Source organism: Streptomyces sp. NPDC008238 (assembly GCF_042956445.1).
In the GTDB taxonomy this organism is placed as follows: Bacteria; Actinomycetota; Actinomycetes; order Streptomycetales; family Streptomycetaceae; genus Actinacidiphila.
This window is the reverse complement of the sequence record NZ_JBIBGK010000042.1, coordinates 1-55,916: the sequence shown is the minus strand read 5'-3', so window position 1 is coordinate 55,916 and position 55,916 is coordinate 1. Positions and strand designations below refer to the sequence as shown.

Annotated in this window: 41 protein-coding genes and 2 pseudogenes; 13 read left to right on the top strand and 30 right to left on the bottom strand. The window is 71.8% G+C overall.

The genetic code is table 11. From position 1 onward, the window contains the following. The first annotated feature begins 757 nt into the window (after positions 1–757). The gene (locus ACFZAU_RS39585; RefSeq protein ID WP_500556231.1) at positions 758–1,918 is read left to right on the top strand and encodes an EcsC family protein; all 1,161 of its coding nucleotides are present in this window, start codon (positions 758–760) and stop codon (positions 1,916–1,918) included. 94 nt (positions 1,919–2,012) lie between these two features. Here ACFZAU_RS39585 and ACFZAU_RS39580 read toward each other — a convergent pair whose 3' ends face one another. From ACFZAU_RS39580 to ACFZAU_RS39570, 3 genes and pseudogenes are all read right to left on the bottom strand, one after another. After that, positions 2,013–2,882, bottom strand: coding sequence for an AAA family ATPase (locus tag ACFZAU_RS39580; protein WP_500556230.1), 870 nt, complete (start codon positions 2,880–2,882; stop codon positions 2,013–2,015). Positions 2,883–2,893: 11 nt separating this feature from the next. Then, positions 2,894–3,513 (bottom strand): annotated as a pseudogene (gene pnuC / locus ACFZAU_RS39575) (nicotinamide riboside transporter PnuC); the annotation flags it as partial. 74 nt (positions 3,514–3,587) lie between these two features. Beyond that, positions 3,588–4,574 (bottom strand): helix-turn-helix domain-containing protein, encoded by a 987-nt coding sequence (locus tag ACFZAU_RS39570; protein WP_500556229.1) that lies wholly within the window; start codon positions 4,572–4,574, stop codon positions 3,588–3,590. A gap of 187 nt (positions 4,575–4,761) precedes the next feature. On the opposite strand from ACFZAU_RS39570, the gene ACFZAU_RS39565 reads away from it, so the two are divergent. Further along, positions 4,762–8,859 (top strand): S8 family serine peptidase, encoded by a 4,098-nt coding sequence (locus tag ACFZAU_RS39565; RefSeq protein WP_500556228.1) that lies wholly within the window; start codon positions 4,762–4,764, stop codon positions 8,857–8,859. Between the two features lie 277 nt (positions 8,860–9,136). Continuing rightward, entirely contained in the window at positions 9,137–9,481 is a 345-nt protein-coding gene (locus tag ACFZAU_RS39560) for a hypothetical protein (protein ID WP_500556227.1), read from the top strand. A gap of 197 nt (positions 9,482–9,678) precedes the next feature. Here the strand turns inward: ACFZAU_RS39560 and ACFZAU_RS39555 are convergent, their stop codons facing one another. Next, positions 9,679–12,465, bottom strand: coding sequence for a DUF5682 family protein (locus tag ACFZAU_RS39555; RefSeq protein ID WP_500556226.1), 2,787 nt, complete (start codon positions 12,463–12,465; stop codon positions 9,679–9,681). Between the two features lie 158 nt (positions 12,466–12,623). Here ACFZAU_RS39555 and ACFZAU_RS39550 point away from each other — a divergent pair, with 158 nt between their 5' ends. Further along, positions 12,624–13,832: an RNA-guided endonuclease InsQ/TnpB family protein gene (locus tag ACFZAU_RS39550; RefSeq protein ID WP_500556225.1), complete on the top strand. Its 1,209-nt coding sequence runs from the start codon at positions 12,624–12,626 to the stop codon at positions 13,830–13,832. An 11-nt stretch (positions 13,833–13,843) separates the two neighbouring features. Here the strand turns inward: ACFZAU_RS39550 and ACFZAU_RS39545 are convergent, their stop codons facing one another. The 6 genes from ACFZAU_RS39545 to pnuC (ACFZAU_RS39520) all read right to left on the bottom strand — a co-directional run bounded on the left by ACFZAU_RS39545 (position 13,844) and on the right by pnuC (ACFZAU_RS39520) (position 20,331). Continuing rightward, positions 13,844–14,962 (bottom strand): ATP-binding protein, encoded by a 1,119-nt coding sequence (locus tag ACFZAU_RS39545; RefSeq protein WP_500462221.1) that lies wholly within the window; start codon positions 14,960–14,962, stop codon positions 13,844–13,846. Positions 14,963–15,039: 77 nt separating this feature from the next. Further along, entirely contained in the window at positions 15,040–16,488 is a 1,449-nt protein-coding gene (locus ACFZAU_RS39540) for a VWA domain-containing protein (protein ID WP_500556224.1), read from the bottom strand. Next, the gene (locus ACFZAU_RS39535) at positions 16,485–17,873 is read right to left on the bottom strand and encodes a hypothetical protein (protein WP_500556223.1); all 1,389 of its coding nucleotides are present in this window, start codon (positions 17,871–17,873) and stop codon (positions 16,485–16,487) included. The genes ACFZAU_RS39540 and ACFZAU_RS39535 overlap by 4 nt, the downstream gene beginning before the upstream one ends. Then, complete coding sequence (locus tag ACFZAU_RS39530) at positions 17,873–18,343, bottom strand: hypothetical protein (RefSeq protein WP_500556222.1); 471 nt, start codon at positions 18,341–18,343, stop codon at positions 17,873–17,875. Before ACFZAU_RS39530 ends, ACFZAU_RS39535 begins: the two co-directional genes overlap by 1 nt. Before the next feature lie 228 nt (positions 18,344–18,571). Beyond that, positions 18,572–19,675, bottom strand: coding sequence for an AAA family ATPase (locus ACFZAU_RS39525; RefSeq protein ID WP_500556221.1), 1,104 nt, complete (start codon positions 19,673–19,675; stop codon positions 18,572–18,574). Further along, the gene (gene pnuC, locus ACFZAU_RS39520; protein ID WP_500556220.1) at positions 19,672–20,331 is read right to left on the bottom strand and encodes a nicotinamide riboside transporter PnuC; all 660 of its coding nucleotides are present in this window, start codon (positions 20,329–20,331) and stop codon (positions 19,672–19,674) included. Before pnuC (ACFZAU_RS39520) ends, ACFZAU_RS39525 begins: the two co-directional genes overlap by 4 nt. A gap of 262 nt (positions 20,332–20,593) precedes the next feature. On the opposite strand from pnuC (ACFZAU_RS39520), the gene ACFZAU_RS39515 reads away from it, so the two are divergent. The 3 genes from ACFZAU_RS39515 (at position 20,594) to ACFZAU_RS39505 (ending at position 22,732) form a co-directional block, all read left to right on the top strand. After that, a complete protein-coding gene (locus ACFZAU_RS39515; protein WP_500556219.1) occupies positions 20,594–21,004 on the top strand; it encodes an oxidoreductase dimerization domain-containing protein in 411 nt (136 codons plus the stop codon). A 232-nt stretch (positions 21,005–21,236) separates the two neighbouring features. Then, positions 21,237–22,124, top strand: coding sequence for an MBL fold metallo-hydrolase (locus ACFZAU_RS39510; RefSeq protein WP_500556218.1), 888 nt, complete (start codon positions 21,237–21,239; stop codon positions 22,122–22,124). A 173-nt stretch (positions 22,125–22,297) separates the two neighbouring features. Beyond that, positions 22,298–22,732: a ribosomal maturation YjgA family protein gene (locus ACFZAU_RS39505; RefSeq protein ID WP_500556217.1), complete on the top strand. Its 435-nt coding sequence runs from the start codon at positions 22,298–22,300 to the stop codon at positions 22,730–22,732. A gap of 33 nt (positions 22,733–22,765) precedes the next feature. Here ACFZAU_RS39505 and ACFZAU_RS39500 read toward each other — a convergent pair whose 3' ends face one another. Together ACFZAU_RS39500 and ACFZAU_RS39495 are read right to left on the bottom strand one after the other, a co-directional pair. After that, on the bottom strand, positions 22,766–25,201 hold the full coding sequence (locus tag ACFZAU_RS39500; RefSeq protein ID WP_500556216.1) for a helicase-associated domain-containing protein: 2,436 nt from the start codon (positions 25,199–25,201) through the stop codon (positions 22,766–22,768). 137 nt (positions 25,202–25,338) lie between these two features. Continuing rightward, on the bottom strand, positions 25,339–27,561 hold the full coding sequence (locus ACFZAU_RS39495) for a M4 family metallopeptidase (RefSeq protein ID WP_500556233.1): 2,223 nt from the start codon (positions 27,559–27,561) through the stop codon (positions 25,339–25,341). 767 nt (positions 27,562–28,328) lie between these two features. Between ACFZAU_RS39495 and ACFZAU_RS39490 the strand changes: the two genes are divergently transcribed. Then, positions 28,329–28,772: a PAS domain-containing protein gene (locus ACFZAU_RS39490; RefSeq protein WP_500556215.1), complete on the top strand. Its 444-nt coding sequence runs from the start codon at positions 28,329–28,331 to the stop codon at positions 28,770–28,772. Positions 28,773–28,970: 198 nt separating this feature from the next. On the opposite strand, the gene frc is transcribed toward ACFZAU_RS39490, so the two are convergent. Further along, on the bottom strand, positions 28,971–30,227 hold the full coding sequence (frc, locus tag ACFZAU_RS39485; RefSeq protein ID WP_499610686.1) for a formyl-CoA transferase: 1,257 nt from the start codon (positions 30,225–30,227) through the stop codon (positions 28,971–28,973). A gap of 90 nt (positions 30,228–30,317) precedes the next feature. Then, complete coding sequence (gene oxc / locus ACFZAU_RS39480; RefSeq protein ID WP_500556214.1) at positions 30,318–32,069, bottom strand: oxalyl-CoA decarboxylase; 1,752 nt, start codon at positions 32,067–32,069, stop codon at positions 30,318–30,320. A 258-nt stretch (positions 32,070–32,327) separates the two neighbouring features. Between oxc and ACFZAU_RS39475 the strand changes: the two genes are divergently transcribed. Further along, positions 32,328–33,971 carry a FadD7 family fatty acid--CoA ligase gene (locus ACFZAU_RS39475; RefSeq protein ID WP_500556213.1) on the top strand — a complete coding sequence of 548 codons (1,644 nt, stop codon included), beginning with the start codon at positions 32,328–32,330 and terminating at the stop codon, positions 33,969–33,971. 6 nt (positions 33,972–33,977) lie between these two features. Here ACFZAU_RS39475 and ACFZAU_RS39470 read toward each other — a convergent pair whose 3' ends face one another. Further along, positions 33,978–34,910: a LysR family transcriptional regulator gene (locus ACFZAU_RS39470; protein ID WP_499610691.1), complete on the bottom strand. Its 933-nt coding sequence runs from the start codon at positions 34,908–34,910 to the stop codon at positions 33,978–33,980. A gap of 418 nt (positions 34,911–35,328) precedes the next feature. After that, complete coding sequence (locus ACFZAU_RS39465) at positions 35,329–36,345, bottom strand: 2-dehydropantoate 2-reductase (RefSeq protein WP_500556212.1); 1,017 nt, start codon at positions 36,343–36,345, stop codon at positions 35,329–35,331. Between the two features lie 328 nt (positions 36,346–36,673). Here ACFZAU_RS39465 and ACFZAU_RS39460 point away from each other — a divergent pair, with 328 nt between their 5' ends. The 3 genes from ACFZAU_RS39460 (at position 36,674) to ACFZAU_RS39450 (ending at position 40,593) form a co-directional block, all read left to right on the top strand. After that, positions 36,674–38,218 carry a Re/Si-specific NAD(P)(+) transhydrogenase subunit alpha gene (locus tag ACFZAU_RS39460; protein ID WP_500556211.1) on the top strand — a complete coding sequence of 515 codons (1,545 nt, stop codon included), beginning with the start codon at positions 36,674–36,676 and terminating at the stop codon, positions 38,216–38,218. Between the two features lie 6 nt (positions 38,219–38,224). Continuing rightward, positions 38,225–39,697, top strand: coding sequence for a Re/Si-specific NAD(P)(+) transhydrogenase subunit beta (pntB, locus tag ACFZAU_RS39455; protein WP_500556210.1), 1,473 nt, complete (start codon positions 38,225–38,227; stop codon positions 39,695–39,697). Between the two features lie 200 nt (positions 39,698–39,897). Next, positions 39,898–40,593: a GntR family transcriptional regulator gene (locus ACFZAU_RS39450; protein ID WP_499610699.1), complete on the top strand. Its 696-nt coding sequence runs from the start codon at positions 39,898–39,900 to the stop codon at positions 40,591–40,593. A 286-nt stretch (positions 40,594–40,879) separates the two neighbouring features. Here ACFZAU_RS39450 and ACFZAU_RS39445 read toward each other — a convergent pair whose 3' ends face one another. The 10 genes from ACFZAU_RS39445 to ACFZAU_RS39400 form a co-directional block, all read right to left on the bottom strand. Then, entirely contained in the window at positions 40,880–42,298 is a 1,419-nt protein-coding gene (locus tag ACFZAU_RS39445; RefSeq protein ID WP_500556209.1) for an OFA family MFS transporter, read from the bottom strand. A gap of 595 nt (positions 42,299–42,893) precedes the next feature. After that, positions 42,894–43,622 (bottom strand): ABC transporter permease, encoded by a 729-nt coding sequence (locus tag ACFZAU_RS39440; RefSeq protein ID WP_500556232.1) that lies wholly within the window; start codon positions 43,620–43,622, stop codon positions 42,894–42,896. A 71-nt stretch (positions 43,623–43,693) separates the two neighbouring features. Beyond that, the gene (locus ACFZAU_RS39435; RefSeq protein ID WP_500556208.1) at positions 43,694–44,650 is read right to left on the bottom strand and encodes an ATP-binding cassette domain-containing protein; all 957 of its coding nucleotides are present in this window, start codon (positions 44,648–44,650) and stop codon (positions 43,694–43,696) included. Between the two features lie 83 nt (positions 44,651–44,733). After that, positions 44,734–45,375, bottom strand: a complete 642-nt coding sequence (locus ACFZAU_RS39430) for a PadR family transcriptional regulator (protein ID WP_500556207.1) — start codon at positions 45,373–45,375, stop codon at positions 44,734–44,736. A gap of 74 nt (positions 45,376–45,449) precedes the next feature. Then, on the bottom strand, positions 45,450–47,126 hold the full coding sequence (locus ACFZAU_RS39425) for a DEAD/DEAH box helicase (RefSeq protein ID WP_500556206.1): 1,677 nt from the start codon (positions 47,124–47,126) through the stop codon (positions 45,450–45,452). An 85-nt stretch (positions 47,127–47,211) separates the two neighbouring features. Beyond that, positions 47,212–47,415, bottom strand: coding sequence for a cold-shock protein (locus ACFZAU_RS39420; RefSeq protein ID WP_499610711.1), 204 nt, complete (start codon positions 47,413–47,415; stop codon positions 47,212–47,214). Positions 47,416–47,802: 387 nt separating this feature from the next. Further along, positions 47,803–48,015, bottom strand: a complete 213-nt coding sequence (locus tag ACFZAU_RS39415) for a formate dehydrogenase subunit delta (protein ID WP_499610713.1) — start codon at positions 48,013–48,015, stop codon at positions 47,803–47,805. Between the two features lies 1 nt (position 48,016). After that, positions 48,017–50,845, bottom strand: a complete 2,829-nt coding sequence (fdhF, locus tag ACFZAU_RS39410; protein ID WP_500556205.1) for a formate dehydrogenase subunit alpha — start codon at positions 50,843–50,845, stop codon at positions 48,017–48,019. Further along, on the bottom strand, positions 50,842–52,458 hold the full coding sequence (locus ACFZAU_RS39405; protein WP_500556204.1) for a formate dehydrogenase beta subunit: 1,617 nt from the start codon (positions 52,456–52,458) through the stop codon (positions 50,842–50,844). Before ACFZAU_RS39405 ends, fdhF begins: the two co-directional genes overlap by 4 nt. Continuing rightward, positions 52,455–52,910, bottom strand: coding sequence for a formate dehydrogenase subunit gamma (locus tag ACFZAU_RS39400; protein ID WP_500556203.1), 456 nt, complete (start codon positions 52,908–52,910; stop codon positions 52,455–52,457). The genes ACFZAU_RS39405 and ACFZAU_RS39400 overlap by 4 nt, the downstream gene beginning before the upstream one ends. Positions 52,911–53,237: 327 nt before the next feature. Here ACFZAU_RS39400 and ACFZAU_RS39395 point away from each other — a divergent pair, with 327 nt between their 5' ends. Then, positions 53,238–53,927 (top strand): GntR family transcriptional regulator, encoded by a 690-nt coding sequence (locus ACFZAU_RS39395; protein ID WP_499610723.1) that lies wholly within the window; start codon positions 53,238–53,240, stop codon positions 53,925–53,927. On the opposite strand, the gene ACFZAU_RS39390 is transcribed toward ACFZAU_RS39395, so the two are convergent. The 4 genes and pseudogenes from ACFZAU_RS39390 to ACFZAU_RS39375 all read right to left on the bottom strand — a co-directional run. Beyond that, positions 53,885–54,706, bottom strand: coding sequence for an acyl-CoA dehydrogenase family protein (locus ACFZAU_RS39390; RefSeq protein WP_500556202.1), 822 nt, complete (start codon positions 54,704–54,706; stop codon positions 53,885–53,887). The two genes, ACFZAU_RS39395 and ACFZAU_RS39390, sit on opposite strands and share 43 nt — an antisense overlap. A gap of 221 nt (positions 54,707–54,927) precedes the next feature. Further along, complete coding sequence (locus ACFZAU_RS39385) at positions 54,928–55,479, bottom strand: beta-class carbonic anhydrase (RefSeq protein ID WP_499610727.1); 552 nt, start codon at positions 55,477–55,479, stop codon at positions 54,928–54,930. 132 nt (positions 55,480–55,611) lie between these two features. Next, a complete protein-coding gene (locus tag ACFZAU_RS39380) occupies positions 55,612–55,767 on the bottom strand; it encodes a hypothetical protein (RefSeq protein WP_499610730.1) in 156 nt (51 codons plus the stop codon). Between the two features lie 2 nt (positions 55,768–55,769). Next, a pseudogene (locus ACFZAU_RS39375) lies at positions 55,770–55,916 on the bottom strand (formyl-CoA transferase); the annotation flags it as partial.

Below are 55,916 nucleotides of genomic sequence, written 5' to 3'. Positions count from 1 at the left end.
GCAGCAGCCATCTGGCACAACCACCACACCAACGCACCCACCACCAGGTCACTGATCGCCTTCGACCACTGACCACATCGGAACTACTCGTCTAGCGGTTTGTCAGCCCGCTGGCGATGATGCTGCCGGGGATGGATTCACTCTGCGATGTGGGGGAGCAGTGAGTAGACGAGGCAGATGGCGGGCGCGCGAAACACCGCCCCAGCCGACCGGGGTTCCCGAGCGCAAGTCCGCAATGGCGCGGCCCGCAAAGACTGCAACCAGGTGTGCCAAGTGCGACAAGGCGTTCCCGATCGGTGAGCCCCTCAAGTGCGATGCAGGTTGCTTCTACCATCTGGGCTGCTTCTACATGCGACCGAACGATGCCGTTCAGCAACGTATCCGCCGGCAGGTCGAGGAAAAGCGCGCCGATCAGGAAGCCCGCGCAGATGCGGCAGCCGGGGAATCGATGCGCAGCCACAAGCCCAGCGTTTGGCGACTCGGCAAATCCCCATCCGACTACCGATGAGGAACCGGGCCTCGGAGGAACGTCTGCCAACTCCGACACGCTGACCTATGGGATCAGGTCGGCGGGGATGGTTTCGTCGGCTCGGCGCTGAACGTCAGCGGGCGGGGCCGGTCGCTCCCGAGGTGAGCTGCACAAGGTCCAGCTTCCAACTCGCCCTCTAGGTAGGAGCTGTTGACGACACGTCTGCATTCGGCGGCTGGCTCCTCCCACTTCGAGACGCCGAGCAAGCCGACTCGACGATCTCAGGGAGTGACCGATCCGAAGCGGCGCACGCCCCGCCAGGTCTGTCAGCGGCACGGTGTCTGGTTCGCCCCGCAGAAGGACGGCCAAGTCGACTTCGGACGTGCTTCCGCGCAATGGGGCAAAAGCGCCTCACCACTCGAACGGAGAACATCAATGAGCACTTACCCCGACTCGATCGTCGACGGCACAACCCCCATGAGTGCCTACGAGGCACAGGTATGGGACACCCTCAACGAGCACTGGCAACGGCGCAGCAATCGCCGTGGTTTGCCCAACTGGGCGAGCACCGCGCTCGGTCGCACCGGCGAGGTCGCGGGAAGCGCTGTGAGGCGCGTTGCGGACGCTGTGCCTGAGGCGGTCACGGAACCAATTCGCCGGGCAGGCGACGCGGTCGCCGACAAGGCCATGCGACCCGTGCTCGGAGCAGCGGCATCTCTTCTCGAGCTGGTCAACGACTGGTCCCTGGAGCTCAACGACCCGAAGAAGGTCGTGGAGCTCGCCCGCAAGCAGGGCCTCGAACTCGACGGTTTCACGGAACTGCGGAAGCAGGACCTCAAGGCTTGCGACCGGCTGTTGACCTTGAACACCCTCAAGTGGCGGACAGCCGGTGGACTCGAAGGCGGCGCGATGGGTCTGCTGGCCATGGTCCCCGTCGCCGGCATCCCCGTCGCGATGACAGCGGACATCCTCGTCATCCAGGTTCTGAGCACGTCGATCGCGGCACGCGTCGCGTACTCCTACGGCTACGACGCCAAGGACCCCGATGAGCAGAGATTCATCCAACGCCTGGTTCAGCGGTCCTTCATGGCACAGGCGGCCAAAGCCAAGCCGTTGCGTGACGCGGCACGGGCGGCGGAAGCCGTCAAGGGACGCGTGCGGTGGTCACAAAAGCTCCGCCAGGACCACCGCCTCCTGGCCGCTCTTGAAAAGTTGCTGCAGCAGATGGGCCCGGCCGGCTCCAGAGTGCCCGTTCAAAACGTTGCCAAGGTCGTGCCGTTCGTGGGTGTCATCATCGGTGCCGGCATGAACGCCGCGGTCCTCGGAAACGTGGCCGCTGACGCACGACGTTACTGCCAGACCCGATTCCTGTGCGACAAATATGGGCTGCCGCTGCCGGCCGCACTGGCAGCCACCTGGGACGACGACCTCCAGTCCGACGCCCCGTAAGTGCGGCCGCTCCAGAAACGTCGCCTTCGAACATCAGGTCTCTGGTCACCGGCACTTTCTAACAAGGCGCTCGCCTCCGTCACGGTCGTCCGGATCAGTGCGGGGCGAGCCCCCCGCGCTCCGGGAGTGGGGCGGCGAAGTGCCAGCCGGTCGTGAGGAGCGTGTCGACGGCTGTTACTGCCGTGCGCAGGCGTTCTTCGTGCGGGCCCGTCAGGAGGACATGCGGGAGGGCCCTGCGGGTCAGTTCCTCGCGGAAGCGGTCCGTCATCCATGTGCGGACGTGTTCGCCGTCGCGGAGGCCGTCGTCCTCGAAGGGGACGCCCGTGTCGTCCGTGAGGAGCCACAGGTCGTGGCGGGCGCGGGCCGCGATGGATTCGACCTGGGGGTTGCGGGTGCCCATATAGCGTTCGTGCCAGATCGTCGTGGCCAGGGGGTCCGTGTCGCAGAACAGGACCGGGGAGCCGGCGCGTGCTGCCGCGTTCTCGTCCGCGAACTGGCGTTCCGCGATCCGCCCGCACCGGGGCGGCCAAAAACGCCAGCAGCCCACCGGGTCCCTACGGACGGCCGTGCCAGAGACCGGGTGGGTCGCGCGGGCGATGTCCACCGTCACCGGCGTCGCGCCGAAGCGGCGGCCGAGTTCCTCCCCGTACGGTTCGGACGTGAAGACCGCGTCCACGGGGTCCGGGACGGCGGCGCGGAAGATGGCCATGTGAGCGTCCCACACCGCGGGGTCGGTGACATCGACGGGTATGTCGTCGACCGCGCCCACGACCTCGATGCCCGCCTCGGGGTGCACCTCGCGCATCCACGCCACCCGGTCCGCGAGCGGGATCGACTCCACCGCGGAGGCGCACACCAGCACCGTCAGCCTGCGGCATCGCGCGGCCGCGCTGCACACCAGGTGGTGGCCCGCGTGCGGCGGATAGAACTTGCCCAGCACCAGCCCGTGGTCGAACTCGCCCATGCCAGGGCCTCCTTCCGGACCGCCCCGGCCTCGCCCAGCCAGGCCCGCAGTCCCACCGCGCACAGCAGCAGGAAGCCCGCGTATAGCAGCGACGTCAGGTAGAGGCCCTTGTAGGCGTACAGCGGGATGTAGACGACGTCGGCGGCCATCCACAGGTACCAGGACTCGATCTTCTTCCGGCACTGGCCGTACGTCGCGGCCAGCGACAGCGCCGTCGTCAGCGCGTCCCAGAACGGCACCGTCGAGTCGGTGGCCTGGTCGAGCAGCACGGTCAGGAGCCCGGTGGCGGCCACCGTCCGGCAGCCAGGATCCGCCATGTACGGGCGTCCGTGCGGCTGATGGTGAGGTTCCCTGACGCCCCGGCGACCCAAGCCCACCAGCCGTACACCGCCAGCGCCACGTAGACGACCTGGAGGGCGGCGTCCGCGTACAGTCCGGCGCCAGCGAAGAGCAGGATGAAGAAGAGGTTGTTCGCGATGCCGATCGGCCAGTTGGCGATGTGCCGGCGGGCCACGAGCCATACGCAGAGCGCTCCGCTGCCGAAGCCCAGCACCTACACCCAGCTGACGGGGGTGTCGAGCAGGGTGAACAGGGGCTGCTGGAGCCGGGTGACCATGTCCGCGAGAACCACGCGGCGACCCCCTAAACGTCACACTGACGGTAACGCCGGGCGTGCGGGAGGGGCAAGGGAGTTTCGCCCGCGGCTCACAGCCACCCCCGCCGGGCCGCCGCCAGCCCCGTCTGGAAGCGGGTGGACGCGCCGAGTTCGGTCATCAGGCGGTGGATGCGCCGCTGCGTGGTCCGGGCGCTCCAGCCCTGGGTGCGGGCGATGGCCGCGTCCGTGAGCCCCGAAGCCAGCAGGCTGATCAGGGCCAGGGTCTCGGCATCCGGCTGCCCAGACTGTCCCGGTGCCGCCGAAGTCGTGGGCGCCGCCTCCCCCAGCGGGATCGCCCGCTCCCACTGCGCCTCGAAGAGCGACTGCAGCGCCACCAGCATCGGCGACGGGTGGATCAGATACGCCGCGGACTGGCCGCCCGGCGCCAGGCTGAACGGGATGATCGCGGCACGGCCGTCGCTGATCACCAGCTTCAACGGCAGCTCCGGCCGCATCCGGGCCTGCTCCCCCGCTCGCATGCTCGGCATGATGTCGCCCTGGAGCCTGCCGGGCCACGCCACCGCCTCGCGGTCGTAGATCACCCGGTGGGTCACCCCTGTCCGCTGCCGCTCCAGCTGGCCATCGAGGTTGCTGCCGGGCCGGTCGACGTACGGAGGGCGGTCGAAGGCGCACACCTCGCGGCGCGCTCCGGTCGTCAGCCGGTGCACGGCCTTGCTGATGTCGTCGCGGTCCGTCAGCAGTTCGGCGGCCATGTCCGGGTGGCTGATCCTGGCCGCCTCCCGGTGCGTCTCGATCAGCCGCTGCACCAGCGCCCGCGCCTCGCCGAGCTGCTGCTCCCGTTCGTTGATCAGCGCGCCGACCGCGACATCGGGGGCCGCGGCCGAGAACCTCGGCGGCCGCCCGGCGCTGCGCACCGCCAGGCCATCCCTGACCAGGCCTGACAGCAGCTTCCCCGCCGCGGGCGCGGCCAGGCCGCACGCCTCGGCGACCTCCGCCGCCGTGCACCGCGGCATCCCCACCAGCGCCGTGTACACGCGCTCTGCGTCCGCCGTGAACCCCAGTACGGTAAATTCCATGCCTTCTCCCACACCTCCGTGGCACCAACCGGCCACCTGGCGGAGGTAGGCCACCTTTCCCACCTTGCGTCTGGTCCGCCGCACTTGACATCTTCCAGCAACGAGCGCGCTGCCCTGCGTTGAGGTGGGCGTCAGCGCGCCACGGTGTGTCGCCCCGCACACCCTCGCCCCGCTGAAAAGGTGTCCCATGTCGCGTGCCCATCCGCACGGCAGACGACGGCTCGGTGCCGTGTCCGTCACGTCCGTCGTGTTCCTGGCCCTCACCGCCGCGCTCCCGGCCTCTGCCGCTCCCGTTTCCGCGAGCGAAGGCTCCGCCCCGTCCCTCGCAGGCCGTACGCCACTGGGCGACGCGTCACCGCAGAAGGCGCTGCCCGCCCAGCGCGCCGGCGTAGTCCCGGGCCAGGTGCTGGTGACCTTCTCCCCGCAGACCGCCGTGACCGGCCGCGAGCTGCCGGGCAACAGGGCCCAGGCCCACGCGCCCGGCACCAGCAGCGCCGCCGTGAACAAGAAGCTGAACGCGGTCGGGGCCACCGCGCTCCAGCCGCTCTTCCCCTCTCTGTCGGCCGCGGCCACCGAGTCGATGACCACATCGGCCCGCACGCGCCTGGGCGACGACGCCGCCGACCTGTCGCGCACCTACGTCGTACGGACCGGGAACCGCGACTCCGCCGCCGTCGCCCGCACCCTCCAGGGCACGCCGGGGATCGCGAACGCGGAACCCAACCGCTACGTGAACACCATGAACACCGGGGGCCGGCAAATCCCCGCGGCCGCAAGGGTGTCCGCGAAGCACACACCAGCGTCAGCGCCGCCCGGTGCCTCCCCCGTCCCCACCAACTTCGCCCTCACCGACTCCGCCCAGGCGTTCCTCAACGCCGGCGGCGTCGACGCAGTGGGCGCCTTCGACATCCTCCAGGGCCGCTACGGGCAGCAGCCCGGCGCCGGGCGGACCATCACCAACGTTTCCATCGGCGATTTGACCGACCAGGCGATGGCCGACGCCGGTGACCCGTACGTGCAGGGCCACGGCCCGACCACCGTCCTCCAGGACGGTCAGCGCTACCTCGATCTCCCCTCGATGCCGCTGATCCCCGCCTACGTCGCCGCCCCCGACGGCAGCCTCAGCGGCTCGGCGTCCACCAAGGACCAGGATCCCGGCCTCGGCGAAGTCCTCCTCGACTTCAGCGTCATGGCGCCCCTCGCCCACGACCGGCAGCGCCCCGACCGGACCGGCAGCGACTACACCGACCTGCTCGGTGTCGCCCCCGGCGCCGACTACCGCCTCGTCGTCCCGCAGCAGCCGACGATGGACCAGATCGCGACCGCGCTCCTGGCCGCCGCCCACCAGTCCCCCAAGCCGGACGTCATCACCGCCAGCCTCGGCTTCGGCACCGACGCCCAGGGCTTCCCGGGGCGCTACCTCGAGGACGACCCGTACATCCGGTCCGTCGTCGCCTCGATCGTCCAGAAGGACCACGTCGTGGTGGTGATCTCCTCCAACGACGGAACCCGCCTCTACACCCCGGCCGCCGTCGGCCCCGACGGCGGCAGCACGCCCACCGACACCGCGAAGAACGACAAGTCGGCCACCGACATCAACGACGTGGCCTACTCCACCACCCCGTCACACGTCCCCGACAGCGGCGCGATAGCCGCCGGCGGCACCACCCTGGACGACACCCTCGCCTCCCGGACCGGACCCGCCACCACCGCCGAGACCCGCATCAGCGGCTTCGGCACCTTCTCCTCCGGCTTCGGCACCCGCATCGACCTCTCGGCGCCCAGCGACAACATCGTCGCCTTCACCCACACCGAGCAGGGCGACGCGCAGTCCGTCACCCCCGTCCTCAACGGCGGCACGTCCGCGTCCGCACCCGAGATCGCGGCGGCCGCCGCCGTCGTGCTCCAGGCCGCCGGGCTCGCCGGACACCACCTGACGCCCGCACAGGTACGGGACGTCCTGCAGCGGACCGGCCGTGAGGTCGCCACCCCGGCGCAGATCGACCGCGAGCTCAACGTCGGCCGGCAGATCGACGTCACCGCCGCCGTCGAGGACGTCCTCGGGCACCGCGCCGGCGCCACCGCGGCCGTACGGCTGTCGGTCGCCCACAGGGTCACCAACGCCGGCCTGGGCGGGCAGTTCCTGGAGACGACCGACCCGGGCCGCATCGACCTCGGCGACATGGCCTCCGGCGGCAACGGCATGGGCCTGGTGGGCCCGGTCACCTTCGCCGGTGACGTCACCGGCCTGCCCAAGGGCGCCAGCCCCACGTACACGCTCACCGTGGGCGCGCGAACCTGGCACTCCGCCACCCCGGCGATCCGCGTGACGCCGACGGAACTGCTGAACGCCACCGGACTCCCCGTGGTCTCCGACTCCGACCGCACGATCACCGCCACCTACCGCGTCCTGACCGACGGCCGGACCCAGGCCACCGTACGCCGCACCCTCACCGTCGGCCCCAGCGACGGCCGTTACGTGGAGAGCACCGCGCCCAAGGGCCCCGCGGTGGTGAAGGCAGGCCACGCGGTCACCGTCACCTACGACCTGTCCGGCGTCGCCAAGCTCAACGACCCGCAGCTCGTCGTGTCCACCGTCGGCCACTGGAACCCCGCCCTCGCGCCCCTGTTCAGCGCCGCGTGGCACCAGGCCCTGACGGCCACTTCCGGCACGGTCACCATCCCCGCCGACGCGTTCGGCGCCGGGGGTGGCCTCTACGGCATCGGCATCGCCCAGTCCGGCTTCGGGGGCAACCCCAGCCTGACCACCTACGGGGAGTTCGCGCCGGTTCGCGTCGACGGCGGAACCGCCGAGCAGCGCCCGCAGGCACCACTGGTCACCGGGCAGGACGGCATCCCCGCGCACAGCACCCAGGTCACCCGTGCCAAGGCCGGCTTCGCCGTCCGGTACGACGTGCGCGACGTGCCGGGGGCGAAGTACGCGCAGGTGGAGTTCGCGGCGCCCGCCCCGACGCTCCACAACTCGCTGAACACCTTCACCAACGCCAACGGCACCGCCCTCGACGACAACGGCGTCGACGCGCCCTCCACAGCCCACCGTGTCCTGCCCGCCACCATGGGCAGCATCGACCTCGACGCCCTGCGGCTGGGCCTGTCCTCCTCCACTGTCTACGGCGTGCGCGTCATGGCCCTCGACAGCAAGCACCGGGTCATCGGCCAGGCGTCTCCCGTCTCGACCCTCGAGGTCGACGACGGCGTCGCCCCGGCCGGAAGCACGGTGCTGTCCTTCGCAGCCGCGGGCGACGACTCGGTCGCCGCACTGCGGACCGTCTCCGGTGCCACCGAGATCCGCCACTACTCCACCAGGACCGGCGTCTACGGCCCGGTCATCGCCTCGGACAGCGGCGACGGATCGGAGTACGAGGTCCTCGGCGTGGCCCCCGCCACGCACCGCGCCCTTGCGGTGCACCAGGCGGAGCCCGGCGGCGATGTGCAGGTGGAGACCTGGAACACCGCCACCGGCAGCCTCGTCGGGCGGACCACGCTCGCGGCGGCCGACTACCGGTTCGTCGTCGGACGCGTCGACGCCGCCCGCTCCCGCGGCGCGCTGCTGCTCCGGGCGGTCTCCGACAACACCGACCTGGTGCTGCCCGTCGACCTCGCGAACGGCACCACCGAGGACCCCATCCCTGCCGACCTGCCGAACGTCGCCAAGGGCTCGTACAGCCTCCTGGACATCGACACCTCCACCGGGGACGTCTACCTGGCGAAGGGCGCCCCCATCGCCCTCTGCCTGGGCGGCGTGCAGATCCCGCGCGTGGACTTGCAGACCCGCAGCGTCAGCCCCGTGGGGACCATGTCCGGTTGCAGCAACGGCTTCGGCTCCGACGGCGCGGGCACGCTCTACAACCTGTCGGCCACCGCGATCAGCACCAAGATCGTCCCGACCAGCGTCCTCGGCTCGCTCGACGTGGCGACCGGCGAGACGGATGACCCGGTGACGGTACGGCGCGGCCCGGCCACGGGGATGGCGGTGGACGGCGCGAACGGGCTCGCGGTGGCGGCGTTCACAGCGCCGGAGGGCACGAGCTACGCCGGCTCCGGCACGGCCGTCGTCGCCGACAACAACGCCACCGGTCAGATGCTCGTCATCGACGTGACGACCGGGGAGGTGGTGCGGACGCTGTCCGGTTTCCAGATCACGGGGCACGGCGGTCCCCTGGTCCACGGCGGTGTGATGAACTCCGTCCAGCTGGACCCGGCGACCCGCACGGGCTGGACGTACGGGGCCTACGACGGCCAGATCCGCCAGTTCTCCTACTGAGCGCGCGGCGGTTCGGGGCGGGAAGCGGTCACCGCTTCCCGCCCCCGTGGCGCGCCTGTACCGAATCGCAACCATGGACACAGGCTCCTGTGCACGAGCCGGCGCAGCGGCCTCGCCCGCTGCGCCGGCTCGCGGCGGCCGGGGACGCGCGAGCCGGGGGCGTTCACGTACCGGGCATCCTCCGCGTCGCCATCGCCTCACGCAGGAGCGTCGCTCCCGCCGGTCGCTTCCTGCTACCGCCGCGCTGATCGCCGTCGCCCTGTGGCGCGGCCGCGCCGTGCCGCGCTGGATCCCGGTGATCTTCTTCATCGGCACTCTCGCCGGCTTCGTGATCAGCAGTGGTCTCGCCGGAGCACTGGTCGCGCTGCCCGCCACGGCCGCCATGGTCCTCGTCTCCTGCTACGCCCTGCGGGCGACCCGAGCCACCGGCCCAGGTCCCGCCCGCCGCCTGAGCGGGAGTCGGCAGCGGGACCGCCACCCCGCCTGGCGCGCTTCTGGGGAAGCGCGCCAGGCGGCGGAGTCGGTCCTGGTCGGCTTCCGGCGCGGCCCAGTCGGGCCCGCCACGCCGGAGTACAGGGAGCAGCAGGCGGACCGAACCGGTTCCGGCGGGTGGAGCCTGTGATCGCCACACATGCGCACCTCCCTCGGGCCCGAGTGCGCGGTCCTGGCTGAAAGCCCACGTCCTCACCCGCACCGCTCGCCGAACGGCGGGTGAGTTCCCGCGCAAGGGAGACCCGCCACAACAGCCTGCCGGAGCAGGTCGGCGTCGTCCGGCGACGGGAACTACTCCCGTCCGATGGCCGGTATCCCCGCCCGAAGTCACGCCCTGGCCAGAAGCGCCTCCAAGGCGGCTGACGTGGCCGGGTAGCGGTCGAGCAGGACAGCGCCCGTCGGCTCCGGGTCCACCCTGGTCCAGGGGTCGTCGCAGCCCAGGATGCGGGCGAGTGCGTCGGTCGTTGCCGGGTGGGCGGTGAGGAGGGCGGCGCCGCGGACGGATTGCTTGCGGGGCGCCAGGACCGGCTGCGTCGGTTCGACCTTCCACGGGGGGATCCATGCGTCGAGGGCCGGGAGGCGGGCCGGGAACATGCGGCCGGCCTCGCGGATCAGGAGGGGAGCCAGTTCCGTGCCGCTCGCGCGGAGGCTTGTGATCAGGGTGGGGAGCCAGGGGAGAAGGACCTGGTCCGGCAGGCGGCCGAAGGCCTTGGAGACGGCTTCCACCACGATGTCCGCCAGGCCCGGGACCGGTTCCAGGGCGTGCAGCAGGCCGCTCAGGTAGCGCGGGTAGGCCGGGACCACCATCGGGTTGGCCAGGAGCTCGTCGCACCGCGTCCGAAGCTCCGCGCGGGTCTGGGTGCCCAGGTGGACCTGGGCCGCCCACAGCAGTGCCGTCTTCGACGGGTCCTGCGGGTGGGACTGCGCCACCGCCAGTTCCAGTTGCGTGCGGTCGCAGCCCAGCGACAGCGCCAGGGTCTCCATGCTGAACAGGAAGCCCAGCATCGCCGCCACCTGGCGGACCGTGGCGTCCTCGTCGGTGAACGCCGTCGGCAGCAGGGTGCAGTAGTGCGCGTAGCCGGTCTTGGTGAAGGACTCGATCCACGACGGCAGCGTCGGCTCGCTCGTGCGGTAGTAGGCGAGGAGCCGGCGTACCCGGCGCAGCACCTCCGGGGCGCCGTCCACCGTGCGTTCGGCCGACAGCACCTCCAGGGCCCGCGTGCCGAGTTCGTCGGCGAGGCGGCGGCTGTTCAGGTACAGCGTCGCGTCCTCGACGGCTTCCAGGACGGTAGCCGCGGTGGCCTTGGGGTCGTAGGCGCGGCGGCGCAGGCGCTGTTCGAGGACCTGCTCGATGCTGACGCCCTCGTAGCCGAGCTCGATCAGCGCGCGCTGGTGCGTGCCGAGGGCCAGGTCCCAGGACTCCTGGATCGGGCGCTCGCCGAGCTTCCGCTCGCCCATGATCGGCCGGGCCGTTCCTTCGGGCATCAGCCGGCGCAGCATCCACAGCACGTCGGAGCAGGGGCCGAGTTCCGGTCGTCCGGCGATGTCGAGCAGGGCGCGCTGTACTCCGCGCTGCTGCAGCTTGAGGTTCAGGGGTTCGAGCCGGTCGTACACGTCGCGCGCGAGGGGCGGCAGGGCGTCGTACCCGACCTGGCCGATCCGGTCGCCGCCCATCATGATCTCCACGAGCCGGCGCACGTCGCGCCGGCCGGGTGCCGCTTCCTTCTCGATGCACGTGACGGCCGCGTCCTGGAAGTCGTACGGCGTGGGCCTGGCCCGGTCCCGCATCCCCGCCAGCAGGATCGACGTCTCGAACACGGCGATGGCGTCGGCGGTCGAGGCGAGGTAGCCGTTGCGGCGGGCGGCGCGCACGATGTCCACCGACCAGCCGAGCAGTTCGGCCTCGTCCAGGTGGTCCAGTACGGGTGGGCGCTGGAGGAAGCCGGTCAGCTGGTCGGCCGCCGGTGCCTGTGGTGCGGGGGGCGGGGTCTTGGCGGGAGTCGTCTTCTTCGCGCCCGCTTGGCCGGCCAGACGGTACGGCTTGACGCGTGTGCGCTTGAGGTTCTTCGCCCACTGCGTCGCCGCGATCGACACCGAGCCCGCCGCCAGGCCGAACTGCGCCTCGATCGCCGCGTGGCTGGACGGGATCAGGCCGTGCAGCCACTTGGTGCCGCTGCGCGGGCTGATCTCGAAGGTGTCGGTGCCGTCCACGCCGAACTCCGCGACGCGGCTGGCGGCGTGGAAGGCGCCGCAGACGTAGACGCAGTCCGCCGGGTCGGTGCCGGTGGCCGCCAGGTGCTCGCGCATCCGGGTCCACATGTGGCGCTCGCGGTCCTCGTCCACGCGCACCCGGTGCGGGTCGCCCGGGGCGAGGCGCCGGAAGAGGCTGCCGATGAGGAACATGACCTGGCGGTACGTGTCGTGGTCGGCGTCGCCGAGCGGCAGCTCGACGTACTGGTGCCACCACTCCGACCAGTGCCGCACGCGGCCGTGCCGCAGCAGGTGCTCCTCCAGCTCGGCGAAGCGCGGCCGCAGGTCGCCGATCTCCACACCGACCGCGTCGCCGTGCAGCGCGGCCTCCTCCTCGGCGGGCGGCGCCTCCGGGTCCTCCGTTGTGTCCGGCCGCTCGGCGCGGGCGTCCCACTGGAAAACGTGGTCGGAGGAGCGGTCGACCAGGACGAGTTCCACGCCCGGGGTGTCCAGCGCGTAGGCGATCGCCTGGTACTCCGCCGAGGCCTCGGTGATCGGGGCGACCACCGACAGCGGGGCCCAGTCGGCGGGGAAGCCGTCGACCTCGCTCGCGTACGCCTGGACCGCGACCGGGAGCCGGCAGTTGCGCAGCTCGGTGAGCAGCGGCGTCATGTCCTCGCACAGCTCCAGGTACACGACCTTCGGCTGCTTCTCGCGCAGGCGGCGCGCCATGGCGACAGCCGAGGCCGGCGAGTGGTGGCAGACCGGGAAGACCTCCAGCGGCTCGCGCACCGCGCGGTCGACGTCGTCGACCATGCCGAGGAGGATTCCCTCCAGGGCGTCGGGGCCGTCGGCGAACGTCGTGGCCGCTTCGCGGAGCTGGGTGCGCAGCGCCTCGAAGGTCTCCTTTTGGGTACCGCTCATCGGCCTTCCTTCGTGGGTACCCCGGCCTCCAGGCCAGGGAGGAAATGGACTGCTGCGAGGCAGGGAGGGGATGGTCGAATCACCGTCAGGACGACTTGACGCCTGCCAGCTGCCAGACAATTCCCGTGCCTTACACGGAAGTTGCTAGGATGTGAGGCATGACGCAGCAGGTCAAGCGGGCTTTCAAGTACCGCTTCTACCCAACGGGCGAGCAGGCAGCCGAGCTGTCCCGTACGTTCGGCTGCGTCCGCCTCGTGTACAACAAGGCGCTCGAGGAACGAACCCGCGCCTGGTACGGCGAGCAGCGCCGCATCTCCTACGTACAGTCGTCCGCCGCACTGACCGAGTGGAAGAAGACCGAGGACCTGGCCTTCCTGGCGGAGGTGTCCTCCGTTCCTTTGCAGCAGGCGCTGCGCCACCTTCAGACGGCGTTCGGGAACTTCTTCGCCAAGCAGGCCAGGTACCCGCGCTTCAAGAGCCGGAAAAGGTCCCGTGCGTCGGCCGAATACACCCGCAGCGCATTCAAGTGGCGTGGCGGGAAGCTGACACTGGCCAAGATGGCCCAGCCTTTGGACATCCGCTGGTCGCGGCCCCTCCCGACGGGTGCGGAGCCCACGACGGTGACCGTGTCCCGTGACAGCGCGGGCCGCTGGTTCATTTCGATCCTCGTCGAGGAAGCCATCGTCCCGGCCCCCGCCACGGACGCGGTGGTCGGCTTGGACGCCGGAATCACGTCCCTCGTGACCTTGTCCACCGGCGAGAAGATCACCAACCCTCGGCACGAGCGACGCGACCGTGCCCGGCTTGCTCACGCGCAGCGGGAGCTGTCCCGCAAGGCCAAGGGCAGCTCGAACCGGGAGAAGGCCCGCCGTAAGGTCGCCAGGGTGCACGCCCGCATCGCCGACCGCCGCCGGGACTTCCTCCACAAGCTCTCGACTCGTCTCGTCCGTGAGAACCAAACGGTCGTGATCGAGGACCTCACCGTTCGTAACCTGCTGAAGAACGGCAAGCTCGCGCGTGCCATCTCCGATGTGGCCTGGACGAACCTCCGCACGATGCTGGAGTACAAGTGCGCCTGGTACGGGCGTGAACTCGTGGTGGTCGACCGCTGGTTCCCGTCCAGCAAGCTGTGCGGGAACTGCGGCACGGTCCGCGAGAAGCTGCCGCTGAACGTCCGCGAGTGGACGTGCGACTGCGGCACCGTGCACGACCGCGACGTGAATGCGGCGCGCAACATCTTGGCCGCCGGGCTGGCGGTGTCTGCCTGTGGAGGCGGTGTAAGACCTCAACGGGAGTCCTCCCGGACGGGGCGGTCGTCGGTGAAGCAGGAAACCCAGCGGGCGACCGCTGGAGTCCCCCTCCGTTAGGGGGAAGGAAGTCAAGACAGTGTGGCGATCGCGTCGCGGCCGCCCTCCAGGAACTCCGGCCAGGCGCCGCCCTCGTCCTTGCTGCGCGGCTCGACGACGCCGTGCAGGTACTTGTTGAGGATCGCCAGATCCTCCGGCTCGCGCCGGGCCAGCGAGCCGACGAGGGAGGAGGCCAGGGTACGGGCGGTCAGGGCGCGCTCGCCGAAGAAGTTGCTGTGCAGTATGGAGTCCTCCAGGACGCCGATCTGCTCCGCGGTGGACAGGGCGGACTCCAGCTTCTCGTCGTCGCTGCCGGCCGCGGCGGCCGAGGCGCGCAGGTCGGCGAAGCTCTGCAGCAGCACGTCGAGGAGGGTCGGCGGCACGTCCAGCTCTATCTGGTGGCGGCGCAGCAGCTCCTCGGTGCGGAAGCGGACGATCTCCGCCTCGCTCTTCTTGTTCGTCACGACGGGGATGCGGACGAAGTTGAAGCGGCGCTTGAGCGCGGAGGAGAGGTCGTTGACCCCGCGGTCGCGGCTGTTGGCGGTGGCGATGATCGAGAAGCCGGGCTTGGCGAAGACGATGTTGTCGCTGTCGCCGTCGAGTTCGGGGACGGAGATGTACTTCTCGGAGAGGATGGAGATCAGGGCGTCCTGGACGTCGCTGGTGGAGCGGGTGAGCTCCTCGAAGCGGCCGATGGCACCGGTCTCCATGGCGGTCATGATCGGCGAGGGGATCATCGACTCCCGCGACTGGCCCTTGGCGATGACCATGGACACGTTCCAGGAGTACTTGATGTGGTCCTCGGTGGTGCCGGCCGTGCCCTGGACGACGAGGGTGGAGTTGCGGGAGATCGCGGCGGACAGCAGCTCGGCGAGCCAGCTCTTGCCGGTGCCGGGGTCGCCGATGAGGAGCAGGCCGCGGTCGGAGGCGAGGGTGACGATGGAGCGCTCGACGAAGCTGCGGTCGCCGAACCACTTCTGCGCGATCTCGCGGTCCAGGCCGTCGGAGGGCTCGGAGCCCAGGACGAACAGCCGGACCATCTTGGGCGACAGCCGCCAGGAGAACGGCTTGGGGTTGTCGTCGACCGACTCCAGCCAGTCGAGTTCCTCGGCGTACTTGGTCTCGGCGGGGGCGCGCAACAGGTCGGACATGAGGGGCCTTTCGGGCGTGGTGGGGTTGTTCGGGTTACCTGGGTTGCCTTGCGGTGCCTTTGACTGCCTGGGGGCGCTCAGGCGAGGAACGTCTTGAGCTCGTTGACGAGCTTGCGTATGTGGCCGGAGATCACCGGCGTGCCGAGGTCCTTGAAGCGCTCGCGGAACCACGGGTTGACGCTGCCGCGGCCGGAGCTCGTCACCGAGCCGACGGGGATGAACTTGACGCCCGAGCGGTGGAGGGCGGCCATGCTCTCGAACAGCGGCTCGGTCCGCCATTCGTAGAAGTCGGAGATCCACACCACGACGGTGTTGCGGGGCTCGGCGACCTTCGGCTGCGCGAGCGCCATGGCGACCGTGCCGTCGGTGCCGCCGCCGAGCTTGGTGCGCAGCAGGGTCTCGAAGGGGTCGTGGACCCAGGGCGTGAGGTCGAGTGCCTGCGTGTCGTAGGCGATGAGGTGGACGTCCACCTTCGGCAGGCCCGCGAAGATCGAGGCGAGGATGGTGCAGTTCACCATGGAGTCGACCATCGAGCCGGACTGGTCGACGACGACGATCAGCCGCTGGGGCGTCGTCTTGCGCGCGGTGTGCCGGTAGTAGAGGCGGTTGACGTAGAGCCGCTGCTCCTCCGGGCTCCAGTTGGTGAGGTTCTTCCAGATGGTGCGGTCGAGGTCGAGGTTGCGGAACACCCGCTTGGGCGGGATCGAGCGGTCGATCGCGCCGACCGTGGCCTTCTCGACCTGGGTGCGCAGCACTTCGGCGACCTCGTCGACGAAGCGGCGGATCAGGGACTTGGCGTTGGCGAGGGCGACGCCCGAGAGGTTGTTCTTGTCCCGCAGCAGTTGCTCGATCAGCGACATGCTCGGGGTGAGCTGCGCGGCGAGCTTGGGGTCGGCCAGCACCTCGCGCAGGTGCATGCGCTTGACGAGGTCTGCCTCGATCGCGCCGAGTTCGGGGCCGATCGCCGGGATCAGGCGGCTGAGGTCGGGGGTGTTGCCCCCGCCGCCGGTGCCGGTGGGGCTGACGCCGGGTCCTGCCATGCGTCCCCCGGCGCGGCCGCCGCGCAGCTCGCCGGGCCGGCAGCCGAGCGCGCGTTCCAGCCAGCCCGCGTCGGCCTGCCAGCGTGCCAGCTGCCCGGCGGTGACGGTGCCGGAGCCGGAGGCGAAGACGTTGAGCAACACCTTCGAGACGAGCGCGGCGCGGCGGACTTCGGCGGCACGGTCGCGTGCGCCGTCCTCGGGATCGGGCTCGGGTGCCATCAGGCCGTCGAACTCGGCTGCCAGCTCCGGGTGGCGCTGCACGATGGAGTCGACGGAGGTCTGCGGGTCCAGCAGGGCTGGCGGCAGGCCGATGTCCTCGACGACGGCGAGGCTCGCCGATTCCAGGCCGGCCTGCTCCTCGTGGTCGAAGAGCCGGGCGAGCAGGCGCCAGTACAGGACCTGGCGGCGGTTGTCGTGGGGGTCGGCCACGGGAGACCCGTCCGTGACGTCGGTCCGCGCGGTGGTTCCCTCGGTGGTCTCGGTCATTTGCGCAGCAGCCTTCCCGCGCGCTCCCGCAGGACGTCCACGGCGTCGGTGGCGGCCTTCTCGGCCTTGACGCCGTTCTTGTCGGTCGTCCCGCCCGCCCATGCCCCGGCGTGGACGGTGACGGGCTTCTTCCGCGCGGTCGTCTCGACGGCCAGCGGCTGGACCCGGTACGCGCCGTCGTCCCAGCGGAGCAGCGCGATGCAGGCGCCCGACGCCGTGACGGCCTCGGGGGTGAGCGGTCCGGCGGCCGGTACGCGGTCGGTGTCGACGGCGAGGGTCTGACCGGCGACGGTGAACGTCACCGTGTCGTCGGCGATGGCGGCGGCGTAGCCCTCCAGGAAGACGGGTACGGCGATGCGCGCCGGGTGGCGGTCCAGGGGGGCGACGGCCGGGTCGGCGGCGGTGGGCAGCGCGACGCGGGCGGTGGCGAAGGCGTCGGCGGGCTCGCCCGCCTGGGCGTGCGCGTCGTTCCAGAGCAGATCGCCCTCGGCGGTGACCGGCATGCCGGCGAGGTCCATGGAGCGGCCTTCGCTGACGGCCGCGAGCAGCGACATGTGCGGGCGGAGCAGTTGCCACAGGCCGGCGCCGACGACGGTGTCCGGTTTCGGCACCGACACGCTCGCGCGCACCAGGCGGGCCGCCCCGCCGTCCGCGGGTTCGAGTACGGCGTGGACCTGGGCCTGTACGGCGGTGGCGTGCTCCTGCACGTCGACGCCGAGGGGCAGGAGGCGGCCGGTCGCCGTCCCGGTGCCGGAAGCGCCGATCGCGCCGGGCAGCGTCAGCAGCATCCCGCGCGACCACAGGTCGGCCCAGCGGCGTACCGGGAACCGTTCCATGGTGGCGCCGGGGCAGGAGGCGGCGAGTTCGGCGGCGAAGCCGTCGAGGAGCGTGGCCAGGCGGCGCAGTCCCGGCTCGGGCAGCATCGCGGAGACGATCTGCGCCGCGCCCGACACCAGGTCGTGGTCGATGCCCTGCCAGCCGGCGCGGGCCAGGTCGGACAGCCAGGACCGGGCGGCGGCCAGCACGTTCGGGGCCTGTGCGTCCTCGGGCTCCAGGACGGTACCGTCGCCGCGGGTCCGGCCGGTGGCCTCCTGGATCCGGGAGGTCAGCGCGTCGTGGACGGAGCCGAGCAGCGCGGTGCGGGCGGCGGCCAGGACGACCAGGTTGTCCTCGCTCGCGGCGCCGGCGGCCGCCTTCTCGGCCGCCTCGGCGACCCTCGCGGCCAGCGGGGTCCCCGCGACGGCGTGGACGAGTTCCGTCAGGCCGGCCGCCTGGGCCGGCTGCGGACGCAGGAGTCCGCCGACGAGCGTCGCGTCGAAGGCGTCGACGGCCGCCAGGGCCTCGTCGAGGCCGGGGACGTCCTCCGTGAGCAGGTCGATGCGCATCACGCCACCGCCCTGGTCGGCGGGAACCACTGCATCTCGGGCAGGGGGGCCGTGGTGGGGGCGAGTTCCAGGTAGGCGAGGTGGCGCAGGAACCGGCTGAAGACCGGGGCCGCCGCGTGCTTGTCGCCCGGTGACGGGCGCGCGCTCGTCATGGCGGCCGTGACGCTCTGCGCGTCCGGCTCGCCGGACGCGCTCTCCACCTTGACGTAGCGGGCGACGCGCTCGGCGCCGTACTGCAGCACGGCCTCGACGATCAGGGCCCGTATGTGGTTGCAGAAGCCGCCCCGTGCACCGCCGCAGGGGCGGTTGTTGTTGGTGCTGCAGGTATAGGCGTAGCTGCCGGCGGCGACCGACGAGACGTAGACCCGCTCGATGTCCGAGCCGCTGGACACCACGCCCTGCAAGCGTCCGTCGGCGAGTTCGACGAACGGAACCTTGGCGAGCTTGCGCGGCCGCGCGGGTGCCGTCACCCGGGCCGTGCTCGACCTCTCCCAATCTGACAACGCGCCATCTCCTGTGCAGCAGGGGGTATTCCGCGCCGGATCGGCGGGACGTCATTGAACATATCCGCGATCACTGACAATGCCGTCCGGTTGTGCACAGGCCCAGGTCAGGGGCATGAGGGCGCTCGGTGTGGGTGCTCCGCGGCAAGGTCGCGGAGGGCCGCGCGGCGCCGCTTCCGCGAGCCCGGGACCGCGTCACCGCGGCAGGGTGAAACCGCCCCGTTCCGGCAGTGGCGCGGTGAATCCCCAGCCGCGGGCGAGCAGGGCGTCGACGGCCGCCACGGCCGTCTTCAGCCGCTGCTCGTGCGGTCCGGTGAGCACCACGTACGGCAGCCCTTTGCGTTCGAGTTCGGTGCGGAAGCGGCCCGTCATCCAGGAGCGCAGGTGCTCGCCGTCGCGCAGTCCGTCGTCCTCGAAGGGCACGCCGGCGTCGTCGGTGAGCAGCCACAGGTGCTGCCGGCCCCGGGCGGCGACGGCCTCGACGCGTGGGGCGGGGCCGCCCATGTAGCGCTCGTGCCAGATCGTCGTGGCCATGGCGTCGGTGTCGCAGACCAGGACGGGCGACCCGGTGCGTGCGGCGGCGTGCTCGTCCGCGGCCTGGCGTTCGGCGATGAGCTCGAACTCGTCCGAGTCCCATTCCACTTCGTCGAACGTGGCGTCCGGACGGGTCGCCAGCAGCCGGGCGTACTTCTCCTCGCTGAGGGTGCGCCCGTACTCGGGCACCCACCGCGTCTCCTCCCAGACGCCTCCGCGCGCCCGGTAGTGCTCCGCGAGGGCGCGGGCCATGGTGGTCGTGCCGGTGGACTCGGCGCCGACGACCACCACCCGGCGGGCCAGGCCCGCCCGTACCGGCGCGGCCAGGTGGTGCCAGCAGGCGACGGGGTCCGCGCGGACGGCGGTGCCGGAGACCGGGTGTGCCGTGCGGTGCAGGTCGACCGTGACCGGCACCGCGCCGAAGCGGCGGGCGAGTTCGTCCCCGTACGGCTCGGAGGTGAAGACGGCGTCGACGGGATCCGGTACGGCGGCCTTGAAGACGGCCATGTGGGCGTCCCAGACGGCGGGGTCCGTGTAGTCGACGGGTATGTCGTCCACCGCGCCAACGATGTCGATGCCCGCCTCCGGGTGCACCTCTCGCATCCAGGCGACGCGTTCGGCGAGCGGGACGGACTCCACGGCGGAGGCACAGACCAGCACGGTGAGCCTGCGGCACCGCGCGGCGGCGCTGCGGACGAGGTGGTGGTGGCCGGCGTGCGGCGGGTAGAACTTGCCGAGCACGAGCCCGTGGTCGAACTCGCTCACGCCGTCACCTCCACCCGGGTCTCCGTGCCGTCCCCACGGGATGCCGCCTCCGCCCGCCAGCCGCGCAGGCCTGCCAGGCACAGCAGCAGGAAGCCGGCGTAGAGGAGCGAGGTGAGGTGGAGGCCCTTGTAGGCGTACAGGGGGATGTAGACGAGGTCGGCGGCGATCCAGAGGTACCAGGACTCGATCTTCTTCCGGCACTGGCCGTAGGTGGCGGCCAGCGACAGCGCGGTGGTGAGCGCGTCCCAGAAGGGCACCGTGGAGTCGGTGAACCGGTCGAGCGCGACGGTCAGCAGCACGGTGGCGACGACCGTGGCCGGGGCCAGCAGCGCCCAGGTGCGACGGTCGGTGCGGCTGATCGCGAGCCGCCCGGCGGCGGGGCCGGCGGCCGCCCAGGACCACCATCCGTACACCGCGAGCACCACGTAGACGATCTGCAGGGCGGCGTCCGCGTAGAGTCCGGCACCGCCGAACAGCAGGATGAAGAAGAGGTTGTTGGCGATGCCGACGGGCCAGTTGGCGATGTGCCGGCGGGCCACGAGCCACACGCACAGCGCGCCGCTGCCGGAGCCCAGCACCTCCACCCAGCTGACGGGGGTGTCCAGCAGGGTGAACAGCGGTTGCTGGAGAGGGGCGAACAAGTCCGCGAGAGCCACGCGGCGACCTCCTGTATATGTCACCTTGACGATAACTGGGAGGGTGCGGCGAGGCAAGGGAATTACCGCGGCGCGGGCGCACGGGACGGACCTCCGGCCCCGGACCTCGGACCTCGGACGCCGCACCTCAGGCCGCGGACCTCGGGCCGCCCACAGGATCACGTCGGACCCGTCACGCCCCGCGCAGCGAACTCTCGCGCCGGGAGCGGGCCGGCGCCGACCGGCGTCGTGCCGAGGTGGGCCCGGAAGGCCCGGGAGAATCGTGCTGGACCAGCTCCTGGGCGAGGGCAAGCGCTCCACGGGCGACCGCAGGGCCGTACCCCACACCCTGTTCATCACACCACCGCTCGCCACGGTGGGACTCACCGAGAGCCAGGCGCGCGCGCAGGGGCTGGACATCAAGGTCTCGCGGGAGAAGGTCGCGGACATCGTGGCCATGCCCCGCGCCTACACGGTCGAGGAGACCCGCGGGGTCATGAAGTTCATCGTGGACCCGGACACCGATCTGATCCTCGGGGCCGCCCTGCTCAGCATCGACGCGCAGGAGATCGTCAACACCGTCGCGCTGGCGATGCGGCACCACATCACGGCCACGCAGCTCCGCGACGCGATCTACACCCACCCGAGCTCGACCGAAGCCCTCAACGAGGTCTTCGACAAGGTCATCACCTGACCGGACCGACCCACCCGCGGCACGCTCGCAGGCCGTGACGCCCTTCCCGCGGCGTCGACGGAGACCCGCGTCGGGGCAGGATGCACCTGCCTTCGGGCCGTGAGACAAATAGGACAGGCCCGCAGCTCGACGGGGCTCCGCGCACACGTCAGGAAGGGTCCGGGTGGCTCGAGCCGTGCGGACGCCGAGCGAGAGCGACGAGCCGACCCGCCTTCCGGAAGAGAAAAGAACCATGCAGCAGAAGAACAGGCCCTTCGAACTCGGCGACGTCCGCATGCACACGCGCGAACTCGCCGACGGCGTGTACGCGGTCATGGCCGCGGACGTCGACGACACCGACCACACCGCCACCAACGCCGGGTTCGCCGTCGGCGACTCGGGAGTACTGGTGGTCGAATCGCTGAGCAACGGCCGTCTGGCGTCCCAGGTCAGCGGCGCGGTGCGCACGGTGACCCCGCTGCCCATTCGATTCCTGGTAAACACCAGTTTCCATGGTGATCACTGCTTCGGGAACTTCGCCTTCCCGTCACAGACGGTGATCATCCACCATGAGGCGACCAAGCGCGTGATTGACGAGCTCTTCGAGCAGGACCGCGCCTTCATGATCGAACTGCTCGGCCCGAACGCCGGCATCGAGGAGGTGGTGGCCCGCTCGGCGGACGTCGCGGTGTCCGGGCCGTGCTCCGTGGACCTGGGTGGCAAGCACGTGGACATCGACCACATCGGCTTCGCCCAGACCGACGGCGACCTGGTCGTCCGCATGCGCGAGGACAACATCGTCTTCGTCGGGAACATGCTGCAGGCGCCGCCCCCGGCTTTCCCGTGGCTGCTGGAGGGGCGGGCGGACGAGGCACTCGTCACCTACCGGCGCCTCTACGACATCCTCGACGACGACACCCTGATCGTGCCGGGCCACGGCCGCACCATGCGCCGTGCGGACATCATGCACTCGATCGCCTACCTCGAGGAACTGACCGGCCTGGGACGGGACGCCCACGAAAAAGGACTGTCCGACGAACAGGCCCGCGAAGCCCTCGAGATGAGGGAATACAGCGGCTACAGCATGTACGAATCCATCCACCGCCAGGTCAACGTCCCTGCCGTGCTGAACGCCCGATGAGCAGCGTGCGCGGGAACCTCGGCACCCGACGGGCACCCGCCCGGACGCGACCCACCGCGGCAACACCACGACCCGCTCGACCACCGACCGGCCGACAGACAACGGGAATCCCAGGGGAGCCTGCGCAGCGGTCACGCCCGCTGCGCACGGCGCACGTCCGGCACAATGCCCACGTGCTCCTCCTCTCCCGAACTCGTGAACGCGCCGCCGACCCAGTGCGGATCCGCCTGGCGGCGGCCGCGGCCTCGGTGGTCACCGTCGGCGCGGGGCTGGCGCTCAGGGTGGTGGCCGACGGGAACGTCGCCAAGTACGGCGGCGACGCGCTTTACACCGTGCTGGTCCTCGCGCTCGTCGTCCTGCTGGCCCCGCGGGTCACGCCCCTGACGGCCGCCGTGAGTGCGCTGGCGTTCAGTTGCGCCGTCGAGTTCCTGCAGCTCAGCGACATCCCGGCCGAGCTCTCCCGGCGCAGCGGCATCGCCCGCCTCGTGCTCGGTTCCACCTTCAACGCGCCGGATCTGCTCTGGTACGCCGTCGGCGCCGCCGTGGGCGGACTCGTTCTCGCCGCGGTGCGCTCCGTCCCCGCACGACGGCCTTCCGTGCGCGGCTGACGCCCGCCGCGCGCCGGGCCAGGGGCTGATCGCTCAGCGCCCCGCCGTCAGCAACACCGCCATCTCCCGCGCCGAGGACGGGACTCCGCGCACCGGTTCGCCGTACTGCGGATGCGCCTGGTCGAGCGTGGGCACCATCGGCCGCGACCGCTCCTCCGGTACGCGTTCCAGCACGGTCGTGCCGGTCTCCGCCTCCAGGGCCGGGGCGTAGCCGGCGGCGCGCAGGGCGGCGAGCGTCTCGTCCGGCGCCGCCGTGGAGATCAGCACCGTCGGCGCGATCTTCCGCAGACCCAGTCCGGCCAGACCCCGCGCCCGGGCGACCTCCTCGACCAGGGCCGTGTCCTCGGAGCGGATGCAGCACGCCGAACGCACCACGCGCAGCCGTCCGTGGCTCCGGGCGACGTCCTTGACCGTGTACGCCAGCGGCTGCGGCAGTCCGGTTCCCTGGTGTGCCACGGCGGTCAGGCGCTCGAGGATCCCGTCGGCGTCCCATCCCGCATCGAAGGCGCGGCGCAGAGAGGCGGGCGTGATGCGCCAGACCACGGCGTGCCCCTCGGACTCGATGTCGCCGACCGCGGACAGCAGTGCCGCCAGCTCGGGGGCGGGGGTGCCGGTGACCGTCGCCGTGGAGTCGGCCTGGAACCGGGCCGTGGTGCTGGGCGCGGGCAGCGTCGAGCGCAGGGCTTCGCGCAGCGCGGCCACCGCCTTGGCCAGGACCGGCCGTTCGGCCAGTCCCTCCCCCAGCCGGTCGGCGCCCTCGGCCGCCGGGTCGGCGTCCGCGCCGGGAACGGCCGGGTAGTGGCGGGCGGCCCCGGCGTCCAGGAGACCGGCGACCGCCCGGCCGACCTCGGTGAGCGCGCCGTGGGCCACCAGGCCGAGCAGCTCCGCCTCGGCCAGCGTGGCCTCGAGCCGCCCTTCCAGGTCCTCGTCGTCGTAGGGCGCCATCAGCGTCGGCCGGAACCAGACGGCTCCTTCGAGGAGTTCGCCGTGTCCGTCGTCCCCGGCGGTCAGCCCGTACCCGTCCGGCACCGTGGCCAGCGCCTGCAGCACGCCGTGCCGCAGCGGCACCGCGTACGGGTCCTGGGGGCTGACCAGGGCGACCGGGGTCTCGTCGTCGTCCGGCCAGTAGGTGAACACCAGGGGGACGACGGCCCAGGCCGCTGCCAGCGGCAGCAGCTTCCCGGCTGGGGTGGCCGCGGCCCACGCGTCGTAGCGCTCGCTGGGCAGCAGCCGCGCCGGCCGCGGCGGAGCGGCGGGTCGCCGGCGCCCCCGGCCGCGAGCGGCGGGTTTCTCCTCCTCGGCCAGGGGGGCGGCGAGGCCCGCGTTCACCGCCAGGTCGAGCCACAACCGGGTGTGTTCCTCGCTCGTCCCGGCCGCCTTGGCCAGCCTCTTGGTGTCGCGTACCGCGATGCCGCCCGCCTTGCGCACCGCGACCGGATTTGCGGCCAGTTCGCGCATCACCAGTTCCGCGCGCCATGCGGCGGCCCCTGCCGCCACCGCGCCCCGGCCAGCCCAGTCGCGGGGCAGCGGCGCGACGGACGTCAGTGGTTCCGGGTCCAGGCTCGGCGCGGGTTCGGGCTGCTCCCCGCGCAGTGCGTGGCCCACCTCGTAGGGCAGTTCCACCAGATCGGTGCCCACCGGCACGACCATGCCGTGTTCCGCGAGCCAGTCGGTGCCCTCGTCGCCGCTGCCGCCGTCCCGGAAGGTGTACTTGCGGTCCGGCCCGCCGTAGCCGCCGGACCGGGAGACGAAGCAGTGGGTGCGCAGCAGCGGCGGTCCCTGCAGCATGTGCTCGAGCAGCTCGTGGGACGCCGCCGGGGCAGTCGCCACCAGTTCCCTTACCCGGCCGGGGTCCTGGAGCACGGCGCCGATCGCCGTCTGCGCGTCCGCGCGGGTGCGGTGCTCGATACCGAGGGCGGCGGCGATCCGTTTGATCTCCGGCGCGTTGTAGGCCTGTGTGAACAGCAGGTCGGCCGGCCTGCCGTAGCCGTCCATGCGGGCCGCCGACGCGTGCAGGATCGACGGCAGCGCCAACTGGCCGCGCGGAGCGGGGAGCAGCAGAGCCCGGTCCCGCAGCCGTTCCAGCGCCCGAACGATCGACTCGCGCGGCGTGCCGCCCTGTTCGAGCCAGTCCAGCACCTCCGCCTCGGGCACCAGCCGGGTGTAGGGGTCCACCGGCGGAGGCGCGGGGCGCCAGGCGTACGCCTGCTGCTCGGCCGCGGGCACCGGCCCGTACGTCTCCAGCGCCCGGGCCGCCACGCACGCCAGCAGCTGCGCGTCGCCTCCCGTCCCCGCGGCGACGGCCCGGTCCACGGAGTCGTCGGTGAGGAGGTGCTCCGAGAGTTGCCGGAACGTGGCGAGCGGCGTGTAGCCGGCGGCACGCGGCAGTTCGCGCTCTTCCAGCAGGACGGTCAGGCGCTCGGCGGTGAGTCCGGCGAGCCATTTCTCCAGGGCGGTGCGCGCATTCACCCTGCGAGCCTAGAACAAGGCGAGTCGACCCCGGTGAGGCCCGGGACAATCTCAGGCCCGGCGGGTGAACGAACGAGCGCGGCCCCACAGCACGGCGCCAGGCCGTGCCGTGGGGCCGCACCCCCGCGGGGACGGGCTCAGAAGCCCAGGCGCCAGGTGTCGAGGTAGCCGGGGAGCACGTGGAAGTTGCCGGGGGTGTTGTCCCTGACCCGCAGCTTCCAGGTGCCGTCGGCCGGGATCGCGGAGGCGTCGACGGTGAACGTCTCGTGCAGTTCCGGGATCGCGGCGGGGCCCTGCGACCAGCCCTTGACCGGGATCACCCGGCCGTCCTCGCTGACCAGGTCGATCACGTAGAAGCCGACGTGGACGGCGTAGAGGTCGACCGTCACCTTGAGGTCGGCGGGGGCGTTGCCCTTGCGGCCGCTGACCGTGAGCGGGCTCTCGATCACCGCCCAGTTGGGGATGTCGTACCGGCTCGGGTTGACGAAGACGTCGCCGCCGGAGGCCAGTACGGTCCACTGGTAGCGGACCGTACGGCAGTTGCCCGCGGCGTCCTTGACGGTGATCGCGGGCCGGAACTCGCCGCCCTTGACCGGGGTCCCGGAGACCAGGCCGGTCCTGGCGTTGATCGACATTCCGCGCGGGAGGCCCTTGGCGGAGTAGGTGAGGGCGCCCGGGCGGGAACTCTGCGCCTGGATCTGCCAGGTGACCTGCTGGCCGGTCGCCGTCCGCCGCGGGTTGGTGCTGTCGACCGCGATGTGGTCGACGAAGCGGTAGCCGACCTTGACCGCGGCCCAGGCGTCGCCGACCGCCTCGTACTTCCTGCTGCCCATGCCGTAGAGGTCGGCGGCGGCCTTCAGCGTGGCGGTGCGCGCGCCGGCGAAGTCCGTGGTGCTGGTCATGTAGACGGTCAGCGCGCGGTACCAGATGTCCGTGGCCGACTCGCGGCCGATGCCGGAGACGGCCTTGCCGTCGGCGGTCGGGCTGTCGTAGCGGACGCCGTTGATCGTCTTCTTGCCGCTGCCCTCGGAGAGCAGGTAGAAGAAGTGGTTCGCCGGGCCCGAGCTCTGGTGCGGGTCGAGGTACTTGGTGTCGGTGGTCCAGTAGTCCTGGGACGCGCCGTAGCCCACGTCGTCCTTGGACGGCTGGTCCATATAACGGAGCGGCACGCCGGTGCCGTAGACGTCGACCTTCTCGGCGATCAGGTAGTCCGGCACGTCCTTGGGGCTGTTGGTGAAGAACTCCACCGCGGTGCCCATGATGTCGCTGGTCGCCTCGTTCAGGCCGCCGGACTCGCCGCTGTAGATCAGGCCCGCGGTGGCCGAGGTGATGCCGTGCGTCATCTCGTGGCCGGCGACGTCAAGGGCGGTCAGCGGGCGGGCGTTGTCCTCGCCGTCGCCGTAGTTCATGCAGAAGCACTCGTCGTCCCAGTACGCGTTGACGTACCCGTCGCCGACGTGGACGTAGGAGCGCGCTCCGACGCCGTCGCCCGCGATGCCGGCGCGGCCGTAGCGGGACTGGAAGAAGTCCCAGGTCTGCTGGGCGCCGTAGGCCGCGTCCACGGCGGCCGTCTGGCGGTCGGCCGGTGTGCCGTCGCCCCAGACGTCGTCGGCGTCCGTCATGACCTCGCGGGTGTCGTAGTCGTACGCCGCGTTGCCGCCGCGCTCGCCGTCCACCAGCTCGAAGGCGTCGCCGCTGCGGGTCGTGCCGATCCGCACGCTGCCGTTGTGCTGGCCGGTGCCCGTACCCGCGTGGATCTGCTCCACGCTCGAGAGCTGCTTGCCGGTCTTCGCGTCGGTGACCACCTGCAGGCGGCTGGGGGTGCCGTCCTTCTGCACGCCGGTGACGACGGACTCCCAGGCCAGGGTCGGCTTGCCGGTCACCGCCCAGACCACCAGGCGCGGAGCGCCGTCGACCGCGGCCTCGCGGGTCTCCTCCCGGCCGGCGATGTCCAGGGCCGACTTCCGTGCCTTCGCCGCAGCGAGCGCGGGTTCGGTCGTCGGCACCGTGAGCGGCGCGGCGGACGCCTTGGTGACCGTCCGGGCACCGGCCCGCTCGTGCACCACCAGGTCGCCGCCGAGGACGGGCAGACCGGCGAAGGTGCGCTCGTAGCGCGTGTGCACGGTGCCGTCGGCGTCCTTGACGACGTCCCTCGGTATCAGTTTCTCCTCGTCACCCAGCTTCAGCGACTCGGCCGTGCCGGCGCTCGTGCCGGCCGCGGCCCTGAGCAACTGCCCGCGCTGCACGGGGCTGAGCACGACGCTTCGCGCGCCGGACGCGGTGGCCGTCGCGGTCCCCCGCGTGCTCTCCTGCGCGCCCGCCGAGGGGAGCGCCAGAACGGACGCGACGAGCGTGGCCATCGTGACGGTGGCGGTCGCCACGGCGCGTCTGCGCCCTGACGGACGGGCCGCGGACGACGCGGCTCGGGTGGAGCGGAAAGCGCTGGACACTCCTGCGACTCCTCATGAGTGGGGGCGATGCGGGGATGGGGGATGGCCGCGTCGGAGCCGCCCTCGCCCCCTGAAGTGGCCCGAACACAGCCCAGATCGTCGCAGTGGCCGGAATCCGCTGTCACGGAGTGCGGAGATCATTGTCCGGAATCCGGTGAGCGGTGCTCAGCGGTGTCACAAATCAACGGCCTGCCTGGTCAAGGGCCATTCAGTACAGTGTTGACGTAGCGTCAGATACGCCTGGGGCGCGGCCCTTCGCAGAGGTCGGCGCTCTCCGGTCGGACGCTCCGGGGGCCTCTCGGCGCACACCAAGGGGCCCGTACGACGGAGTGCACTCGTCGCACTCCTTCGCTGGTCAGCGGCATGCCGGCCGAGGAGGCGACGCCTCCGCCCCGGCAGCCGCCCCGCACCGGCGGCGGACCGCGCGGGCGGCGAACGTCGGGAGGGGGAAGGCCCCGTGGCGGGACTCCCCCCGCCGCGCCTCAACGAGCGCCCACATGCGCGGTGAGTGCCGTCGCACCACGAGTCAGCCCGACGAGTTCCGGCCAATCTGGCCGTCGGGCAACCTGGTTCCGGCCGACTTGGGCGAGGACGGCACCCGACCCGGACCCTGCCGCCTCCGATGTGACGACTGTATGCTGTCCGCCTGTATACAACCGCCGACGGCCGGAGGAGACATGGAAGACCTGGACCCCGAGGTAGTGCTGGCCATGACGGCGCAGGCACCCGACGGCGTGGTCGTCATCGACCGCGAGGGACTCATCCGCTACTGGAACCACGGTTCGGAGCGGATCTTCGGTTTCCCGGCCGCCGAGGTCATGGGCCGCAGCCTGGACGTGATCATCCCCGAGCGGCACCAGCGCCGGCACTGGGACGGCTTCGACAAGTCCATGGCCAGCGGCACCACCAAGTACGGGGACGACGACCTGCTGGCCGTCCCCGCCGTGGGCGCCGGCGGCCGCAAGCTGTCGATCGAGTTCAGCGTGGTGCTGCTGAACGACGCCGAGGGGCGCCCCGGTTACGTCGGCGCGGTCATCCGCGACGTCACCGAACGGCGCGCCCACGAGAAGGAGCTGTACCAGCAACTGGCGGCCGCCAAGGCCGAGGCCAGAACGGACTGACCGGCCTGACCTCCCCGGCCGGCCCTTCCTGCCCGCCCGGCCGTCACGAAGAACGCGAACGCGAAGAAGCCCCCGTGCCGGGACGACACGGGGGCTTCGCCGTACGCGGGCGCGGGGCCCGCTGGTACGGCGGCACGGGCGCCCCGCGCGCACGGATCGCGCGGAGCACCCGTGGGACTGTCCGGGCCGGCGGCCGGGTCAGACGATGATCTGCTTCTCGCGCAGAGCCGCGATCTCGTTGCCGTCGTACCCGAGGTCCGCCAGGACCTCGCTGCCGTGCTCGCCCAGCAGCGGGGCGCCCTTGATCTCGGGCGTGAAGTTGGAGAACTTGATGGGGCTGCCGACCGTCAGGTAGGTGCCGCGGTTCTTCTGCTCGACCTCGACGATGGTGCCGCTGCGGCGCATGTCGGGGTCCTCGGCGAGCTCCTTCATGCTGAGGACGGGCGCGCAGGGCACCTCCCACTTGCGCAGGATGTCGACGGCCTCGTACTTGGTCTTGTCGGCCAGCCACTTCTCGATCTCGCCGAAGATCTCGAAGATGTGCGACTGACGCGCCTTGGCGGAGGTGTACTCCGGGTCCTCGACCCACTCGGGGTGGCCGATGGCCTCGGCGGTGCGCTTCCAGTTCTGCTCCTGGATCGTGAAGTAGATGTAGGCGTTGGGGTCGGTCTCCCAGCCCTTGCACTTCAGGATCCAGCCCGGCTGGCCGCCGCCGCCGGCGTTGCCGCCGCGGGGCACCGCGTCGCCGAACTCGCCGTTCGGGTACTGCGGGTACTCCTCCAGGTAGCCGACCTTCTCCAGGCGCTGCTGGTCGCGGAGCTTGACGCGGGTCAGGTTGAGCACGGCGTCCTGCATGGACACCGAGACCTTCTGGCCCACACCGGTCGCGTTGCGGTGGATGATCGCCGTCAGGAGGCCGATCATCAGGTGCATGCCGGTGTTGCTGTCGCCGAGGGCGGAGCCGCTGATGGTCGGCGGGCCGTCCCAGAAGCCGGTGGTGGACGCGGCGCCGCCGGCGGCCTGGGCGACGTTCTCGTACACCTTGAGGTCGTTCCAGGACGACTCGGCGTTGAAGCCCTTGACCGAGCCGAAGATCAGGCGCGGGTTGAGCTCGTGGATGTGGTCCCAGCCCAGGCCCATGCGGTCCATGGCGCCGGGGGCGAAGTTCTCGACCAGGATGTCGGCCTCGCGGATCAGCTTCTCCATGACCTCCTTGCCCTCGGGGGTCTTGGTGTTGATCGCCAGCGAACGCTTGTTGCTGTTGAGCATCGTGAAGTACAGCGCGTCGAGGTCGGGGTCGTCACGGAGCTGGTTGCGGGTGACGTCGCCGCCCTGGGGACGCTCGACCTTGATGACGTCGGCGCCGAACCAGGCGAGCATCTGGGTGCACGCGGGACCGGCCTGGACCCCGGTGAAGTCGATCACCTTGATCCCGGCGAGCGGCTTTTCACTCATGGTGGCTTCCTTCTTGTCTGTTCGCGGTGCGCGGGTGTGCGGTGCTGGGGAACGCTGCTTCGGGGTACGGGGCTCCGCCGGGCGAAGCGGTCACTTCTTGGCCGGCACGATGTTGCCGACGGTGATCCCCTTGGGGTTGAGGTGCGCGATGTGGCCGCTCTCGGTGCCCGCCGAGGGGTCGATCACGCAGTCGATGAGGGCGGGGCCGCCGGAGGCGAGCGCCTCGGTGAGGGCGGCGGTGACCTCGGCGGGGGTCGTCGCGCGGTAGCCCTTGCCGCCGAACGCCTCGAACATCACGTCGTGGCGCGCCGCGGACATGAGGGTGGTCGGCGACGGGGCGTCGTCGTAGGGGTTGACGTCGTCACCGCGGTAGACGCCGCCGTTGTTCATGATGACCGTGACGACCGGCAGCTTGTAGCGGCAGATCGTCTCGATCTCCATCCCGCTGAAGCCGAAGGCGCTGTCGCCCTCGACGGCCACGACCGGTGCCCCGCTCTCGACGGCGGCGGCGATCGCGTAGCCCATGCCGATGCCCATGACGCCCCACGTGCCGCTGTCGATGCGGTGCCGCGGTACGTGCATGTCGATCACGTTGCGCGCGATGTCCAGCGCGTTGGCGCCCTCGTTGACGAGGTAGATCTCGGGGTTCTGGTGGATGACGTCGCGTACGGCCTTCAGGGCGCCCATGAACTGCATCGGGTGCGGGTCGGCCTTGAGGCGCTCGGCCATCTTGGCGACGTTCTGGGCCGAGCGGGCGCCCAGTTCCTCGCGCCAGGCGGTGGGCGCGGCGATCCGGCCCGGCTTCGACCGCTCGACGAGGGCCTCGACGACCGACTCGATGTCCCCGACGAGCGGGGCGGCGATGGGCTGGTTGCTGTCCATCTCCTTCGCCTCGATGTCGATCTGGACGAACTTGGCGTCCGGGTTCCACTGCGGCGCCTCGCCGTGGCCCAGCAGCCAGTTGAGGCGGGCGCCGATCAGCATGACGACGTCGGCCTTCTTCAGCGCCAGCGAGCGGGCGGTGGCCGCAGACTGCGGGTGGTCGTCGGGCAGCAGGCCCTTCGCCATGGACATCGGCACGTAGGGGATGCCGGTGGACTCGACGAACTCGCGGATCTGCGCGTCGGCCTGGGCGTAGGCCGCGCCCTTGCCGAGGACGATCAGCGGCCGCTGCGCGCCGGCCAGCAGCTCGATCGCGCGGTCCACCGCCTCCGGGGCGGGCAGTTGGCGCGGCGCCGGGTCGACGAGACGGCTCAGCGTCTTCGCGCCCTCCTCCGCGTCCATGATGGAACCGAGCACCGCGGCGGGGATGTCGAGGTAGACACCGCCGGGGCGCCCGGAGACTGCGGTGCGCAGGGCGCGGGCGATGCCGCGGCCGATGTCCTCGACGCGGCTGATGCGGTAGGCGGCCTTGCAGAACGGCTGCGCGGCGGCGAGCTGGTCCATCTCCTCGTAGTCGCCCTGCTTGAGGTCGACGAGGTGGCGCTCGCTGGAGCCGGAGATCTGCACCATCGGGAAGCAGTTGGTCGTCGCGTTCGCGAGCGCCACGAGTCCGTTGAGGAAGCCCGGGGCCGACACCGTCAGGCAGATGCCGGCCTTCTTGGTGAGGTAGCCGGCCGCGGCCGCCGCGTGTCCGGCGTTGCTCTCGTGGCGGAAGCCCACGTAGCGGATGCCCTGCGCCTGGGCGAGCCGTGCGAGGTCCGTGATCGGGATGCCGACCACCCCGTAGATGGTGTCGACGTCGTTCATCTTGAGCGCGTCGACGACCAGGTGGTACCCGTCGGTGAGCTCGGCCGGTGCGTCGGCGTTCGCCGCGGTCTCCAGTGGTGAGGGGGCGGTCATGGTCCGAGGTCCTCCTTGGGCAAGTCATGCGTGCGGCTGCTTCCCCCACCATCCGCAGCCCGCTCCGCCGCGTCCAAGACCTATCGGCGACCAGCCGATAAACGGCGTTTATCGACGCACGCCACAGGGGCGTTGAGGTGGGTTGATAGACCTCCGCTATCGACCGTTCGGCAGCGCGTATTGGACGGCTGCTCGGCGCCCCGCGCAGTCTCGCTGGGGACGGTTCATCAGACATTCCCGGCGCGAGGAGGTGCGGCCATGGCCGTTCCGGCCGCAGCATCCGTGCGCGACCCCGACCGCTACCGGCCGCCGGCGGTGACGGGCCTGACCGATCTGCTGGACTGGCCTGCTCGCGGGCGCCCGCAGGCACCCGCGCTGATCGCGGGCGCCGACCGCGCGGAGGTCTCCTACCGGGCCCTGGACGAGCTGGCCGACGCGGTGGCGGCGCGCCTGACCGCCGCGGGGCTGCGCCCCGGGGACCCGGTGGGCCTCGTCAGCGCCAACACCGTGGAGTTCGTCGCGGCGTTGCTGGGCGGGGCGCGGGCCGGGCTGGTGGTCGCCCCCGTGGACCCCGCGCTGCCCGGGCCGCGGATGACGGCCCGGCTCGAGGCGCTGGGGGTGCGGGCCGTCCTGCTGGGCCCGGTCGCGGGCGGCGCCCCTGCGGCGGCCGTGGGGCCCTCCGTCCCCGCCTGGACGCTGCGGGTGGACCTCTCCCCCGCCGGGACGGCGACCGCGGTGCTGGACAGACGTCCGGGTGCGGGTACGGGCGCACCGGCCGCCGCGCGGGGCGCGGCCGGTGAACTCGTCGCGCAGGACGCCCTGGTGCTGTTCACGGCGGGCACCACCGAGGCGAAGATGGTCCCGCTGACGCACGGCGCGGTGGCCGCCTCGGTGCGCGGCGTGTGCGCCACGTACGAGCTGGGTCCGGGCGACGCGACCGTCGCGGCGATGCCGTTCTTCCACGGGCACGGGCTGTTCGCCGCCCTGCTGTCCACCCTGGCGAGCGGGGGCTGCGTGCTGCTGCCGGCGCGCGGACGGTTCTCGGCGCACACCTTCTGGGACGACATGCGGGCGGCCGGCGCCACGTGGTTCACCGCGGTGCCCACCATCCACGAGATCCTGCTGGAGCGGGCCGCGACGGACCTCCCGGGCCCCCAGACCCCGCCGCTGAGGTTCCTGCGCAGTTCCAGCGCGCCCCTCAACACGGCCACCCAGCGGGCGCTGGAACGCACCCTGGGCGCGCCCCTGCTGTCGGCGTACGGGATGACCGAGTCCGCGCACCAGGCGACGAGCGAGCCGCTGCCGCAGCACGGGTCGCTGAAGCACGGTTCGGTCGGCCGGCCGGTGGGCGTCGAGCTGCGGGTCCTGGACCCGGACGGGAAGCCGTGCCCGCCCGGCGGCGAGGGCGAGGTGTGGGTGCACGGGCCGACGGTGGCCCGCGGCTACCTCGGCAATCCGGCGGAGACCGCGCACGGCTTCGCGGACGGCTGGTTCCGCACCGGCGACCTCGGCTCGCTCGACGAGGACGGCCACCTGTTCCTGACCGGGCGCCTGAAGAACCTCATCATCCGCGGCGGCGAGAAGGTCTCGCCCGAGCACGTCGAGGACGTCCTCGCCGGGTGCCCGGGGGTGGCCGAGGCCGCGGTGTTCGCCGTGCCCGACGCGACGTACGGGCAGCGGGTCGGCGCGGCCGTGGTCCTGTCCGGTGCGGAGGCGCCGGGGTCCGAGGTGCCCGGGCCCGAGGAGGTGCGGCGGTACTGCCGCGGCCGCCTGGCCCCCTTCGAGGTCCCCGACCGGATCCGGGTCGTCGCCTCGCTCCCGCACACGGCGAAAGGAGGGCTGGACCGGGCGGCGGTGGACCTGCTCTACGCACAGGACCCCGGATGGCCGGGGCTCATCTGACGCGGCTCATCTGACGCGGTGCTCGGCCGGCAGCGGCTGGTCGAAGAACTCGTCCAGCGACAGGCCGGCCGCGGCGTTCATGAACGCCCGCGCCGCGACCGAGCCCGGGGTGGCCGCGTGGATGGCGACGGAGACCTTGGCCCTGGCGTCCGGCTCGACCAGGCGCACGGCCCGCATCCTGCCGAGCGGCGGCATCGCCCGCAGCCAGGTGTGCGGGACGATGCTCGCGCACGCGCCGGCGCCCACGCTGGCGTAGAGGGCGGCCACCGAGTCCGTCTCGACCTGCGGGGTCACCACGACCCCGCTCTCGGCGAAGGCGTCGTCGATGACCTGGCGGATCCTCATGTCGGGGGTCAGCAGCGCGAGCGGCATCGTGGCCGCGTCCGCCCACTTCATGGTGTCGGTGTGCGGCAGCAGCTGGTCGCTGGAGGCGAGGAGCATGTACCGCTCCTCGTACAGCGGCATCATCTGCAGGTTCTCGCGGTCGTGCGGGGCGAAGTGGGCGATCGCGGCGTCCAGTTCGAACGCGAGCAGCTGGCGGTGGAGTTCGGTCGTCGACAGCCGGGAGCGGACCTGGACCTTGGCCAGCGGGTGGGCCGCGCAGAAGGCGGCGACGGGGAGGACCAGGGTGGTGGACGCGGTGGGTTCGGTGCCCAGCCGCAGGGTGCCGGTGATGCCCGACTGGACGGCGGCCACCTCGGCCTTGAAGGCCTCCTGCTCGGCGAGGATCCGCTTGGCCCACACCACCAGCCGCTCGCCCTCGGGGGTCAGGCCCTGGTAGTTGTGGCCGCGGTTGATCAGCGTGACGTTCAGCTCCCGTTCGAGCTTGGCTATCGCCGCCGACAGCGCGGGCTGCGACACGTAGCAGGACTCCGCCGCCCGGGCGAAGTGCCGCTCCCTGGCGACCGCCACGAAGTACTCCAGCTGACGGAACAGCATGAACGACTCCTCTCTGCCTGGGGCCGCGGCCCTGCCGGCACTTCCCGCTGGAGTCGCAACGCCGTCGGTGCCGGCGGCCCGACGCTCCCGGGGCGGCGGACGTCCCCGGGGGGCCGGCGGCGGACGAGCTGTTTGCGGTGTGACCTGGCAAAGCCTACCGAGCCGGATCGCGGCCCTCGTTCGTGCCCGCGAACCGGTGCGGGCCCCCGACCGGGGCCCGGTTCCGTCGCCGCCGCGACGGAACCGGGCTCCGGGGGTACGGCCGCGGTCGTCCGGCGGTGGGCCGGGGTTCCGCGGGTCGGGTGTGTACGGGATCGGATGTGCGGGACGGGAGGGACACGGGATCGGGATCGGGTGCGGGGGGGGACGGTCGGGCGGCACGGACGGCGGGACGGCCGGGCGGCGCGGAAGGCCGGGGTCAGGCGGCGGGGGCCGGATCCGGCGCGGTGGCGCCGTTCTCCTGTCCCGCGATGACGCCGCGCGCCAGCAGTTCGGTGGCGGCGTGGACGGCCCGCAGGTTGGGGGCGTCCGCGCCGGAGATGTCGGCCATCTCCACGACGGCCGTGACGATGGCGTCGAGTTCGAGCTGCTTGCCGGCCTCGAGGTCCTGGAGCATCGAGGTCTTGTGGTGTCCCACCCCCTCGGCGCCCCGAAGCCGCTTCTCGATCGAGATGTCGGGGGTGCTGCCGACCCTGGCCGCGATGTCGAGGGTCTCCTCCATGAGCTGGGTGACCAGCCGCCTGGTGTGCGGGTGCTTGCAGATGTCGACCATGGTGGCCCTGGTGAGGGCGCTGATCGGGTTGAACGCGACGTTGCCCATCAGCTTGATCCAGATGTCGTCGCGCAGGTTCGGCTCCACCGGGCACTTGAGGCCGCCGGCGATCATGGCCTCGCTCAGTTGCGTGCACCGGTCCGAGACGCCGCCGCCCGGCTCGCCGATGGAGAACCGGGTGCCCTCCAGGTGCCGGATGACACCGGGGGACTCGATGACCGTCGCGGGGTAGACGACGCAGCCGATGGCGCGCTCCGGCGCCAGGACCTCGCTGGTGGCGCCGCCGGGGTCGACCGCCTCGATCCGCCGCCCCTCGTAGGGGCCGGCCAGCTTGTGGAAGTACCACCAGGGGATGCCGTTCTGACCGGCCACCACCGCGGTGTCGTCGCCGAGCAGCGGGGAGATCAGCGGTCCCGAGCTCGCGTAGGAGTGTGCCTTGAGGCCCAGGAAGACGTAGTCGACGGGGCCTATCTCCTCCGGGTCGTCCGTGGCGTGGGGCTTGGCCACGAAGTCACCGCGCGGGCTGTTCACCCGGACTCCGTGGGCGCGTATCGCCTGAAGATGCTCACCCCGGGCGATCAGGTGGACGTCGGCGCCACCACGGTGCAGTGCCGCGCCCACATAAGCGCCGATCGCACCGGCTCCGAGGACTGCGATTTTCACGGCGACTCCTCTCCATTCGAAGGGGGAGTGAATACTGTATGCAGTACCCTCTGGGGATGTACAGTCCCCTCACGGGAAGTCGCGCTCTCGGAACCGGACAGCACCCCGGCCGGCACCGCGGCGGAGGTCTCCGGCGTCTCCCCCGGCCATGAACCGGGTCACACAGGCCCCGGACAGGTTGATCGAGCACGCAGCAGGGGAACGCTTCGCCGCACACGCGGTCCCGGGCCCGCACGGCCGTACCAGGAGGCCGGGGAACACGCACTGCGCACGACGGCCCGGCCGGGCAGCCGAAGGCGTCGGCCGGTAGCGACGGAAAAGGAGAGCGATGTCGGATTCACCCCCTCAGCAGATCGGTGTCGTCACGGAGTCCACCGCCGGGGAGACGCGGGTGGCGGCCACACCGGACAGCGTCCGCCGGCTCCTCGGCCTCGGCTACGAGGTCGTCGTGGAGTCGGAGGCCGGAGCCGCCTCCGGCTTCCCCGACGAGGCCTACGTGGACGCGGGCGCGCGGATCGGCGACGCCTGGCAGGCGGACGTGGTCCTCAAGGTCAACGCCCCCTCGCACGAGGAGATCGAGAAGCTGCGCGAAGGAGCGACCCTCATCGGGCTGATCGCTCCGGCCCACAGCCCCGACCTCGTCGAGGAACTGGCGGCACGGCCGATCACCGTCCTGGCGCTGGACGCCGTCCCGCGCATCTCCCGGGCCCAGTCGATGGACGTGCTCAGCTCGATGGCGAACATCGCCGGGTACCGGGCGGTGATCGAGGCGGCCCATGTCTTCGGGCGCTTCTTCACCGGACAGGTCACGGCGGCGGGCAAGGTGCCCCCGGCCAAGGTCCTGGTGGCCGGCGCGGGCGTGGCGGGCCTCGCCGCGATCGGCGCGGCCGGCAGCCTCGGCGCGGTGGTCCGGGCCACCGACCCGCGGGCCGAGGTCGCCGACCAGGTCCGTTCCCTGGGCGGGGAGTTCCTCGCCGTCGAGGTGGACCAGGAGGCGAGCAGCGACGGTTACGCCCGGGCGACCTCCGAGGAGTACGACCGGCGTGCCGCCGAGATCTACAGCGAGCAGGCGGCGGACGTCGACATCGTCATCACCACCGCGCTCATCCCCGGCCGCCCGGCCCCCCGGCTGATCACGGCGGCCGACGTGGCGTCGATGAAGCCCGGCAGCGTCATCGTCGACATGGCCGCCGCGCAGGGCGGCAATGTCGAGGGCACGGTCAGCGGGAAGGCGATCGTCACCGACAACGACGTGACGATCATCGGCTACACCGACCTGGCGGGCCGGCTGCCCGCCCAGGCCTCCCAGTTGTACGGGACCAACCTCTTCAACCTGCTCAAACTGCTGACACCGGGCAAGGACGGGCGGCTGACGCTCGACTTCGACGACGTCGTGCAGCGGACCGTCACGGTGGTGCGGGAGGGCGAGAAGACCTGGCCGCCACCGCCCGTCCAGGTGTCGGCGGCACCCGCCGGGCAGACCCCGGCGCCGGCGGCGCCCGCGCCCGCCCCGAAGGAGTCACGCCCGAAGCCGGCCGTCCGCTACGGACTCGTCGGCGTCTGCATGATCGCGATGTTCGTCCTCGTCGCCTTCTCCCCGGCTCAGCTCATCGGCAACTTCACGGTGTTCGCGCTGGCCGTCGTCATCGGTTACTACGTGATCGGAAAGGTCCACCACGCCCTGCACACCCCGCTGATGTCGGTCACCAACGCCATCTCGGGGATCGTGGTGATCGGAGCACTGCTGCAGATAGGCCACGCCGGACCGGCCGTCACCGTGATGTCGGTCGTGGCGATCATGTTGACCACCGTGAACATCTTCGGCGGATTCGCCGTCACCCGCCGCATGCTCGCCATGTTCTCGAAGGGCTGAGGATCGATGAACGCAACCACGGCCGCACAGGCCGCCGACATCGTCGCCGCGCTGCTGTTCATCTTCAGCCTGGCCGGACTCTCGCAACACCGCACCTCCCGCGCCGGAGTGGCGTACGGCATCGGCGGCATGGCGCTGGCGCTGGTCGCCACCGTCGTCGCCGCGGCGCAGAGCATCCCGGGATACGCCGTCGTGCTGATCGTGGCGGCCACGGCCGTCGGCGGCGCCGTCGGCCTGTGGCGGGCGCGCCGGGTCGAGATGACCCAGATGCCCGAACTCATCGCCGTCCTGCACAGCCTGGTGGGCCTCGCCGCCGTGCTGGTCGGCTGGAACAGCTACTACGAGGTGGAGGCGCACGGCGCGGCGCAGACCCGGGTCGCCGGCGACCTGCTCGCCATCCACCACGCCGAGGTGTTCATCGGCATCTTCATCGGCGCGGTCACCTTCACCGGTTCCGTCGTCGCCTTCCTGAAGCTGTCGGCGCGCATCAAGTCCCGTCCGCTGACGCTGCCCGGGAAGAACGCCCTCAACCTGGGGGCGCTGGCCGGCTTCGTGGCCCTGACCGTGTGGTTCACGGTGACCCCGAACCTGGGTCTGATGATCGCCGTCACCGTCCTGGCGCTCGCGCTCGGCTGGCACCTGGTCGTCTCGATCGGCGGCGGTGACATGCCGGTCGTCGTGTCGATGCTCAACAGCTACTCGGGCTGGGCCGCGGCCGCGGCGGGCTTCCTGCTCAACAACAACCTGCTGATCGTCACCGGCGCGCTGGTCGGCTCCTCCGGCGCCTACCTGTCGTACATCATGTGCAAGGCGATGAACCGCTCCTTCCTCTCGGTGATCGCCGGCGGCTTCGGCGTCGAGGCGGCGACGGGCGGCGACGAGGAGCAGGGCGAGCACCGCGAGACCTCCGCGGAGGAGACGGCCGAACTCCTTGAGAACGCCACCTCGGTGATCATCACCCCCGGCTACGGCATGGCGGTGGCCCAGGCCCAGCACCCGGTGGCGGAGCTGACCCAGGCCCTGCGGCGGCGCGGGGTGCAGGTGCGCTTCGGCGTCCACCCGGTGGCCGGCCGGCTGCCGGGGCACATGAACGTGCTGCTCGCCGAGGCCAGGGTGCCGTACGACGTCGTGCTCGAGATGGACGAGATCAACGACGACTTCGGCGACACCACGGTGGTGCTGGTCATCGGGGCCAACGACACCGTCAACCCGGCCGCGGAGGAGGACCCGTCGAGCCCGATCGCCGGCATGCCGGTGCTGCGGGTGTGGGAGGCGGAGAACGTCGTCGTCTTCAAGCGGTCCATGTCCTCGGGGTACGCGGGGGTCCAGAACCCGCTGTTCTTCCGCGAGAACAGCCGCATGCTCTTCGGCGACGCCAAGGAGAGCGTGGACGCCATCCTGCGGTCGCTCGGCACACCGGAGTCCGGTTCGGCGGCGGCACGGGGGCTGCGCACCGACCAGCAGCCCGCGCCCGCCTGACGGGCACTCCACCCGCGGCGGTGGGGCGGGGGAAGCACGGCTTCCCCCGCCCCTTCCGCTCTGCGGCGGTGCCCGCGCGGTCGGTCTCCGCACACCGACTGCCAATTTCCGACAAAGCCTTGTTCAACCCTGCTCCTGAATTGCATACCAAAATCTGTATTCTTGGCACTGTGCAAAGAACTCAGCCGACAGGGGGGCTCATGCGCGAGACACGTACCGCGGCCGCCGTCGTCCGGGTCACCCGGCCGGCACCACTGCGCCAGGCCGTCTACGAGGCCCTGATCGACCTGATCGTCAACGGCACCCTCAGACCGGGGCAGCACCTGGTCGAGGCCGAACTCGCCGACCACCTCGGCGTCAGCCGCCAGCCGGTGCGCGAGGCCCTGCAGCGCCTGCAGACCGACGGCTGGGTCGACCTGCGCCCCGCCCAGGGCGCCTTCGTCCACTCCCCCACGCAGGAGGAGGCCACCCAACTGCTCAGCGTCCGCGCCGTGCTGGAGACCCACTCCGCGTACGGCGCCGCGCTGCACGCCACGGACGGGGACGTCACCCGGCTCTGGGACCTGCAGGACGCCGGCATCGCCGCCCTGGCGGCGGACGACGCCCGCGGCATCGTCGAGGCCAACGCCGCGCTGCACGGGTTCATCACCGAGCTGTCCCGCAACCGGGTCCTCGCCGAACTGATCCTGCAGGTCGACCGGCGGGTGCGCTGGTACTACATGCCCATCGCCCGGCCCCGCGGCCGGGACGCATGGAACGAGCACGCCACCATCATCGAGGCCATCGCCCTGGGTGACGCGGACCGCGCCGAGGAACTGATGCGCCGCCACACCCGGAACACCACCGACTTCTACTGCCGGCAGATCGCCGCCGCCGTCGACGCCGGGCGCGCCTGAGGGCCCCCGGCCACCGGGCCCCGGGAACGCCGGACGGCCCGGGGGCAGGGGGGGCACCCGGGCCGTCGTCGAGGGGGAGGAACAGTCGGCGGAAGGAACGTCGTGCGGGGAAGAAGCGGCTGGTGGAGGGGCGGGCGGGGCCGGGCGGAGCAGGGGGCGCACCCCACCGCTCGGCCCCGCCTCCGTGTCGCGGGCACCCGGTCCGGAACTGCCGCCGCCCCGGTCCGGGCCCTTGCGCCCGCGCACGTTGGAGGGGGCTCCTGACGGAGCCCCGGTACCGCAGCCGTCAGGTGGTGGCCTCGGCGGGAGAGGGGGTACGGCTGTCCACCTCGGCCACCGGGCTCCCTTCGCCGCTCCGGCGCGGGGCGCCGGGCTGCCGCAGGAACACCGTGATCAGCGCGGAGAGGAAGGCGATGCCCCCGGCCAGGTAGTAGGCGCCGGAGTAGCCCCAGGCGGCGACCACGCCGGCGGCCACACCGCCGCCGCCGACACCGCCGACCAGCTTGGCGCTGTAGACCAGCCCGTAGTTCTGCGCGTTGTTGTTCTCACCGAAGTAGTCCGGCGTGAGCGCGGCGAACAGCGGGTAGAACGCCCCGCCGCCGAAACCGTTGAGGAACGCGAAGAACAGGAACAGGGGTTCGTTGTGCGCCTGGCCCGACCACAGCACACCGAACTGCGCCAGTCCCGCCACCACCAGGACCAGGCCCAGCGTCTGACGCCGGCCCAGGTAGTCCGAGAGCCAGCCGACGATGGCCCGGCCGACGCCGTTGACCACGGCGAGCACACCCGCCGAGGAGGCCGCGACCAGCGGGCCGAAGCCCAGGCTCTTGGCGAACGGCACCTGGAAGTTGATGCCGAACAGCGACACGCCGCCGATGCAGACCAGCGCGAACCACATCAGCGGCAGCTGCCCGGTCCTGATCGCCTCCATCGGGGTGAACTGCCCCTTGGCGGGCGGGTTCTTGGCCAGTCGCTTGGCCACCCGCTTCGCGTCCTCGCTGACGCCCCGGTTCAGCGGGTCGACGTCGTGCGGCCACCAGCTCTTCGGCGGGTCGCGGAAGAACATGCCGCAGAAGGCGACGACCAGCACCATGCCCAGCGCGATCAGGTCGAGGACCATCTTGTAGTTGGACGGGTGGAACCAGTAGTTGAAGACGAAGATGAGCGGCAGGGTTCCGTAGGCGAAACCGCCGTTCACGAACCCGGTGCGGGCGCCCTTGTTGTCGGGGTACCACTTGCCGACCATGTTGATGCAGGTCGCGTACACCAGGCCGGCGCCCGTGCCGCCCAGCACCGAGTAACCGGCGATCACCACATAGGGGTTGCTCAGGTGCGAGAGCGCCAGGAAGCCGAGTCCGGAGAAGACCGCTCCGGCGAGCATGGCCGTCCTGGCCGGCAGGACCCCGGTCTCCCGCAGCCGTCCCGCGGGGAACGCGACGCCCGCCTGGAAGACCGCCCAGATGCTGGCGATCCAGAACGTCTCGGTCAGGGTCCATCCGTGGGCGTGCTCCAGCACCGCCTCCGCGGAGCTGTAGCCGTACTCGTAGACGCTGACGCCCATCATCGCGATCCAGGGGAGCCAGACCATCCAGGCCCGGGGCCTCCCCAGCAGGGAGCGGTCGGTCTCCCCGACCCGGTAGACGCGGCCGTTCGCGTCGCTGACCTCCCGGTACTGCCCGGGAACCACGTGCGGTGTTACTGACATCGGTGCCTTCCCTTGCGTGAAAAGAACCTGGCGTGCGCCCCCTGGGCCCTTCTCTTCATGCGGAGGGGTGGAGCGGACCATCCCTGCGGCTCGGCCCGGCATCGCCGGGCCCGGTGGTACGTCGTCCGGGCAACTGAGGTCCAGGGCGGCAACCCGGACGTGACAGCGCGCAGGCGGGTGACACGGTGGAACGACGTGGTACGACCCCGGGGCACGGCGAAGCAGCCGTGCTCAGGGGGTGTGGAGAGGAACATTCAGCTGGTCAGCGCGATTCTCCATACTGGAGATTGCATACGGTATGGACCGTCGAATCGGGGTGTCCAGGGGATGACGGGAAGATTGACCAGTGCATTACCAACCGGTGGGGCCCGCTCCGCGCCCGTCCGGACGGCCGACTCCAGCCACTGCTGGGCGCGTTGCCCCTGGTCGGAGAGGTAACTCCGACTGACCGCCGAATGGTTGCCTGCGGCACCTGATGCGTCCGCACCGCCGGACGCGCGAGGCGCGGGTAAAGGGCGGGCAAGGAAGACCACGAGAGCGCAAAATCCGGCGCCGGATGTCCCGGGGCGGGCCTGCCGCCCCGGGACCGGAACCGCTACGCGCTCAGGCGCCCGAACTTCCGTACCGCCAGCGGCAGGAAGACCGCCAGCAGGGCCAAAGGCCAGGCCACGGCCGCCCAGACGTGACCGGGTTCGCCACCGGGGCCGCCGAACAGCTCGCGTACCGCCGTCGCGGTGTGGGACATCGGGTTCCACTGGACCGCGGTGCCCAGCCAGCCGGGCATGGAGCCGGGGGCCGCGAAGGCGTTGGAGAGGAAGCCGACCGGCCAGACCAGGATCTGCACGGCGACCACCAACTCCGGCTTCCCCGCCACCAGCGCCAGGTGGATGCCGATCCACAGCATCGCGAAGCGGAACAGCAGCAGGAGGCCGACGGCGCCGAGGAAGCCGGCGGCACCGCCGTGCGTGCGCCAGCCGAGCGCGTGCGCGACGCCGGTCAGGACGGCCAGCCCGGCGGCCGACTGGAGCATGTCCGCAGCCGAACGGCCCACCAGGACGGCGCCGTTGGTCATCGGCATCGCGCGGAAGCGGTCGATCACGCCCTTGTTGAGGTCCTGGGTGACGGCGAGCATCGTGCCCTCCAGACCGAAGGCCATGGTGAGCGCGAGCATGCCAGGGACGAGGTAGCCGAGGTAGTCGCCCGTCACCCCGCGGCCGCCGCCCACGAGGTAGCCGAACATCAGCAGCAGCATCACCGGGAAGACGAGGCCGACCACCACCTGGACCGGCTGCCGTGCCCAGTGGGCGAGTTCGCGCCGGGTCATCGTCCAGCAGTCGGCGAGGACGTACGCGCCCCACGCGCTCCGGACCGGGCCCCGGGTGGTGTACGCGGCGCTCACACGGCCTCCTTCGCCCGCGCGTTCTCCCCCGTGAGGTGCAGGAACACCTCGTCGAGCGTCGGACGGCGCAGGGCGATGTCCTCCGCCTGTATGCCGGCCGACTCCAGGGCGCGGACGACCCCGGTGAGCGCCGCCATGCGGTCCGTCACCGGGGCGCTGAGCAGCCGCCGGTCGGCGTCCACGGACACCTCGCCCCCCGTCGCGGGCAGCAGGGCCCTGGCCGCGGCGAGTTGCCCGGCGTCGCGCAGGACCACGTCGATGCGGTCCCCGCCCGTCCGGGCCTTGAGTTCGTCCGCCGTGCCGTCGGCGATCACCCTGCCGTGGTCGACGACCGAGATGCGGTCGGCGAGCTGGTCGGCCTCCTCCAGGTACTGGGTGGTGAGCAGGACCGTCGTGCCGCCGTCGGCCAGGGAGCGGACCGAGGCCCACACCTCGGCGCGGCCGCGGGGGTCGAGCCCGGTCGTCGGCTCGTCGAGGAAGAGCACCTCGGGCTCGGTGACGAGGGACGCGGCGAGGTCGAGGCGGCGGCGCATGCCGCCGCTGTACCGGCCGACCGCCTTGCGTCCGGTGTCCGCGAGGCCGAAGCGCGCGAGGAGTTCGTCGGCGCGTTCGCGCGCCCGTCGGGCGCCGAGGTGGTGGAGCCGGGCGAACATCTCCAGGTTCTGGCGGCCACCGAGCTGCTCGTCGAGGGCCGCGTGCTGCCCGAGCAGGCCGATGCGGAACCGCACCTGCGGGGCCTCGGTCACCACGTCGTACCCGGCCACCTCGACGCGGCCGCGGTCCGGCCGCAGCAGGGTGGACAGGATCCTGACCAGCGTCGTCTTGCCCGCGCCGTTCGGGCCGAGCACCCCGTGCACGGTGCCGCGCGCGACCGTCAGGTCGAGCCCGTCCAGCGCCGGTCTGCCGCGGTACCCCTTGTACGCCCCTTCGACGGCGATCGCTGTGCCTGTCACGGCGGCTCCTCTGCTGTGGTCGGCTAGTCAAACTTGACTACTGGCGCAAAGTAGCGCTCGCGGAGTCCACCGGTCAAATGACTTCAGCGGGCGTCGCCGGGATGCGGCTCGCCCGTCGCGTACGGGTTCTCCTCGCCCTCCGAGAGCACGCCCACGAACGGCTCGCCCTCCCCGGCGAAGGTGTACGCGCCGCCCTCGATCCGCTCGACGAGCCCCGAGGTCCACGCGGCGTCGGAGTCGGCCGTGTGCACCCAGAGGTTCATGATCTCGCCGATGTGGCCGAGCTGGGCGGGGCCGTCCTCGGGGACGTAGTGCTCGGTGACGGCGGACCGCCACTCCCCGATCCTGCGGATCCGCTCGCGCAGCAGCTCCAGCGCCTCGTCCCGGCGCAGGTCGACGATGAAGCCGATGGCCGCGGACTGGATGTCCATCTTCTGGTCGTACGCCACCAGCGACTCGTGCAGCAGACGCAGGAACTCCTTCGTCCCCTCGTCCGTGATCTCGTACTCGGTGCGGGGCGGGCCGCCGGCCGTCGACGGGGCGACCTCGTGGGCGTGCAGCAATCCCTGCTTCGCCATCTGCTTCAGGGCGTGGTAGATCGAGCCGGGCTTGGCGTTGGACCACTCGTGCGCGCCCCAGTACTCCAGGTCGTTGCGCACCTGGTAGCCGTGGGCCCGCCCGTGCTGGCGGACGGCGCCCAGGACCAGGAGACGGATCGCTGACATGCGGTCCAGGTTAGGCGGACCGGCGCGGGGGCTCGCACGCGCCCCGCGCCCGTCCGTGTCCGTCCCTCGTCCGGTCAGCCCGCGGGGTTGCGGCGGGCACCCCGGCGGCCCTCGCCGCCGGACGCCGTACGCCGTCCCGAGCCGCGGCCCCCCGTACCGGAACCGGTGCCGCCGGCCGCGCCGGCCGCACCCCGGCGCTCGGATCCCCGGCCGCCGGAAGCCCCCGCACCGCCGGACGCGCCGCGCGGGGAAGCCGCCCGGCGGACGCCACCGGCCGCCGCCGTCCCGGCCGCGGACCGGCGCTCCCCGGACCGGCCGGTCGTCCCGGTCGCGGCACCCGTCGACGCCGCCCCGGTCCCGCCGCCACTGCGGCGCCGGCGGGCGGGCCGCCCGCCGTTCCCGGTGCCGCTCCTGCCGTCCTCGCGGGACGCCTTCGGTGCGGCCGCCGGCTGGGGCAACTCGATGGTGACGGCGATGCCGGACGGCTCACGCGCGCCCGTGAGGGTGCTCAGCTCCTCGGCCCCCGAGGTGATGCGGGCCGTCCGGGGCCGGATGCCGGCGTCCGACATCAGCCGCGTGACGTCCCGCTTCTGCTCGGGCAGGACCAGCGTGACCACCCGGCCGGAACCGCCGGCGCGTGCCGTGCGGCCGCCGCGGTGGAGGTAGTCCTTGTGGTCGGTGGGCGGATCGACGTTGACGACCAGGTCGAGGTCGTCGACGTGTATGCCGCGGGCCGCGACGTTCGTGGCGACCAGTGCCGTCACGTGGCCGCTCTTGAACTGCTCCAGGGTGCGGTTGCGCTGCGGCTGGGAGCGGCCGCCGTGCAGGGCCGCCGCGCGGACGCCGACGGCCAGCAGCCGCTTGGCGAGCCGGTCGGCGGACCGCTTGGTGTCGAGGAAGAGGATCACCCGGCCGTCGCGGGCCGCGATGCGCGTGGTGACGGCCTTCTTGTCGGTCTCGTCCAGCACGTGGAGCACGTGGTGCTCCATGGTGGTCACCGCACCCGCGGACGGGTCCACGGAGTGCACCACGGGGTCGGTCAGGAACCGCTGCACCAGGCGGTCGATGTTGCCGTCCAGGGTGGCCGAGAACAGCATCCGCTGCCCGTCGGGCCGCACGCGCTCGATCAGCCGGGTGATCTGCGGCATGAAGCCCATGTCGGTCATCTGGTCGGCCTCGTCCAGCACCGTGATGCCGACGCTGCCGAGCACGCAGTCGCCGTGTTCCACCAGGTCGTTGAGCCGGCCGGGGGTGGCCACGAGCACCTCGACGCCGCGCCGGAGCGTGGCGGCCTGCTTGGTCATGGACAGCCCGCCGACCACGGTGGCCATGCGGAGGTTCACCGCCGTCGCGTACGGGGTCAGCGCGTCCGTCACCTGCTGGGCGAGTTCACGCGTGGGCACCAGCACGAGGGCCAGCGGTGCCTTCGGCTCGGCGCGCAGTCCTGCCGTACGGGCCAGCAGCGCCAGCCCGAAGGCGAGGGTCTTGCCGGAGCCGGTGCGGCCGCGCCCCAGCAGGTCCCGGCCGGCGAGCGAGTTGGGCAGCGTCGCGGCCTGGATGGGGAACGGGGTCGTCACACCCTGCGCGGCGAGGGTCTTCAGCAGCCCCGCGGGCATGTCGAGAGCCGCGAAGTCCTCGACGGCGGGAAGTGCGGGCGTCGTGCTTTCCGGCAGCCGGAATTCCCTCGGCGCCGATGCGGCCGGTCCGGGCGACGACACGCGCCGATTCGATTTCTGGGGCCTGCGGGACATGCGGTTGTTGCCTTCCTGGAACAGCGCAAACCGGGGTCCGCACCATGACGGTGCGGACCCCGGTGAGCGGGTACGCGTCCGGCGGTCAGGCGGGGACGATGTTCTCCGCCTGCGGGCCCTTCTGGCCCTGCGTGACGTCGAAGCTGACCCGCTGGCCCTCGAGGAGCTCACGGAAGCCCTGGGACTGGATGTTCGAGTAGTGGGCGAAGACGTCGGGGCCGCCGCCGTCCTGCTCGATGAAGCCGAAACCCTTTTCGGCGTTGAACCACTTCACGGTTCCCTGTGCCATGACATTCTCCTTCTGTAGGCAGAGGGCCCATCCGGAGAAGCCGGTAGAACAAATAATGCGCCTGCGGGAGAAGAATTCCGTCAGGCGCACATAGGTCATATGGGTACCACAACTGCAATGCCCAAACCCTAGCACAGGCCGCCCCGGAACGACGGCCGGGGCCGCGGCGGCCACCGTCGGTCACGGCCTCCGCACAGGGCAGCGCGAAGCGCCCACCCGTCCGTGTGCCGCGCCCGGCACGGTACGCGCAGGCGTGCCGCGGCGGCCGCGCGCCGGGCCGCGCGGGGCGTCCGGCCGCGTCGGCTGCACCGGGGACGCCTTCCGTGCGGCGCCCCCGGTGAGGCGGGGCCCCGGCCGGCTGCCTGGGCCGGCCGGGACCCCGTGTCGTCAGCGCAGCAGTTTCACCGCCGCGACCACCAGGGGGTCAAGGCCGTCCGCTCCGGAGTCGACGAAGTCGAACAGCCGGGTGCGCATGCGCGGGTCCCAGAACCTGCCGATGTGCCCGGCGACGGCCTCGGCCGCCCGGTCGCCCGGCAGGTGGACGAGGTTGGCCGCGATGTCGTTGGCCATCCGGCGCTCCGCCGGCACTGCGTCCGCCATCTCAGTCCACCACCGTCAGCAACCGGTCGCGGTCCTGGCCACGGTCCTCTTCCCCGCCCTCGGCCCGCCGCGGGCGGGCGAGCCCCACCTGGACGGCGGTCACCTTGTACTCCGGGCAGTTCGTCGCCCAGTCCGAGTTCTCCGTGGTCACCACGTTGGCCCCGGTGACCGGGTGGTGGAACGTGGTGTAGACGACCCCGGGCGGCATGCGGTCGGAGATCTCGGCCTTCAGCGTCGTCTCCCCCACCCGGCTCGCCAGGGTCACGGTGTCGCCGTCCACGATGCCGCGGACCTCCGCGTCGTGGGGATGCAGCTCCAGCACGTCCTCCGGGTGCCAGGCGACGTTGCCGGTGCGGCGGGTCTGCGCACCGACGTTGTACTGGCTGAGGATGCGTCCCGTTGTCAGGATCAGCGGGAAGCGCCGGGTGCTGCGCTCGGCGGTCGGCACGAACGTGGTGACGACGAACCGGCCCTTGCCCCGCACGAACTCGTCCACGTGCATGATGGGCGTGCCCTCGGGGGCCTCCTCGTTGCACGGCCACTGGACGCTGCCCAGCTTGTCCAGCAGCTGGAAGGAGACACCGGTGAAGGTCGGCGTGACCTGGGCGATCTCGTCCATGATCTGACCGGGGTGGTCGTACGCCATGGGGTGGCCCATGGCGGTGGCGATCTCGGAGACGATCTGCCATTCGTGCTTGCCGGTCTTCGGCTTCATCACCGCGCGCACCCGGTTGATGCGGCGCTCGGCGTTGGTGAAGGTGCCGTCCTTCTCCAGGAAGGACGCGCCGGGCAGGAAGACGTGCGCGAACTTCGCCGTCTCGTTGAGGAACAGGTCCTGCACGACGACCAGTTCCATGGCCGCCAGCGCGGCGGTGACGTGCTTGAGGTTGGGGTCGGACTGGGCGATGTCCTCGCCGTGCACGAACAGGCCGCGGAACGTCCCGTCGATGGCGGCGTCGAACATGTTCGGGATGCGCAGCCCGGGCTCGGCGAGGATCGTGCCGCCCCAGAGGTTCTCGAAGACGGTGCGCACGGCGTCGTCGGAGACGTGCCGGTAGCCGGGCAGCTCGTGCGGGAACGAGCCCATGTCGCAGGAGCCCTGCACGTTGTTCTGGCCGCGCAGCGGGTTGACCCCGACGCCGTCGCGGCCGATGTTGCCGCAGGCCATCGCGAGGTTGGCCATGCCCATCACCATGGTGGAGCCCTGGCTGTGCTCGGTGACGCCGAGGCCGTAGTAGATCGCGCCGTTCCGGGCCTGCGCGTACAGCCGGGCCGCCGCGCGCAGTTCCGCGGCCGGCACGCCGGTGAGCTCCTCGGTGGCCTCCGGGCTGTTCTCCGGGCGGGCGATGAACTCGGCCCACTCGTCGAAGTCCTCGCACCGCTCGTCCACGAAGGCCCGGTCGGCCAGCCCCTCGGTGACCACCACGTGCGCCATTGCGTTCACGACGGCCACGTTGGTGCTGGGCCGCAATTGGAGGTGGTGCTCGGCCTGGATGTGCGGGGAGCGCACCAGGTCGATGCGGCGCGGGTCGACGACGATGAGCTTGGCGCCCTCGCGCAGCCGGCGCTTCATCCGCGAGGCGAACACCGGGTGCCCGTCGGTGGGGTTGGCCCCAATCACCATGATGACGTCGGCCTCGGCCACGGACCGGAAGTCCTGGGTGCCGGCCGACTCGCCGAAGGTCTGCTTGAGCCCGTATCCCGTCGGGGAGTGGCAGACCCGGGCGCAGGTGTCGACGTTGTTGTTGCCGAAGGCGGCGCGCACCATCTTCTGGACGACGTACACCTCTTCGTTGGTGCACCGCGAGGAGGTGATGGCGCCGATCGCGCCCGAGCCGTAGGTCTGCTGGAGTTCCCGCATCCGGCGCGCGACGGTGCCGATGGCCTCGTCCCACTCGACCTCGCGCCACGGGTCGGTGATCTTCTCGCGCACCATGGGCCTCAGCACCCGGTCGGGGTGCGAGGCGTAGCCGAAGGCGAAGCGGCCCTTCACGCAGGAGTGGCCCTCGTTGGCGCCGCCGTCCTTGTAGGGCACCATCCGCACCAGCTCGTCGCCGCGCAGCTCGGCCTTGAAGGAGCAGCCGACGCCGCAGTACGCGCAGGTGGTGACCACCGAGCGGGTCGGCATGCCGAGTTCGACCACCGACTTCTCCTGGAGCGTGGAGGTCGGGCAGGCCTGCACGCAGGCCCCGCAGGAGACGCACTCGGAGTCCATGAAGCTCTCGCCCGCGCCGGCCGAGACCTTGGAGTCGAAGCCGCGTCCCTCGATGGTCAGCGCGAAGGTGCCCTGGACCTCGCCGCAGGCGCGGACGCAGCGGGAGCAGGCGATGCACTTGGACGCGTCGAAGTCGAAGTACGGGTTGGAGGTGTCCTTGGGGGCGTCGAGATGGTTCTCGCCCTCGTAGCCGTACCGGACCTGCCGCAGCCCGACCACGCCGGCCATGTCCTGCAGTTCGCAGTCGCCGTTGGCCGGGCAGGTGAGGCAGTCCAGCGGGTGGTCGGAGATGTAGAGCTCCATGACGCCCTGGCGGAGCTTCTCCACCTTCGGTGTCTGGGTGCGCACCTGCATGCCCTCGGCCACCGGAGTGGTGCAGGAGGCGGGGGTGCCGCGGCGGCCGTCGATCTCCACCACGCACAGCCGGCAGGAGCCGAAGGGCTCCAGGCTGTCGGTGGCGCAGAGTTTGGGGATGTCGATGCCGGCCTGCGCGGCGGCGCGCATCACCGACGTGCCCTCGGGCACGGTCACCGGCATCCCGTCCACTTCCACCGAGACCGTCGCCGCGCCGGGCCTCTCCGGAGTACCGAAGTCGGGTTCCTTGAGCAGTGTCATGCCGTGCCCTCCGTCCTGCTTCCATGGGCGTGCGTACGTGGGATCGCCCGGCCGGGGTCGCGGGCGAGGAAGTCGTCGGGGAAGTGCGCGATGGCGCTGCGCACGGGCATCGGGGTGAGCCCGCCCATCGCGCACAGGGAGCCGTCGGTCATCAGCTCGCACAGGTCCTCGAGCAGGGCCAGGTTCTCGTCCCGCTGCTGGCCGGCCACGATCTTGTCGATCACCTCGACGCCGCGGACCGAGCCCACCCGGCAGGGCGTGCACTTGCCGCAGGACTCCTCGGCGCAGAACTCCATCGCGAACCGGGCCTGGGCGGCCATGTCGACGCTCTCGTCGAAGACGACGACGCCGCCGTGGCCCAGCATGGCGCCCGCCTCGGCGAACGCCTCGTACTCCATCGGCAGGTCGAACATCGACGTCGGCAGGTAGGCGCCGAGCGGCCCGCCGACCTGCACGGTGCGGACCGGGCGTCCGGAGAAGGTGCCGCCGCCGTACTCCTCGACCAGTTCGCGCAGCGTGATGCCGAAGGCGGTCTCCACGATGCCGCCGCGCGCGACGTTGCCGCCGAGCTGGAACACCTGGGTGCCGCGGGAGCGTTCGACGCCGAGTTCCTGGTACGCCTTGGCGCCCTCGGCGAGGATGACCGGCACGGTGGCGAGGGTGAGGACGTTGTTGACGACCGTCGGCTTGCCGAACAGGCCCTCGATCGCGGGGATCGGCGGCTTGGCGCGGACGGTGCCGCGCTTGCCCTCCAGGCTCTCCAGCATGGAGGTCTCCTCGCCGCAGATGTACGCTCCGGCGCCGACCCGGACGTGCAGGTCGAAGTCGAGCGGGGAGCCGAGGACGCCCTTGCCGAGCCAGCCCTGCTCGCGCGCGATGTCGATGGCCGCGCGCATCGTGGCCACCGCGTCCGGGTACTCGGAGCGGATGTAGAGGTAGCCCTCGCTCGCGCCGACGGCGTGCGCGGCGATCGTCATGCCCTCGATGAGCATGAAGGGGTCGCCCTCCATGACCATGCGGTCGGCGAAGGTGCCGCTGTCGCCCTCGTCGGCGTTGCAGCAGACGAACTTGAGTTCGTCCACGCAGTCCATCACGGTCTTCCACTTGACGCCGGCCGGGAAGCCGGCGCCGCCGCGGCCGCGCAGTCCGGAGTCGGTGACCTCGGTGACGACGTCGGCGGGGGCCATGCCGAGGGCGGTGCGCAGGCCGGCCAGGCCGCCGTGGCGCAGGTAGTCCTCGGGCGAGAGGGGGTCGGTCACCCCGATGCGGGAGAAGGTGACCCGGGTCTGCCGGGCCAGCCAGGGGAGTTCGTCGACGACGCCGAGGCGCAGCGGGTGCTCGGCGCCCTCGAGGAGGCCCGCGTCCAGCAGTCCCTCGACGTCCTCGGGGGCGACCGGCCCGTAGCCGACGCGGCCGGCCGGGGTGACCACCTCGACCAGCGGCTCCAGCCACAGCATGCCGCGCGAGCCGTTGCGCACCACCTCGACGGGCGCCCCCCGTTCCGCCGCGGCGCGCCGCAGGGCGTCCGCCACCTCGTCCGCGCCGACCGATCTGGCCGCCGAGTCGCGCGGTACGTAGACCGTCACCGCGGAGTCGGAAGAGTCCTTCGTCATGCCACCGTCCCCTTGAGGATGGAGCCCAACCGGGCCGTGTCCACTCGTCCGTACAACCGGCCGTCGACCTCGACCGCGGGCCCCAGGGCGCAGTTGCCGAGGCAGAAGACCTGCTCGACGGTGACCGCGCCGTCCGGGGTCGTCTCCCCCAGCGCCATTCCGGCCTCCCGCGCGTAGCCCACCAGCGTGTCGGACCCGAGGGACTGGCACGCCTCGGCCCGGCAGATGCGCACCGTGGTGCGTCCCGCCGGCTCGCGGCGGAAGTCGTGGTAGAAGGTCACCACTCCGTGGACGTCCGCCCTGGAGAGGTTGAACTCGTCGGCGAGCACGGGAATCGCCTCTTTCGGTACGCACCCCAACTCGGCCTGCAGGGCGTGCAGTACCGGCAGCAGCGCACCGCGCTGATCCCGGTGGTCAGCAACAACCGTCCGGACCACCTCTTCGACCGTCATGTCACTCCCGCCGATCGTCATTGACCACTCCGCCTTCGTCAGGTCAGGGAGTTCCAGCGCGGGATCGTCACAGAGCCGCTTCGCCTTCCCGACGGTGCCGGCCGTACACGGCGACGATACCGCATACAAACTTCTGCATACAGAATCCTGCGGCCTGGACTTCCCGACTCCCGGCAGCCGACCGGCAGCCGGGCGCACCATGCCGCGGTACAAGGCATGTTGCATACCAAAACCTGTATACTGAATCGTCCCGCCGCCCGCGACCCTCCCGGCGGCCCCGAGTCCAGAGCCGTCGGCCCGCGGGCTCGGTGGCAGAACGGGGGAACCATGCGCGAGGCCCTGACAGCCGCGGCGACCCGCCGGGTCGCCCGCCCCGCCCCACTGCGCGAGGCCGTGTACGACGCCATCGTCGAACTCATCATCAGCGGGTCCCTCACGCCCGGTCAGCACCTGGTGGAGGCCGAACTCGCGGAGCACCTCGGGGTGTCCCGCCAGCCGGTGCGCGAGGCCCTCCAGCGCCTGCAGACCGACGGCTGGGTCGACCTGCGTCCCGCCCAGGGCGCCTTCGTCCACTCCCCCACCGAGGAGGAGGCCGCCCAACTGCTCGGCGTCCGCTCGGTGCTGGAGACCTACTCGGCACGCCTCGCCGCCGAGAACGCCAAGCCCGAGGACGTCGAACGCCTCTGGGAGCTGCAGCAGGACGGGGTGGGGGCGCTCGCCGCGGGCGATGTGGAACGCCTGGTCACGGCCAACACCGCACTGCACTCCTTCATCACCTCCATCGCCGCCAACGCCGTGCTGGCCGAGCTGATCTCGCAGGTGAGCCGGAAGGTGCGGTGGTACTACACCCCCATCGCCAAGCCCCGCGGCAAGGACGCCTGGAACGAGCACGCCCAGCTGATCAGGGCCATCGCCAAGGGCGACGCCGAACGCGCCGGCGAGATCATGCGCAAGCACACCGAACGCACCGGCGACTATCGCAAGGCGGTCGCGGCGGGGGCGACGGCACTGAGCTGAGCCGCCCCGGCCGGTGCCGAGGGGGCCGATTCCGCGGCCGCCACCGACGGGTGGACGGCCGCGGCGCCCACGGCGTCCCGCAGTTCGCGCAGCCACGGCAGCACCGCGCTCAGAAGGACCTCGCGCCCCGCGCCGTCCTCCCCGAGCATCGCGTCGGCGGGGACGAGGACGGGGTCGGCGAGCACCGTCGAGGTGGCGCTGCCGTGCGGCCCCGTACCGTCCGGCCGGGCGGGGACGAAGAGGTCGGGCGCGTGCGCGGGCACCAGCCACAGGGTCAGCCCGTCCGGGGCGGAAAGCGGCAGTGACGACCAGACGTAGCTGTCGGCCTCCCCCGCCGCGACCACCTCGTGCTTGCGGGCGCGCAGGGCGACCACCTCGCCCGAGCGGGTCGCGGTCGCGGTCCCGGCACCGGTCCCGGCACCGGCCGCGCCGGACGCCCCGTCCGCCAGGGCGAGGCTGCTCAGATGACGTCCGGCGGCTATCTCACCGCGCACCCAGGGGCTTCCGCACGCCTCGATCACGGCGACCGCCGCGTAGTGCGACTGGAGCACGGCCGCGGTCACCGGGCAGCTCGCGGCGATCCGCGCGACGACGTCGGCGGCCTCGGCCGGGCCACGGCCACCGCCGCCCAGGCCGGCGGAGACGGTCAGCCCGAGCAGCCCCGCCTCGCCCAGGGCGGTCACCGCGCCGCGCGGGAACCTGCCCTCCCTGCCGGTCCGTTCGGCGCGGGGTGCGATGACGTCGCTCAGGACACGGGAGAAGGCGTTGCGGTACGACACGAGGTGACCCCCTCGGGAACGGTTGCTGATCTGCCGTCAGGCAGCGGACGTGGGCACGACGACGGACGGGGCGGCCGGGAACGCGGGTACGCGTTCGCCGGCCACCCCGCCGGCGTGCGCGCGGACCAGCCGCCGGGAGCAGCCGTCCCGCGTCTCCCGGCAGGTTGCCGTCCGCCGGTCCGCGCGCAGGTCCTGGACGGGGCGTCGGTGCCCCGGGGGGCTCAGGGCCGCGGGTCGATCTCCCGCAGCAGCCCCGTCGTGACGTCGAAGACAAAGCCCCGGACGTCGTCGGTGTGGAGCAGGAACGGGGAGGTGCGCACCCGTTGCATCGACTGCCGGACGTCCTGGTCGACGTCCTGGAAGGCCTCCACCGCCCACGCGGGGCGCTGGCCGACCTCCATCTCCAGTTCGTGCCGGAAGTCCTCGGTGAGGGTCTGCAGACCGCAGCCGGTGTGGTGGATCAGTATCACGCTGCGGGTCTTCAGGGCGCGCTGGCTGATGGTCAGCGACCGGATGGTGTCGTCGGTGACCACGCCGCCGGCGTTGCGGATGGTGTGACAGTCGCCCAGTTCCAGGCCGAGGGCGGCGTGCAGGTCGATCCGGGCGTCCATGCAGGCCACCACGGCCACCTGGAGCACGGGCCGGGCGCCCATGCCCGGGTCGGTGAACCCCGCGGCGTACTTGCGGTTGGACTCCACCAGGCGGTCGATGACCGTCTCCTCGCCCGGGGCGCCGCCGCCGGGCTGTGCGGAACCGTACGTTGACGTCGACATGACTCCGGTGCGCTCCTTTTCTGGTGCGGCCCCCCACGTGTTCCGATCATCCACGTGAACGGCCGGTTCGGGGTGGACCACGGCGGTCGCCGCCGCCCCCGTTTCCTCCCGTCGGTCGATAGACGGGGTGAATCAACGCAGGCCGGACCCGAGGGCACAGCGGCCCCGGTACGGCGGCGGGGTCCGTCGCGCCGACGGGCCGTGCTCGGGGCGCCGCCCGTACGGCGGCGGCTCGCAGCGCCGGGTGTTGTCGGTGGCGGCCGGGCGGCGCGTGTGGTCCGCGGTCATGGTCAGATCACTCCTTGTGCCTTGAGCGTCGGCAACTCGTCCTCTCGGAGACCGAGTTCGCCGGTGTAGATGTCGTGGTTGTGTTCGCCGAGGAGGGGTGAGCGGTGGATGGTGGTGGGTGAGTCGGAGAGTTTGAGGGGGTTTCCGAC

Excerpts from the sequence above, each read along its gene's own strand:
- ACFZAU_RS39580 (WP_500556230.1), bottom strand. The coding sequence starts at position 2,882 with ATGGGCGAGTTCGACCACGGGCTGGTGCTGGGCAAGTTCTATCCGCCG.
- ACFZAU_RS39570 (WP_500556229.1), bottom strand. The coding sequence starts at position 4,574 with ATGGAATTTACCGTACTGGGGTTCACGGCGGACGCAGAGCGCGTGTAC.
- ACFZAU_RS39565 (WP_500556228.1), top strand. The coding sequence starts at position 4,762 with ATGTCGCGTGCCCATCCGCACGGCAGACGACGGCTCGGTGCCGTGTCC.
- ACFZAU_RS39555 (WP_500556226.1), bottom strand. The coding sequence starts at position 12,465 with ATGAGCGGTACCCAAAAGGAGACCTTCGAGGCGCTGCGCACCCAGCTC.
- ACFZAU_RS39550 (WP_500556225.1), top strand. The coding sequence starts at position 12,624 with ATGACGCAGCAGGTCAAGCGGGCTTTCAAGTACCGCTTCTACCCAACG.
- ACFZAU_RS39545 (WP_500462221.1), bottom strand. The coding sequence starts at position 14,962 with ATGTCCGACCTGTTGCGCGCCCCCGCCGAGACCAAGTACGCCGAGGAA.
- ACFZAU_RS39540 (WP_500556224.1), bottom strand. The coding sequence starts at position 16,488 with ATGACCGAGACCACCGAGGGAACCACCGCGCGGACCGACGTCACGGAC.
- ACFZAU_RS39535 (WP_500556223.1), bottom strand. The coding sequence starts at position 17,873 with ATGCGCATCGACCTGCTCACGGAGGACGTCCCCGGCCTCGACGAGGCC.
- ACFZAU_RS39510 (WP_500556218.1), top strand. The coding sequence starts at position 21,237 with ATGCAGCAGAAGAACAGGCCCTTCGAACTCGGCGACGTCCGCATGCAC.
- ACFZAU_RS39495 (WP_500556233.1), bottom strand. The coding sequence starts at position 27,561 with ATGGCCACGCTCGTCGCGTCCGTTCTGGCGCTCCCCTCGGCGGGCGCG.
- ACFZAU_RS39490 (WP_500556215.1), top strand. The coding sequence starts at position 28,329 with ATGGAAGACCTGGACCCCGAGGTAGTGCTGGCCATGACGGCGCAGGCA.
- frc (WP_499610686.1), bottom strand. The coding sequence starts at position 30,227 with ATGAGTGAAAAGCCGCTCGCCGGGATCAAGGTGATCGACTTCACCGGG.
- oxc (WP_500556214.1), bottom strand. The coding sequence starts at position 32,069 with ATGACCGCCCCCTCACCACTGGAGACCGCGGCGAACGCCGACGCACCG.
- ACFZAU_RS39475 (WP_500556213.1), top strand. The coding sequence starts at position 32,328 with ATGGCCGTTCCGGCCGCAGCATCCGTGCGCGACCCCGACCGCTACCGG.
- ACFZAU_RS39470 (WP_499610691.1), bottom strand. The coding sequence starts at position 34,910 with ATGCTGTTCCGTCAGCTGGAGTACTTCGTGGCGGTCGCCAGGGAGCGG.
- ACFZAU_RS39460 (WP_500556211.1), top strand. The coding sequence starts at position 36,674 with ATGTCGGATTCACCCCCTCAGCAGATCGGTGTCGTCACGGAGTCCACC.
- pntB (WP_500556210.1), top strand. The coding sequence starts at position 38,225 with ATGAACGCAACCACGGCCGCACAGGCCGCCGACATCGTCGCCGCGCTG.
- ACFZAU_RS39450 (WP_499610699.1), top strand. The coding sequence starts at position 39,898 with ATGCGCGAGACACGTACCGCGGCCGCCGTCGTCCGGGTCACCCGGCCG.
- ACFZAU_RS39445 (WP_500556209.1), bottom strand. The coding sequence starts at position 42,298 with ATGTCAGTAACACCGCACGTGGTTCCCGGGCAGTACCGGGAGGTCAGC.
- ACFZAU_RS39440 (WP_500556232.1), bottom strand. The coding sequence starts at position 43,622 with ATGACCCGGCGCGAACTCGCCCACTGGGCACGGCAGCCGGTCCAGGTG.
- ACFZAU_RS39430 (WP_500556207.1), bottom strand. The coding sequence starts at position 45,375 with ATGTCAGCGATCCGTCTCCTGGTCCTGGGCGCCGTCCGCCAGCACGGG.
- ACFZAU_RS39425 (WP_500556206.1), bottom strand. The coding sequence starts at position 47,126 with ATGTCCCGCAGGCCCCAGAAATCGAATCGGCGCGTGTCGTCGCCCGGA.
- ACFZAU_RS39420 (WP_499610711.1), bottom strand. The coding sequence starts at position 47,415 with ATGGCACAGGGAACCGTGAAGTGGTTCAACGCCGAAAAGGGTTTCGGC.
- ACFZAU_RS39415 (WP_499610713.1), bottom strand. The coding sequence starts at position 48,015 with ATGGCGGACGCAGTGCCGGCGGAGCGCCGGATGGCCAACGACATCGCG.
- fdhF (WP_500556205.1), bottom strand. The coding sequence starts at position 50,845 with ATGACACTGCTCAAGGAACCCGACTTCGGTACTCCGGAGAGGCCCGGC.
- ACFZAU_RS39405 (WP_500556204.1), bottom strand. The coding sequence starts at position 52,458 with ATGACGAAGGACTCTTCCGACTCCGCGGTGACGGTCTACGTACCGCGC.
- ACFZAU_RS39400 (WP_500556203.1), bottom strand. The coding sequence starts at position 52,910 with ATGACGGTCGAAGAGGTGGTCCGGACGGTTGTTGCTGACCACCGGGAT.
- ACFZAU_RS39395 (WP_499610723.1), top strand. The coding sequence starts at position 53,238 with ATGCGCGAGGCCCTGACAGCCGCGGCGACCCGCCGGGTCGCCCGCCCC.
- ACFZAU_RS39385 (WP_499610727.1), bottom strand. The coding sequence starts at position 55,479 with ATGTCGACGTCAACGTACGGTTCCGCACAGCCCGGCGGCGGCGCCCCG.
- ACFZAU_RS39380 (WP_499610730.1), bottom strand. The coding sequence starts at position 55,767 with ATGACCGCGGACCACACGCGCCGCCCGGCCGCCACCGACAACACCCGG.